The following is a 57671-nucleotide window of genomic DNA, read 5'->3' as shown; positions in this document are numbered from 1 at the left end:
CTGCCGGTGATAATCCTGCTGACCCGCAGGATGTCGCCCGTGATGCTTTCTTTGAGCAGGCGCAGGAGCTTCTGGACGCCGGGCTAGACATCGCAGTTTATTCCACCGATTCTTACCCTTCAGCGTTTACTGATTGCCCGCAGGTTGCCGACCAGATTGCCATGAACGGGTGGGAAGTTCTACCCATTGTGTTGGTAGAAGGCCAGGTCAAGGTGTCCTTTAAGTACCCCTCGGTAGAACAGATGCGGCGCTTTTCCCACTTTGCAGAGGTTAAGCAGCCTAAGGTATCAGCGGCAGCAGCCGCTTGTGGCCCTGTAGGTGAGGGCGCGGATGCCCCCACTCTGCCCACCCAGGAACCTGCTGGTTTTGCCGCCGTCCTAGCTGGTGTCACCGAGAAACCGGCAGGCGGGCCAGATATCGGTCACCGCCTTAACCTCATGGGTGGCGATTTTGGCGATGGTATCCCTAGCGACGGTTCATCTGTAGCGGTCAAGGGCGATGCCCAGTCATCCGTCTCTATCACCCAGGCCATGATGGGCGTAGGGAACGGTGACGGTTGCTGTGGTGGCTCCTGCGGGTGCGGTTCTAAGTAGTTTTTAGGCCCTGCCTGCGGGCAGGTTAAGTTTTTATTTTCCCAAGGGGGTTGTCATGATTGGTGCACGCGTAGAGCACAAGGATGAGTTTTTTATTGCGGGTTTCCGTGAGACCGTGCAGCGGGGTGCTGGCATGGGTGAGCTGTGGAAGAAGCTGACCGACCACGCTACGGCGCGCGGGGTCACTATGCCCGAGGTGCATTCCATGGGAGTCATTGTGGGCATGAATGCCAGCGGCCAGTTCGATTACATGGCGGGTATCCTGGTAGAGAACCTTGAGACCGCCCAGGCTCTGGGGCTCAATGCTCTCAAGGTGGACGGCGGGGAGTTCGCTGTCACCAACGTTGAAGGCCCGGTGCCCGTGAGCACCATGGCGGGCGTGGATCACCTGATGGGCACCTTCCTCCCTAAGGCTGGTTTCAAGCCTAATGGCCCGGTGTTTGAGGCCTACGGCCCCGGTGACCCCTCCGCTGAGGACTACCAGATGCAGGTTTGGGTGCCGGTCAAGGCCGCCTAGCACACAGCATTTCGCACTCGCATGGGTAACCCCTCACCAGCATGGTCTAATCCCCCTGCTCGTGAGCGGTTACCCATGTTACTGACAAAAAGGACGCCGGTGGGCAGAGTGCTACTACCCCTGCATGAGTGACTGGCGCCGGTTTTTTAGGACTTTCACGAGGGCCTTACGGCGGCTTGAGTCGAAGGGTAGCTCAGCTGCTTGCTCAACCAGACCCTCAGTGTCAGCCAGAGTATTGCGGATGAGGCGGGTTGTTGCTGACACTCTCACTCCTAGCTGCTCACCAAATTCAATGAAAATTCGTGCTGATAGTCCGCGCTCTTTTCCCAGAATTTTTAGTGCCATTGACTGATCCCCATAGGGCGCAGTTGAAGGCACATCGTAGACCGGCGACAGCCTGGTTTTACCCTCGGCAGTAATGACCGAAAGGTTTTTGGCATGCAAGTCCCCGTTACCGGTCAACCAGGCATAGAGAAACTGTCGCAGTAGTTCTTGGGCTGCAAGAACGGGTTGCTGAACAAGGCCGGTAATTGCGCGGGAGACCTCAAGAGCACTCACATCGTATTTATCTGCCGGGTAGAGGTTCAGCAGCTGGCAGGCGTCCTCAACCGCATATCGAGCAATTTTTCCGTCAGGGCTGATGCCGCGGTCAAAACGCTTAACCAGCAGACCAGAAACACCGTCACAGTCATACACCAACTGTGATTTAACCACTCCGTTACGTCCTTGAAGTCCCTCCGCTCCCTTGAGAAAGAAGGCTTCGTTTTCAACCAACAGTGGGTATTCAGGCGGAGTGAGCTTGAGTAAGTAGAGGTCATTACCCTGACGCAGGGGGAAGGTTAGCATCTTGCCTGAGACCTTCTCTTGGACTCCTGGCAGGGATGCCGGGTCCCGGTAAACCTGGTCAGAGAGTAGCTCTTTGAAGCTGATGTGTTTGAAGTTATCCGGGTCAATGTCCCGAGCTTCAAGGTCTTTATCTGGGGGTAGGGTGCCACCATGTTTAATAACCCGCACATCCCCCACGGTGTCTGAGCCAACCGCTAGGAGCAAGGAAAGCTCATCGTCTCGGGAAACTTTAAGGCTGGACCGCAGGGTGGTAAGACGACGACCTTCCGGCAGTAGACCGGTAAAGAAAGGAGGGAGTGCCCCTGCTTGATAACTGAGCGGAGCTTCACTCAGCGGGAGGGTGGACGCTAGTGGCGGGTTGCTCTCGCTTAGGTAGCTGGTTGCATAACGGAATTCTGTGGTGTGCTGGGTCCTGTAGAAATGGCCCGCCAGCCGGTCTTGCTTATAGATATCTGCAAGGGGCTGGTTCATGCTTCTACCAGTTTCAGTTCTAGACCCAGCACTTCTGCGATATCCAGGGCCTTCTGCAGAGAAATGCTCAGTTTGCCGCGCTCAAAGTCGCGCAGGGTTCGCTCAGATACCCCGCTGAGAGCCGCCAGTTCCTCTTGCGGCATCCGCAGCTCCTTGCGCTTTTCTTTGATCTTTTGACCTAGCCCCATACCAACCCCACTCCCGGCAGTATTCTGCCGATTAGCCTTATTTTGCCCCTATCTTAGTCTTATAACCCCAATATCGGCAATACTTTGCCGGTTTTTCGGTCCATTATAGACAGCATTTCGCATTCGCATGGGTAACCCCTCCCCAGCAGGGGTATTAGCCCATGGTGGAGGGTTACCCATGCTGCTGACAAAAAGGACGCCGGCAGCTAGCTACACAAGCTGCCCACCGGCGTCCTTTCATGCCAGGGGTTAGCTGACGGCGCGCGGTGTTTTCTATGGTGCGCTTATGCGCCTTCAGACTTTTTGGCACGTGATATTTCCGTGGCTTTGCCCGCAACAAGAGCAACCGTGCCGGTCAGCACCCCACCCCAGACGGTATCAACCAGGGCGATGCTTAAGGGGAAGCGATCAAGCACAGCAGCATTGGTGAGGCCGAAGGTTCCCCAGGCGATAACACCCAGTACCGCGCCGTCGCGCAGGCGGTCAAGGTGGGTGCGGGTTTCGTCGCCGGGGCGAACGACTAAGTAGGTGGTCCCTGCCAGGTGCACGGTGTAGAAGAGAGCGGCGGGTAGTACGTTGACGCTATCTGCCATGAGGTGGGGGATTTTGCTCTCGTAGATTTTAAGGGCTGCGCCGCCAATCCAGGCGGCGTCCATAACTCCTGCGGTAACAGCGCCGGCGCCGAGGGCTTTAAGCCACTGTGAGGTGAGTTTTTTGCGTGACATGGGAACCTTCCTTCTTGGGGGGCAGTGAACTGGTTCGTAAGGGTCTGCGAGAGCATCTCGCAGGCCTAGTTAAGGTTGACTATACGACTGCCTGGCACAGAGTATGAGTTCGCCTCGAAAATTCTTACCGGCAAACACTGAGTGGTTTAGACTCAAGCTGTGACTGCATAATTCCGGCACCGTCTAGTGCCTTTAGGTTGAAAACATCGTGGCGCTTTTACGCGCCCAAAACTAAGGAAAATTTATGCAGTTCACCCTTACAAACCACGCCTGCCCCGATACAGTTGCCCGTATTCTTGAGACCGTTCCGGGGTGGTTTGGTCGCCCCGAATCAAACCGTGAATACATTGATGCCGCTAACACTCTCCGCGGTATTTCGGTGATTACTACTCACGGAATCACCGTTGGGGTGCTCCTCATAGAGGAACACTTCCCTCATTCCTGGGAAGTCCATTTGATGGCAGTTGATGCCGCCTTCCATGGGCGCGGCATCGGCACCGCGCTCATGAAAGCCACCGAGGATTTAGCCCGCGAATTAGGGGTTAAGCTCTTACAAGTCAAGACCCTCGGCGCTTCCCATCCAGATACCTACTATGCCAAGACTCGACGATTCTACGAGGGCTACGGATTCATTCCTCTAGAGGAACATGACCTCTGGGGTGAAGATACTCCCTGCCTGGTCCTCGTCAAACCCCTATAGGGCTTGAGCATAGAGGAGGGGAACCTATAGGCTCCCCACCTATCCAAACTGCTGACAAAAAGGACGCCGGCAGGCGGCTCACTGAGCCACCCACCGGCGTCCTTTTATTTCAGGGATTAGCTGACGGCGCCGCGCAGGGTGCGCAGGGCTACCTGCAGTACAGCCAAGCGGGGTCGGCCACCAGCGGCAGGTGCGGTCTGCTTAATTTCCTCCAGCATGGAATCTACGTGGCTGATGCGCACGGGATGGGCGGCGATCCAGCGTTCTAGAGCCTCGTCACCACCCTCTTCACCGGCGACGATTCCCTCGCCGGACTCCTGCAACACATTGAGTGCCAGGGATGCGGCAATCTCGTAGAGATCATCGCGCAGGGAGGACCGGGCCAGGGTCTCCCAGCGGTCATTGCGCGGCAGCTTAGAGATTGTGGTCAGCAGGTGGTCCACCGCGAACCGGTCGTAGACCGAGTAGTAGACACGGGCAACCAGTTTGGCATCTAGCCCGTGAGCTTCTGCGGTGCGGACGACGTCCATAAGAGCAAAGGCCTCAAATTCGCGGATCCAGTTGACCGTCAGCTCCTCGGGCAGACCCCACTCTTCTGCCTGGTTGCGCAGGGCACGCACGCGGGCGCGGGTGTCATCAGCAAAGTAGTTGGGCAGCTCAGGCAGCAGCTCAGCGACCGGGCGGAAGCGTTCAATCATTTCGGCGATGGGGGTGCCCACAACCACTGACCGCTCGGCGGCGAACCAGCGCACCAGACGGTCCAGTACACGCTGCCAGTCGCGGATAACCGACTGCCAGGCGTCCAGTGCAATATTCGCAGGAAGGTCGCGGTGCAACCTTGCGGAGTTGCCAACGTCAAAAGTTTCACGTGAAACGTAGAAGGCACGCGCTACCGCATCGACGCCCACACCGGTTTCTTCAATTGCGCGGAAGACGTGGGTAATACCGGCAAGATCTACAATTTCGTTGGCAACACGGGTGCAGATAATCTGCTTGCGCAGCGGGTGGGTTTCCAGGTGCGCACCGAAACGCTCCACCAGGGCAGGCGGGAAGTAGTCGGTCAGGACGCTGGCAAGGTAGGGATCATCGGCAATGTCGGTGGCCTCTAGCTGCTCGGTTAGGTGAATCTTCACATAGGCTGCCAGCACGGACAGCTCCGGGCCGTTGAGGGTTTCCCCGGTCGCTTCGTAGCGCTCACGGATGACCTCATCGGTGGGCAGGAACTCTACCTCACGGTTAAGCCCGGCATTCTTTTCCAGGTCGTGCATGAGGCGGATGTAGCCCTCAACCCCGGGAATGACGCCGTGACGCTCAGCCTGCAGCAGTACGTTCTGGCGGCGGTTGGTCTGCAACACCTGTGCCCCAACGTCCTCACGCTGGGCCTCAATGAAGCTGGCACGTTCCTCGCTGGACAGCTCACCGTGAGCAACCAGGCGGTCCACCAAAATCTTGATGTTGACCTCGCGGTCAGAGGTTTCCACACCGGCGGAGTTATCAATGGCGTCGGTGTTGATGATGATACCCTTGCGGGCTGCCTCGATACGGCCCAGCTGGGTGAAGCCCAGGTTGCCACCTTCACCCACGATGCGGGCACGCAGGTCTGCACCGTCCACACGGATGGGGTCATTGGCCTTATCGCCTACTTCAGCATGAGTCTCGGTAGACCCCTTGACGTAGGTGCCGATGCCGCCGTTGTAGAGCAGGTCTACGGGCGCCTTGAGGATGGCTGAGAGCAGCTCGGGCGGGGACATTTCGGTAACACCCTCGTCTAGCCCCAGAACTTCACGCACCTGATCTGAAACGGGGATGGACTTGGCGCCACGGGAGTAGACGCCGCCACCTTCTGAGATGAGCTCGGAGTTGTAGTCCTGCCAGGATGAGCGGGGAAGGTTGTAGAGACGCACGCGCTCTTCAAAGGACGCCTCAGCGTTCGGGGCGGGATCCAGGAAGATGTCGCGGTGGTCGAAGGCTGCCACCAGGCGGGTGGAGCGTGAGCGCATGAGGCCGTTACCAAAGACGTCGCCGCTCATGTCGCCAATACCGACGGCAGTGAATTCTTCACTCTGACAGTCGATGCCCAGCTCCGCAAAGTGGCGCTTGACGGATTCCCAGGCGCCGCGGGCGGTGATGCCCATAGCCTTGTGGTCGTAGCCCACTGAACCACCGGAGGCAAAGGCGTCGCCCAGCCAGAAGTCGTATTCGGCGCTGATGGCGTTGGCGGTATCAGAGAAGGAGGCGGTGCCCTTATCGGCTGCTACTACGAGGTAGTAGTCATCTCCGTCGCGGGCGATGACACCTTCGGGGCGCACAACGGTTTCGGTGCCGTCAGCTGCTACCGAGAGATTGTCGGTCACATCGAGTAGAGAGCGGATGAAGACCTTGTAGGACTCACGGCCCTCGTTGATCCAGGCGTCGCGGTCTAGGGCGGGGTTGGGTAGCTGCTTGGGGTAGAAGCCGCCCTTGGCGCCGGTCGGGATAATGACGGCGTTCTTAACCATCTGCGCCTTGACCAGACCCAAGACCTCGGTGCGGAAGTCCTCGCGGCGGTCAGACCAGCGCAGGCCACCGCGGGCTACGGAGCCGAAGCGCAGGTGGACGCCCTCGACCCGGCGGGAGTAGACGAAGATTTCGTAGAGCGGCCGGGGCAGCGGTGCGAAGTCGATCTGCTGGGGTGAGACCTTGAGCGCCAGGGAGTTACGGCCCATGTAGGCGTTGGTGCGCAGGGTGGCTGCCATGACGGTTGCCAGGGAGCGCATGAAGCGGTCAACGTCCAGGGTGGGAATGGCGTCTAGCACCGCTCCCAGCTGAGCCCAGACGTCCTCACGGGCTTGCTCACGGGCGTCCTGGCTATCAAAGTCGGCTGCGGGGTTGAAGCTGACGTCAAAGTAGCGGGCCAGCAGAGCGGTTGCCTCGGGGTAGCCCAACAGGGTGTCAGACATGAACTCGGCGGTGAAGCCGCGGCCCAGCTGCAGCAAGTAGTGGGTGTAGGCGCGGAAGATACGAATCTGCTCCCAGGATAGCTTTTCAGCCAGAATGAGACGGTCCAGGCTATCCGATTCGCGCTTGCCCAGCAAGTAGGCGTTCAGTGCGTCCTCATAGAGGTCAGCTACCTCGCCGGGCACTACCCCCTCGGGCAGGGTAACGCCGAAGTCATAGAGCAGGAAGGAGCGGCCATCGGCGGGAGTGATGTCGTAGGGCTTCTGATCCACCACGACCATGCCCATGTTCTGCATGACCGGCAACAGCTCGGTGAGGGTGTGGGCGTCCGAGAGGTAGGTCTTGAGGCGGGTTTCACCGTCCTCCTCTGCACAACGCACAGCAGCCGGCTTGGTTTCGGTCAGGGACTCAAAAATCGCGATGTCCTCTACCGCGTTCTCTACTTCGTAGTCAGCGCGATAGGTGGCAGGCACAGCTTCTGCCCAATCGGACGCTGCGGCGCGGCCCAACGCTGGCTCCTGCCCCTGCTGGGTGAAGGTGTCTTCAACGGCAGCGGCGGTAGCCTCACCCCAGGAGCGGGTGGCTTCCTGCAGGCGGCGTTCAATAGCGCGAACGTCCACCGTGGGTATCACGTTGGGGTCACTCAGGCGCAGGCGGAAGAAAATACGGGCCAGCGATGAGGTGGAGAGGTATACGTCAAAGTCTAGGCTCTCGATATCTAAAAATTCGTGGAAAACTTTTTCAAGGCGTTGGCGTACCAGGGTGTTGTAGCGGTCGCGGGGTAGAAAGACGGTGGCGGACACGAAACGACCAAAGGCGTCGGGGCGCAGGAAGAGGCGGGTGGTGCGACGCTCTTCCAGGCCCATGATGCCGCGGAAGGTTTCGGTCAGTTCATCAAGGCCAGCATGCAGGAGCTCCAAGCGGGGGTAGTCCTCGATAATGCCAGCCAGGGTTTTATCGGAGTGGGATCCGGGCTGGTAGCCCAGGTGGCGTCGCATAATGGCAATACGTTCACGCACAATGGGAGTTTCAACCGCCGGTAGAGCGTAGGCCTGGCGGGAGAAGAGGCCTAAGATGACGTACTCCCCCACGATGGCACCGGAGCGGTCAAAGTCGCGCACCCCAATGTAATCCAGGTATTCGTGGCGGTGCACTGTGGAGCGAGAGTTAGCCTTGGTGACATAGAGGGGTTTGGGTTCGCGGGCGTTATCTAGCCCTAGTCCTGTGAGCACGGTGGGTTCATTGCCCTCTGTGGCAGCCAGGATGCCCAGGGCGCTACCCTGACGGTCACTAAGCACCAGTTCGCCAGCGCGCCCTGAGAGGTCGCGCTCCTTGACGCCCATGAAGAGGAAGTTGCCGCGAGTCAGCCAGCGTAAAAACTCCTGCACGGATTCCACGCGGGTAGCGGGGTCAGTTTCTGAGTTCAACTCCCCGGTGTAATGCTCGGACCCGCCCAGGGTCACTCCCGAGAGTTCAGTGAGACGGTCAGCGATATCGAGCACGCGGGCGGCCATGGCGTCACTGTCGCGGGCCGCACGGCGCACGTCCACTAATACTGCCTGGATTTCTTCTTCGAGGGTTGAGCCGGCCTCCTCATTGAGACGGCTGGTAAGTTGCACTGCAATCCAGGATTCGATGATGGTTCCGCGCGAGTCGCCCTTGTTCTGGCCGACCAGGGGCATGACGGCGGTATCGCCGCTGGCAACGGGCTGTTCGAAGCCGGTGCCGGCCAGGCTGGTGATCTCGCCCTCCTCATTGCGGGCTACCAGGAAGGTGGGGTGAATCAGACCCGAGATACCGCCCCACTGGGCAGCAATTTGGGCGGTGATGGATGAAACCAGGAAGCTGGTGTCATCAACAACAACCAGCAGGGTGCTACCGGCATCGTTGTTGTGCACGGTGACTAATGCTTCGCCAGGCTGGCGCTTAGCAGCAAGTTCGCGGTGGGTCTGGGCGAGGCTGGTCAGCGCCTCGCGGTTCATACCTTCTAATTCTTCAGCCGAGCTGTGGAGGTAGTAATCGTTAATCCAGCTTTCGGAGCCGGACCACTGGGGTGAACGAGTGTTCGTAAGCAAGGGGTTACCTTTCGCTGTCTTCTAATCACGTCTTTGTGACACTTGGACGCAACAGTGCGTGCCTCATCCTTAATAGTAGACCCCGCTTTAGGTTTGGTGAACTACAACACCACCCAGAAAGAGGGGTTTATCAAGTGCCAGAAAGAGGCTTCCTCCCCCTATGCCCCCACTGTGTTCTGCAACAACAAGCCAACCCCAACCTGTCTAGTTCAAACGGGCGTTCTCCCTGGACAGTGCCTACATTAACCATTCTTGAGCTGGTAATTTTCGCGAGACGCTTCATCTCATATTTTAGAAGAGCGCTTCAACATGGGGTTACTTCTATTTTATGCTGGGATTTCTAGACGTCGCGCGCTATGAACGCGCCATAGAGGAAGGGCCCCTTTTGTCAGCCTCACCCCACGCCGAACTTTCAGAGAAAGTTCTCTACGCTTACTCCCGCTACCTGATTCAACTCGGTGCAGGCTTCCCCCAGGCTGTTACTGACCAGGCAGTTGCCCAGAATCCCGCCCTCGCTGCAAAAATCGTTAATATCTTCGAAACCGGCTTTGACCCAGCCCGCGATGGTGAAGCGGACGCCCGCCGTACCGCCCAGCGCAAGGCTGCTGCCAGCGTCCAGACCGATATTGACGCACTGACCGACGCTGATACCAAGACGTACTTCTCCCGCCTGCTAGAAGCAGTGCTTGCCACCGTGCGCACCAACGCTTACCAGGGCAAGGAGTCTCTGGCTCTCAAAATTAGCACCCGCGATGTTTCCTTCGCTCCCCTCCCCAGGCCCCTGTTTGAAATCTTTGTAGAAGCAGACACTGTTGAGGGTGTGCATCTGCGCTTTGGCAAGGTGGCCCGCGGCGGTCTGCGCTGGTCTGATCGCCCCGAAGACTTCCGCACCGAGGTGCTGGGTCTAGTCAAGGCTCAGGTCACTAAGAACGCGGTTATTATCCCCACCGGCTCAAAGGGCGGTTTCGTGCCCAAGAACCTGCCCGACCGCGATGCCGAGCAGGAGAAGTACAACGAGATGGGCGTTGCCGCCTACCGCCTCTTCATCCAGTCCCTGCTGGATGTCACCGACAACCTAGTGACCGACGGCGAGCACCAGAAGATTGTTCGCCCCGATAACGTGGTGGCTCTGGATGAGAACGACCACTACCTGGTGGTAGCTGCCGATAAGGGCACCGCAACTTTCTCAGATATCGCCAACGAAATTTCGGTCAATAACGGTTTCTGGCTGGGCGACGCCTTTGCCTCCGGCGGGTCTATCGGCTTTGATCACAAGGAAATGGGCATCACCGCCCGCGGCGCCTGGGAATCCGTCAAGCGCCACTTTGCAGCGCACAACCATGACTCACAGAGCGAAGAGTTCACCATGGTGGGCATTGGCGGCATGGCCGGCGATGTCTTCGGTAACGGAGCCCTGCTCTCAGAGCATATCCGCCTTATTGGTGCCTTTGACTCCCGCCATATCTTCCTGGACCCCACCCCGGACGCCGCTACTTCCTTCACTGAGCGCAAGCGCCTCTTTGAGATGCCCCGCGCCTACTGGACTGACTACAACACCGATCTCATTTCAGCCGGTGGTGGCGTCTTCTCCCGTAAAGACAAGGAAATCGCGATCTCAGCTGAGGCACGCGCAGCCCTGGGCCTTGAGGACGACAGCATTGAAACCCTCACCGCTGACGAGCTGATTACTGCCATGCTCAAGGCTCCGGTTGACCTGCTCTACACCGGCGGCACCGGCACCTACGTGCGCGAAACCGGCGAGACCAACAAGGACGCCGGGGACTCCTCCAACGACCACCTACGTATTACCGCACCCGAGCTACGCGTACGCGTCATCTCTGAAGGTGGCAACCTTGGTCTGACCCAGCGCGCCCGTATCGAGGCGGCAGCGGGTGGCATCCTGGTTAACACCGACGCTATCGACAACTCAGCCGGCGTGGAGACCTCTGACCGCGAGGTCAACCTCAAGATTCTGATGAACCTGGCGATTGAAGCAGGCGAGTTCAGCGCCTCTGACCGCCCCGAGTTTATTGCTGCCCAGGTGGAAGAGGTCGGGCACCGTGTGCTGCGCTCTAACCTGGAACAGAACGTACTGCTGCAGGCGGAACGCTGCGGTGTCTTTGGCACCAACGAAATCGCCGGCGAATTCATGGACCACCTGACCGAAACCGTGCACCTGAACCGCGAGGTAGAGCTCCTACCTTCGGACGAGGATCTGGCGGACCGAGTAGAAGCCCACGTCCCGCTAACCAGCCCCGAACTGTCCGTGCTGGTGGCTTACGCCAAGATTGACCTGACCCAGGCCCTGGTAGAAAGCGGCTACGCTAACGAACCAGACCTGGAACTCAGCGACGTGCTTGCCGATTACTTCCCGGTAGCAGCAACCGAGAAGTTCGCTCACCATTTTGATAAGCACCCGCTCCGCAGCGAGATCATCGCTACCCGCGCAGCTAACCGCATGATTAACCACTCCGGCATTAGCTTTGTCTACGAGATGCAGAAGAAGCACGGCGCATCGGTCAACGATGTAGCCCGCGCCTTCCGCGCTGCCCGCCTTGAAATTGGCATCCCCGACATTGGAGATAACGGCGATTTTGAGGCATGGGTAGAGGGGGCACAAGCTCTGCGAGCGCTGATTGATCAGAAGCTGAGCTAGCCTACCTTCGGGCATAAAAGTACCCGCTTCGTCTGCGAGGTACCCACCGTAGTGGGTACTTCTTGGATGAAGCGGGTACTTTATTTTTTACTTCTGGTCGCCGTCAATCTGCACCAAGGTAAGTTTGCCGGTTTCGCGGGTGCTCAGGGCAACCAGGCTGGCAAGGAGTGCCATCGCGGCGGTAAAGGTGGCAGGGCCAACCCAGCTGGCGAGATCGTCCCCGGCGAGGGCTGTAGCAGCTGCAGGCGCAATTCCACCAGAGAGGGCAAACCCGATTTGGGTACCTAGGGCTAGACCGGTCACGCGTACTGCGGTGGGGAACATTTCGCCGTAGAAAGAGGGCCAAATACCGTTGGCCATAGAGTAGAAAGCGCCGTGCATCAGTACCCCGAAAATGAAGACCAGGGGAATATTGCCCTCGGTGATGGCATGTAGGTAGGGGAACATGAGCCCGCCAGCCACCAAAGCTCCGAGAGCGAAGATGGGCTTGCGCCCCACCTTATCGGCAAGAAGCGCCCACAGAGGTATGGCTAGGAGGCTGAGGCCGTTGGAGGCGATGGGTACCCAGAGCATAGTGGAGGATTCGATGCCGTGGCCCTTGGTGGCAAAGGAGATGGAGAAGGTTGTGAAGACCATGTTGACGGTGTTAACCATGGCGCAGAGGGCTACGGTGATGACCGCGCGCTTATGGCTGGAGAAAACCTGACCCAGCGGGGTGACTCGACGAACGGACACCACGGCCTGTTCACGGGTTTCAGTGAAGCGCGGGGCTTCTTCGAGACGGCGGCGGATAATCCAGGCAGCGACCACCACAAAAGCTGAGAGCCAGAAGGGGACGCGCCAGCCCCAGCTCAGCAGCTGCTCCTCGGGTAGAGCTGCGAAGGGCAGAAAGACGGCGGTGGCCAGCAGGGAGCCGAACTGGGTGCCGTGCAGCGTCCAGGAGGTCGTGAAGGCTCGCTGGTGGTCATGGGAGTGCTCCAGGGACATGGAGATAGCGCTGGCCTGCTCGCCGGATGCCGAGAGCCCCTGCAGGGCACGGCAGATAACCAGCAGAATGGGGGCGATAATACCCGCCTGGTCGTAGGTGGGTAGGCAACCGATGGCAAAGGTAGCAGCACCCATCATAAAGAGGGTCAGCATCAGCACAAATTTCCTGCCAAAGCGGTCACCCAGGGGGCCCATGAGCAGGGCGCCGAGGGGGCGCACCACGTAGGCAACTCCCAACACCATCATAGATTTGAGGATGCCCGCGGCGGCAGCGTCATCGGGGAAAAAGATTGGCCCCAACACCAGGGCAGCCGCAGTGCCAAATACCGCGAAATCGTAGTATTCCAGGGCAGAGCCAATCCAGGAGGCCAAAGCCGCTCTGCGTGGCGATTTCTGCTGGGCTGGTGCACTCATAGTGGCTCCCCCGGTGTAAAAGTGTGTGTTAGGGCTTGTCAGCACCTGCCTGGTGACGCTGTGCCGAACATAGGCGCTACTCTATGGCCGAGGTCGCACAGAGGTCAACATTCGAGGTGCGTCATCCCGCATGCTGAGTTCACTCTCTGAAAAACAGGCTGCTAGGGGGCGGGGACCTGAGAACAAATTAGCTCAGGTTTCAAAAGTGGACTCTCCGGCAAACAATAATCAGATGGTTCAGTCACAATAGAAATTTGGTCGGGATTAAGGCCATACCACTCGCTGATGGAACGTACTGCCCAACCAATTTGTGACCGAGTATTAGGGTTTAGATCTACCGCTTGACTCACCAGCGCGATACGAACGGGAACGATCTCAATGGGTGAGCCCTGTCCTTTTGCTTCAACCTGTTCTGCGATTGATTTTTCACGAAGCTCAAGATGATCTGACCGCAGTGTAAGTGCTGAACTAATGGTCTGAATGTAGTTCCAACCTGGGATGAGGGCTAGCGCCAGCAGCAGCCCTGCAAACCTTAGGGTGAAAGCTTCAGACGAGTGTTTTACTACGGGGCTCATCGCCGCTAACACCACCAAGAAAGAGCAGATTCCTACAGCAAAGGCAGGGGTGCTGAACGATCTAAAGGCAAGATGGGGTATTCCCATCATGCTGACAAGCATGTGGCCAAAAAAGTAGAGAAAAAGAATTGCACCTGAAGTAGCCAGGAGTCTCAAAGGGGAAGAGCGAACCCACGATGTTTGGGAGCTAAAGAAATAAAGAGCAATACCTGCAACAGCAATAAGAAGATAACCCCACCATTGAGAATTATTAAAGAATAATGAAAAGTTATACGGTATGGTCTCAACAATTTTGTTGAGAGAAACATCAATTCCAAGGTCTCGCCTACGAACGGCGGTACCCGGTGAGAAGTAGACGATGATGAAGGCCGCCATTGACCCCACCCACAGAGATAACCCGGCAAGTCGAGCCGATATATTCCTGCAGTAAAAACCCCACACTGCCATGGCAAACCCTAGAATCCCGGTGCAGACCGCCAGGGGCTCGGTAAACATCCCAGCCCACAGTGTTAGCACAGAGAGGAGTGCCACTCTTATAGGCGTCACCCCGGATCTTAGAAGATAGGCAGCGAAACAGTATGCAAGTAGGGTAAACGAAAGGCCACCCAGGTAGACAGTGCTGGACGTCAACCACAGGTAAGAATCAAACATGCTGGGTGAGAGAACGAGTGCGCCGGTGACTAGCAGGGCCGCAACGCTGTGAGAAACCAACCAAGGGGAGTGCCCCAAGGGGAAAAAACTGCGCAGTAGATAAGCAGTAGCGGAAATCAGTGCAAATAAAAGCAGTATGGGGACAATTTGGACTGAAGCTTTGCCAAAAATGGCAAAAGTAAAGGCAAAGAGTGACGCCTGGCCAATGCGACCATTATGGGTCATGTAGTGATCAGCAACATAAACTACCGGGTTACCGAAACCCATATAGATATTGAAGTAGCTGAAGTCATCAGCGATCATACTAGCGTTGAGCGCAAAGTATATGAAGAAGGAAGTGACCGCCAGCCCCAAGGCAGAAAGCGCCGGAACTAACCAGGAGTGCCCACTGGATTTTTGAAGATTATCAGAAATCGAGCCTGTAAAGAAATTTAAAGAATTACGCACGGTTTCCATTCTTAAATATAATCTTTTTGTAAACATAGAAGTTCCACATAGTTGTAATCACCAAGGCGATTATTCGAGCGAGATAAATGTTTATTATTTCACCGGTTAGCTGCACAAAAGCAAGAGTGAAAATATAATTAAATACCAGCAAAAAACCGAAAAATATAATTTGGCGAGTTACTGTCTTCGCTCTGACATCTCTACTTTTAAAAGCGAAAAATTTTTGCAACAAGAAGGAGACCAGTACGCCTAACCAGTAGCTCATCGTTACCGCCAGGCTGTCGCTGGATGAGAAAACGCGAACCATCACAAAAATAACAACAAGTTCAAAAAGTACACCCGTTCCCCCGACGAATAGGTAACGAGCCAGAGTTTTGTTTCTACGAATCAGACTATACATCTTTACTCTCGTACAGGTTCCGTGATGAAGAACGATCCACGGCGTAGAGGGGGCGTCCCTGAGCTTGCACATATATGTGGGAGAGATAAACAGCTAACATCCCCTGTGCAACCAGTAAGAGCCCTACCAAGAATGTCACCAAAATACCAACCATTGCCGAACCACTAATATCCCATCCCATGGGATCGCCCAAGAGGAACTGCTGTAAAATGATGACACCCCCAGTTAGAGCAGCTAGAAGGGTAATTAACAAGCCCAGGTAACCAAAAGCAAAGAGTGGCTTTGTGCTCATTGTAATGAAGCTGTTGAGAGCCAACCCCACCAATTTTCTTAAACTATAGGTGGCCTCACCGGCAAGCCGATCGGGTGCTGCAAATTCAACATACTCCCTTTGAAATCCGAGCCAATCAATGAGACCTCTAGTGATGCGGTTACGCTCATCAAATCGCAGAAAGGCATCGACTACCTCGCGGTCTAGAAGACGAAAATCAGTGGAACGTGGAACTGTTTGTTGATCAGATATAGAGTTGAGAACACGGTAAAACAGTTTTGAGCCCTGGGTTTTGATGAACCCGCCAGCGTCATTTGAGCGGACACCAACGATAACTTGATGTCCCTTCTGCCATAGGTCAACAAATCTTTCAATACAGGCTGGAGGATGCTGTCCGTCAGCATCCATAATGAGCACACCCTGGCCGCTAGCCGCTTCGATACCGGCAGTTGTTGCCACTTCTTTGCCAAAATTGCGAGATAGATTGACTACTTTGATGTAAGAAGCGGTCTCAGCTATAGATTGCAGTTTTTCAAGCGTGGTATCAGTACTCCCGTCATTGACATAAACAATCTCATAAGGATTTTCGCCTGATACAGCTAAAATATCTTTCAGTTGCCTAAGCGCTGGCATCAAAAGGGAGTCATGGAAAGAACGAATGCCCTCCCCTTCGTTATAGGCAGGGACAACCACAGATAAAACTGCAGACTCTTGTCTCACAGAGGGGATTAAACTTGGCATACCCCCATGCTACACCGCGACCCCACACCCGCCCCACGCTCACAGGGACATCTATTTGCGTAAAAGTAATAGCCCAGCTTCAGGCTGGGAGGTTAGCCTCGTTCAAAAATCAGGATGACCTAGGAATCTTTCGTATCAAAGTGGCGAGGGTAGGAATGATTCTGAGAGCACCTAAATCAAAAGCTAAGAACACCTGGGGTATCACGAGGGAAAGTTTAGAGTTCACATTGGTTTTTTGTACGCCCTGGCGGATGTAGATATTGTGACGCCACCTTTTTCCAAAGCATTGCCGCAAGGTATCTATGATGCGCTGATAGTCAGCTGCTGTTGCTTGACGGTACCCTAGGAGCCGATAGGTTTGCCCAATACCTAGATGTTCCAGCATCAAGTACTGCAACTCATCTCTGTAAGCCGGTGCTGAATCCCCAAATTTCTCCCACAAGTAACCAAGCGCCGGGTAGATATCAAAAATAGCGGATTTTGAGGAATTCATAATCGAGTTATTCACATCGATCACATAGTTATAAACATACTCCGGTGCATAGTATATGGAGGCAGATTGGGATGTCACGTAAGGCATGAGCGCAAGATCTTCATAGATGCGGCCCACCGGAAATCTGTTGGCCTCATACAATTCAGTACGGTGAACCCTGGTCCAAGAAGCTGGCTTAGACAAAATCATGCGTCGGCGAGCGCTTTCAGCATCAAGGTTCCTGTATTCTGGGCAGACCTCAAGCTCTTTGACTAAGTCGCCGTTGGCATCCACAAGATTAATGTTGAAGAAAATCGTGTCTTTTCCAGCCTCCATACCCCGTGAAACAGCCTCAAGATAGTCAGGCTGCCATGTGTCATCCGGGTCTAAGAAAGTGACATAGGTAGAGCGCTCTACTAGATCCAACCCCAGGTTACGAGCTGACGAAACGCCACCGTTCTCCTTATGGTGCACTTCGATCCAAGGATACCGCGTGGAGTATTCCGCTAAAATTTTGCTCGTTTGGTCAGTTGAACCATCGTCAATGCATAAGAGGCGTAGCCGCATTGTTTCTAGTCTGGTCTGTGCAAGAACACTGTCAAGGCAGCGTGCAAGGTGGTCTTGCATATTATAGATAGCCAGAATTACGGTCAGGTCATACATCTGATGTGGTGTCCTTTGAACGCAGGGCTAGTCCGCCCAAGTGAATAATAACGCCCGCAGATGGTCCCGCGATAAGGCCAATGATAGAACGTAGCGCAAGATCAAGGGGAAGATAAAGACAGGCCAGCGCCACAAGAACAGTAAGAGCCCAACCTGTCAGATAAAGTACGTGCTTGCCGCTTGCCAAACTGGCGGTCCCCGTCAACACCACCATCGCCATGACGGCGGATGCCAGGGTGAGGGCACTTAGTGTGAAGGGGGAGAGCACACCGGCGTAGTTGGCGTAGAGCAGGTTGAAAAGAAAGGGGCCCACTAGATAGGCTGCCACAGCGCCTAGCACGCCAATTCCGGCCAACGCGATGAGGGGCTTCGCCAAAGCAGCTAGGGGCCGGTGCTGTTGGCGCAGGAAAGCAGAGATCGCAACACCTTGGAACATCTGTAGTGGAATCATGATGGGGGCACGCGTAATACTGATACCTAGGATGAGGGCAGCGAGTAGCAGAGCCTCTTCGGCGCCCCGGGTTTGCCCTACTGATACTTTGAGAATAACGGGAAACCCGGTGACCATCACTGCATATGCAGCGGAGGTAAGAATTGACCAACCAAGGGTGCGCATTGACCGAGAGGCAGACGTATCACCCCTCACTGAACCTAGTCGACGCCCATTTGATGACACCGTGAACAGCAGCAGCCATAAAATCACCGGAGCAAGAACTGCGTATTGAAAGCCCCAAAGGGAGCCGAAGGTTAAGGCGACCAGAGCTACGAGTGCAAGACGAATGAGGGCTTCCCAGCTGCCCAACCAGGCAAAAATTGTCCATTGGCCGGTGCCGGCAGCTGCACCGACAACCGTCACATGGCAGGCGTAGAGAATAGCTCCACCAGCTATCACCAATACCGGCATGAGATAGTTTTCCCCAAGGATTCTCTGGCCCCACAGGGGGGAAGTCGTCACCAGAAGCAAAGCAATGGCACTTCCCCAGAGGGCAGCAAGAGGTAGCAGCCTTGCCCCGCGCCCCGCCTTGGCGCTAGACAGTTGACTGCTACCGCTGGCACGAGTCACTTCTTGTTGTATACCTAACAGAGCCCCGAAAGTGCCGAACATGAGAGCCCAGAAAACTAAAAACTGTGCGTTATCTTGCGGGCTCAGCACTTTAGAGGTTATGACGGTCACCGCAAAAACAGCAAGCGCTCCAACGATTGACGAAAAAGCAATCCCTAAGGATTGCTTTCTTGTAATCACCGGCGGTGTACTCTGAAATTCTTCAGACATTGGTTACTTAATTCTCAAACCGGTTCTCCATGGCAGCCACACGGTCTTGTAGCTGGCGGACCTCTAGATCCTTGATTGCTGCTGCTTCAGCCAAAATTCGTGTGTCCTCTGTCAATCGTGAGAGGGCTTGAGTCAGGTGTAGGGTCACTCCGATGAGCATAATAATCGCAAGCAGAAAGAGCAGATTAACCGGAGTTTCGATACCTACCAGATCAGCTAACCAGTCAAGGAGTTTGGGGAAAACAGTCAGCACTACAATGATGGCAGAAACAATTAGCCATAAGGCAGCGTACTTCTCCTTCATTTTCTGGTTGCGCACCTGCGCCAAGACCATGATGACCAGGCAGAGGGTAAGAATCAGAAAAAAGATATTTACGGCCATGGTTTACTTACCCCCCACAGAGGTTTTGGTTCGAGTCATCGACATACCGAAAGAGAAGAAGGAACGCACCAGATAGACAGCTGACTTCCAGGGGTTAGATGAAGGGGTACCAGCCTGACGCTCACGCATCTCCACGGGCACCTGCTTAACCGTCAAACCAGCACGGATCGCCATGACACAGGCATCAATGCAGTCACCGAGATACTCAGCGGGAAGGTGCTCACAGTACTGGGCAATAGCGCGCTTATTAGCAGCACGAAAACCACTGGTAGCATCGGTAAACTTCTCACCCGAGATACGGGTGAACATGAAGGCCAGAACAACCATGGCCCATTTGCGGGGGCCCTTCACTTTATAGTTGGTGGCTTCAGCAAAACGTGAACCAATGGAAATATCGGTGCCGTCATCCAAACCAGCCAGAACGGTACGGATACCCTTGGGGTCATGCTGACCGTCGGCGTCCACCTGGATTGCACGGTCGTAGTTCATACGGCGAGCGTACTTATAACCGGTGCGAAGAGCACCACCAATACCCATGTTGTAGGGCAAATCAATCACAAACGCACCGGCTGCCCGAGCAATAGCAGAGGTGTTATCCGTAGATCCGTCATTGACCACCACCAGGTCAATATCGGGCATCATTCGGTACAGCTCGGTGATAGTGCCACCGATGACTTCCTCTTCATTCCATGCGGGCATAATGATGAGGGTTCGGGGCTCACCACCTGTTTGAGGTGACTTATGCATAAATCTAGAGTCTCCTAGGGTTCATGTGCGCCTGCGGTGATGCCGCCTGGGCAGTTCAATTTAGTCTAACAGTTTGGCCTGATGCCTTGACCTCTACACGATCAGGAATACGTTTAGTCGCATGCAGTGATTTCGTAGAGGGTTGCTCCGCCAACACGGTCGAGCACCTGGGCCACCTGACCAGAATCTATAACCTCAGGGTCAGCTAAGTATTCAAGAGAACCGTACTGGTGAGTGTGGGGGCCATTAATCCACTCATTGACTTCCCTGTGCCCAAAGAAGAGGGCGTACTTTGCGTTGTGCCGTTCAATGACCTCACAGACCTCGGGGTTAGTGAGCACTTCCTCTAGGTCCTGGTTCAGCACCTCAATATCATCAGTGAGTGAGTAGTTGGTGTGATAGGCAGTCACCTCTCGGTCACCAATGGCATAAGCAAGCCCCGCCCCGGTCCAGGGGTTGACGATGATGGTGGCACCTTCGGGCACGTGCTCACTCAGAGAATCGAGGAGGTCATATTCATCTTGGGTGAGCAGGGCAGCTTCCTCATCAGGGTGGTACGCCCAGAAACTGGTCTCTACAAAACCCTTCATATAGGTAGCGGTTTGAGTTCCGTAAGCAATACCACCGGTGAGAAGCGCTGCGATGATACCCGTTCCCAGGGCAGGCTTTCCCAGCGCAGAGAGTCGGGGGTGAGCTATAAGAGCTCGAACCAGGGCGTCAACAGCGGCAACAGCAAGAGGAATAGCTATTACAGGAACGATGGAAGCTACTCGGAAGGGGTCGTGGTACCAGACACCCGTGAACCAGTCACGGCCGCCCTCCCAGGACATAGAACGAATCGCAACGTAGAAGAAGCCAATATAGGCCCAGCTCGCCACCAGCCACACCATACGTGTACGTAAGAGGGGGTAGATGCCAGCAAGCACCAGCAGAGAAATCAGCCAGAGGTGCCCCATTGCCACCGGGTTGCTGGTGATGAACTCACCGACAGCACCAGACTCACTTTGGCCTGGCTCCCAGCCACCAGCTTCCTGAGGGGGTCGGACAACGCCCCAGAGGAACCAAATGAGCCAGAGAAGACCTGCCATACCTGCCACCTGCAGAGCTGCTACCCAGGGTTTGACGCTGCGCTGTAGTGCACGCACTATCTGGCGGATTGCAACAAAAGCAAAGAGCGGAACAACCATCACCAGAAGAGACATAATCGCATTGGGGTGCGCTAGTGCGGTCCCCAGAGCAACAAGAATTCCCAAGAAAACAGCCGGCACGGTGCTAACCCTGGCAGTCTGTGCTGCTCGGAATAGCTGGGCAAGAAGTGCAAGCCCTACCGGCATAACAGCAACGCCGAGGCTGTTGGGGTAGAGTACCCCGAAGTAGATCAGCAGCAGGGGGAAGCCGGTGAAAGCTGCCGTGATAGCGCCCGTCACGAGCATGGTAGGCCAGGTAACCCTAAAGAGGTTCCTCACCATATAAATCACCGATAAGGGCCAAACAAAGGCACCCACAACAAGGCTCATCGTGTTAGCGATGACAGGCACATCGGCGTTGGTCAGCTGCAGGATGAGTGCGGCAATAGCATGCCAAGCTGCAGGGTAGAACTCTACGGGGTTATCACCGGCTGTCATGGACGCAACATCAAGGGACGAAGCATTGCCGGTGTCAACGATGTAGCGGATTGCATTTAGATGGAAGTTAACGTCGTAGGTCTGAGAGACCCAATCAGAATAACCAATGGCATTGGTAATATTCCTGGCAAGCAATATTCCGGCAATTGCAAGCGCTCCGTATGCCCAGGCTTGACCAGAACTAAACCAGGTGCAACGCACAGCCTGTTCCTCAGGTCGGCGGGGGGCGTCCTCAAGTGTCAGACGTCGGGCGGTGAAGGTAATACCAGCTGCCAGCAGAGCGAGAAGAAGAGAGAACCCAAGAGGCACCCAAAGGGACCAGGTAATACCAAACCCTGGGGCTAGAATGGCACTGACGGCTACAACAGCGATGGAAACAGCGGGGGCAACACCAAGCGCCTCAAAACCTTTTTGGCCAGCGGCCACAGCAATGATGAGGCCGGGGACAACAAAAATAGCCACTGCAACCAGGGCTGGAAATAGCGCAAGGGACCATTCCATGGCGGTTTTACTCCATTCAGCGTAGAGGTTATTGGGCAAAGGAAATACCCACCCTCAAACTTCTGATTCTATCGAACACCGCAGGTATATAAGGCTCACACCCACCGGCCCAGGGAAGCAAAGAGATGACGTTTTCCCCACACAAAATATTCTCTATGGTGCAGCACACAAAAGTTCTGCGCCAGTGACCAAACTCCCCACGGTTACCCACCCTAAACTGGGTAGCAGATATTCTCGGCAGCATCATGAGTCGAGCACCTACTTTAACCACAGGAGTCAAAGATGACCTACACCGTTGGTAACTACATTCTTGATCGCCTAGCCGAGCTAGGCGTCGACAAGGTTTTCGGTGTTCCCGGGGACTTTAACCTCTTCTTCCTCGATGATGTACTGGCCCACGAGAAGCTGGACTGGGTAGGTAACGCCAATGAGCTCAACGCTGGCTACGCTGCAGATGGCTACGCCCGCGTCAAGGGTCTGGGCGCTCTGGTGACCACCTACGGCGTAGGTGAACTATCCGCTATTAACGCGACCGCCGGTTCTTATGCCGAGAACGTTCCCGTTATCCATATTGTCGGTGCACCCGGCCTCTCAGCGCAGAACTCCCACCTGCGTATGCACCACACACTAGGTGATGGCGACTTCAAGCACTTCATGCGCATGGCAGCCGAGGTTTCAGCAGCTACTGCGGCAATCCACCCCGCCACCGCGGCGTCCGACATCGACCGCGTACTGCGCAGCGCCGTGATTCACCGCAAGCCCGGCTACCTCATGCTGCCCGTGGATGTTTCGACCATGCCCGCCACCCCTCCGTCCGAACCGCTCAACGTCGACGTCAGAATCTCTGCCCCCGATATCGAGCAGGCCTTCCGGGAAGCAGCCACCGAGTTCTTGCGCAGTAAGAAGGTCACCGTTCTTGCTGACATTATGGTAGAGCGACTGGGCGCCGTGGACGAGGTGCGCAATCTGGTGCGCGATACCAGCTTCCCCTTCGCCTCCCTGATGTGGGGCAAGGCTGTTCTGGATGAAACTGAACCCAACTTTGCCGGTATCTATGTGGGTGGTCTATCTGCTGAGCCTACCCGCAAGGTTGTTGAGGATGCCGAGGCACTGATCTGCGCCGGCGTTGAATTCACCGACACCACCACCGGCATCTACTCCCACACCATTGATTTCGGCCGGGTCATTAACATTTCAGCTGAGGACACCAGCATTGCTGGGCGCCACTTTGCCCCGCTGACGATGTCTCGCTCCCTAGAAATTCTGCGTGAGATTTCCCTGGAGCTGGCTCTTTCCGGCACCGACTTCACCGCGCCCAGCGGTGAGGTTGCCCTACCCGCTATTGACGACGCCACCCTCACTCAGGATGCCCTGTGGAAGGTGCTGTCCTCTAATCTGGATGCCAAAAATACCGTGGTGGTCGATATGGGCACCTCCTTCTTTGGCATGGCAACCCAGAAGTTCCCGCAGGATTCACGTTTCATCGGCATGCCCCTGTGGGGTTCTATCGGCTATTCCATCCCTGCTCTGCTCGGCGCAGCGATGGCTGACATGGATTCTCGCGGCGTGCTCATGGTCGGCGACGGCTCAGCTCAGCTGACCATCCAGGAAATCGGCACCATCATCCGCGAGAAGATCAACCCTGTTATCTTCCTGATCAACAACGATGGCTACACCATTGAGCGTTCCATCCACGGTGTTGAAGCAGAATACAACGACATCACCACCTATGACTGGTCTAAGATTCCTGCGGCTTTCGGCGGCACCGATCAGAACACGGTCACCCTGCGTGCTACCACCGTGCGTGAGTTCAACGAGGCTTGCCGCGTTGCGCGCGAAACCCGTGACAAGCTGATTTTCGTTGAGGTCGTTACCGCCCCCATGGATATGCCCGAGCTTCTGCTTAACTTTGGTGCCCAGGCAGCTGCCCTGAATAAGAAGAAGTAAGCGGCTAGCCTCACTCGGTAGGTTGCTGGGAACCGTAGGCTTCACTCCTGCTGGCTCGATGGAGCACACTTTTCCGAGCGCGCGAGGAAACAAAAAGTGTGCGGAATCAGCCGGCTCTGTAAGGCTGGGCGTGAATTTCCTTTGCGAGCTTGCGAGCCAAGGAAAGAGGGCCGGCAGGAGTGAAGTCTATGGTGCCCTCTTTCTACCGAGTGGAGCTGCAAGCACTCTTTTGTTACAGGTCAGGAGCGTAACAGAGTCACAGTTCTACTCATTGGGTACGAAATCTGAGAAAGCATAGTGTTGTGGGCACCTTAAGTTTTAGGCTGGTCTACAAGCGCAGACGCGCTATAGAACCCTAAGCAGCCGCGTAAAGGAAAACACCATGACCGTAGAGATTACCCCCAGCGAGAAGACATTCACTCAGATTTTCTGTGAGGCTTTTGGCGCTCAGGCAGCAGGTGTCGCTGTGATTACCGCCGAAGGTGCAGACGGTCAACCGGGAGGTCTCACTATTTCCTCCCTGTCTTCGGTGTCAGCCGAACCTCCCATCGTCTCCTTTTCCTTCAAGGATCGTACCGGTAGCGCTGCCCGCATCATTGATGCCAGCTCTTTTCTGATCCACCTTATTGGTGCAGACAATATTGAGATTGCCCAGAAGTTTGCGGTTAGCAAGGCAGATAAGTTTGGGGATGCCTCCACCTGGGATCGCCTGCCTACCGGGGAGCCCCTGCTGCACGGTGTCAGCCGAGTTTTGCGCGTGGTACCGACCGGCACTTTGGACGCCGGCCCCGCAGTGGTTTTTACTGCTGAGGTGGTAGATTTCATCCGCCACGACGCTAACGCGGCACCCACCGTCTACCATGCCCGTCGCTTCCACGGCCTGGGTGATCACTCAGCACTGTAAGTTGACCGGTAGATATGCCCACAGGTTCATATAGCGAGCCTGTGGGCATCTTTTGATTAAACCCCTGCCCCGATAGGCTAGAAGAAAGCCTTACTGCACCATCGAAAGATAGAAGCTATGACATCCCTACCAGCCTCCCTCCCCTGGATTGAAAAGCTCATCCGTGTTGATTCCATCAGTCAGACCAGCAACCTTCCTGCTATTGAGCTAATCGCTGCTGAGTTTGAGCGCTACGGCTACACCCCGCATCTGACTCACAATGAAACCGGCGACCGCGCCAACCTCTTTGTCACGGTGCCCGCCTCAGATGGCAGCACGGATGGCGGAGCGGTGCTCTCTGGGCACACGGATGTGGTACCGGTTGAAGGTCAGGCTTGGACGATTACTGAGCCCTTCACCCCCTTGGTTCAGGATGGGCGTCTATACGGTCGCGGTTCCTCTGACATGAAATCTTTTATTGGCGCGGCCCTTTGGTTACTGCCTCAGGTAGCCGAAGCGCAGCTGGCCCGCCCCCTGCATTTTGCCTTTAGCTTTGATGAGGAAATCGGGTGCGTGGGCGCTCCGTCCATGATTAAGAATTTTGTAGAGCGCGGCATTAAACCGGAGTTCGCGGTCATTGGTGAGCCCTCCATGATGCAGGTTATTTCAGCCCACAAGGGTGCCCATCGTGGTCGAGTTACTTTTACCGGTATCGCCAAGCACGCATCGCTTGCCCCGCAGGGAGTCAACGCCCTGGAGCCAGCAGCCCGCTTCATTACGTTCTTTGAGGAGCTCTCAGCTGACTGGCGCGCTCACGGCCCCTTTGATGAGGGTTTTGTGGTGTCATCCTCCACCGGCGGGGTCAACTTTGCGCGCGGTGGCATTCAATACAACATCGTGGGTGAACAGGTAACCCTGGAATATGACTTCCGCACCGTGCCCGCCATGACCACCGAAGAGGTAGTGCAGAAGCTGGATGGCTTTATTGAGGACGACCTCATGCCCGCTCTCAAAGAACGCGCCCGTGATGCCGAGCAGCTCAGCGGGGCGACAGAGGGCGACTATCAACAGCAGGTAGGCATCACCCACGAACTTCTGGCGGCCGTCCCTGCCCTGGGTACAGCAGATGATTCACCCCTTATCCCCCTGGCTAATGAGTGGGCGGGGCGCACCGGTTCAACCGAGGCGCAGAAGGTCACCTATGGCACCGAGGCAGGGCAGTTTCAGCTCTTTGGTGGCGTGGACGCCGTGGTCTGCGGCCCCGGTGACATCACCCAGGCACACACCCCTAACGAGTGGATTGAGCTAGCTCAGATTGAGGAATGTGAGCGCTTCATGCTGCGACTGCTAGATTGGGCAAAAAACTAAAGAAAGCTCTGGTTCAGCAATGTGCCGGTGGGCCCATCACACGATGGGCTCACCGGCACTTTTCTTGAGCTGACCCTAGGGGCTACTCCCAGAAGGCTGGTTTCTTGACCAGAGGGATCTTCCCGGTGGGGACGTAGGTGGCAGCAGCAGCTGCAGCAGTAGCTTCGGTATCTTCGGCAGTCGGGATGATTTGTGCTGACTTAGAGCGATACATATGGGTATTAGCCCACAACCCGAAAGCAAGAACACCTAGGACGAGCGCGGTTGAAATGACCTGGAAGATGGAGAACTGCCCGTCGTAGTAGAGCTTGAAGAAAGATCCGCCCATCATGCCACCGGCGATGGGAGCGCAAACAGGCACCCAGGCATAAAACCAGCGGGAGCGACCCTTGTCATGAATGGGCAGCAGAGCGTGCATGATGCGCGGGCCAAGGTCGCGGGCGGGATTGAGTGCAAACCCTGTCTGACCACCCAGACCGATAACGAGCACGGTCACCATGAAGCCGAAGGCCAGGGGCTTGAGCACGTCGTTGAGGTCCAGAGTGAGAGCGGAACCTTCTAGGGTGGGGGTAAAATTCACGCCCACGTAGAGAGCGGAGAAGACCAGCAGGAAGGTGCCAATGATTTCTGAGAGCGCGTTGGTGAAGTAGTTGTGAATGGCAGGCACGGTGGCGAAAACACCGAGTTTGATTTTGTGGTCGGCGGTGGCCTTCCAGTGCGGCAGGTAATTGAGAAAGACCATGGTTGCACCCGCCATAGCACCCAGTAGCTGGGAGATGATATAGCCGGGCACCTTTGCCCACTCGAATTCGCCGTAGGCTGCTAGGCCAATGCTGACGGCGGGGTTGAGGTGGCCGCCGGAGTAGTGGTGGGAGGCGTAAACACCAAAGGCGACAGCGAAACCCCAGCCGAAGGCGATGGTGAAGAAGTTATCGCCGTGCCCCTTGGAGCGGCGTAGTTCTACGGTGGCGATGACGCCGCAGCCGATGGTTACCATAATCATGGTTCCCAGGAATTCAGCGAGGTAGGGGCTGATGGTGTTCACAGTATCTCCGCTAGGTGCTGGCAGTCGCCTGCCTGTATCTTTGATTATCTGTGTTTAAGTGTGAAACTGTTGGTTTTGATGTGCAAGGCTTAGGGCTTAAAGTGCTCTAACACTTATGCTTATTAGCGCAGGCACCCTTCAACAATGTGACCTATAACCTACATAAAAGACCGGCATGCGAGACCGATCAGGGGTCACTTTTCAAAAGTCCACTAGGGGCGGCGGCCCAGCAGCGCGCGCACATCACCCCTCAGGTGGGCTCGGCGCTGCCACGTGGCCACCGGAGCCCACCCAAGGACTGCCCCCAGGGTGTTATTGAAGATATCTTCTGCGTCAAAAGTGCGCACAGCGCAATCATAGAAACCCCAAAGCCCGGTCAGCTGCGTCAGTTCAATGAACAGGCTGCACCCGAAGGCTGTATACAGCAGAGCAGTGAAGCTAAGCCCCCATCGCCACCTTGCAAGAACACCAAGGGGTACAAACAGTAGGACGTTGAGTAGCATCTGCAGCACGTACATGGAGGTCAAGGTGTCCAACAAACCACCGTGATCCCTGAGGGCAAATTGCAGGCTCCACCCCAGGAAGAAGCGTGGGTAGGTAGCTCCCACTGTGCACACTAGCTCATCGCGAGCAGGCAGGGGCAGAAGGGTATAAGCAATAACTCCAGCAGCATATAAGAGAACAACCGCGGTGAAGCCGGCCGTGCGGAAGCTCAGGAAGAACCCCTGGCGGCGGTACCGCAGCAGTAAAAATGGCAAAGCAAGAAGGCAGAGCACGACCCACAGCACCACCATCTGCTGTAGCACCGGGATTGAATAGTAAAAGTAGTACCGCATAAGCCCCCTGATCTAAACCCTACGGCAAGAAAATCGTATCGCGCTCACCGCTTCACTCCTAAAGGGGGCATGGGCCTTTCCTCTCGACGGCGGGCAGTTACCCAAGCCAGGGCAAGGGTGGCACCGAGCAGGCCTCCCAGTGTATTGGTGGTGAGGTCATCGACATCGAAGATGCGATAAGCACAGTCATACATACCCCAGACACCGGTGAGCTGGGTTAGCTCAATAGCGAGGGAAAGACCAGCAGCAATCAGCGTTGTCACGAGAAGAGACCGCTTGAAGACAGCGCGGGCCAGGAACCCTAGAGGCATAAAGAGCAAAATGTTGCAGACAATTTGTAGAAACTGAGAGCTCATGAGAATAGAGGTGAAACCCTGGCTAGATGACATATCTAGCACCTCTGCGAAACTATGGAAGGGGGTGGTGCGCAATGGATCTCGGCTGCACCTAAAGGGTTCTTGGTTTTTCAGTGGGAAGAGAGTGAAAACCATAATCCCAGCCGCATAGATTGTGATAGTAGCGCAGATGATCATCCAGTAGACCCCCAGCCGCTCCCTAAAAAGTAGCTGAGCTATACCCAGAAGGGGTACCGTAATGGCACATAGGGCCAATCCCCAGACCATACTGTCATAGCCAAAACCCAGCCATGAATTCATTTCTACCCCGCCTATCTCACTGCGCAGGTCTGATTTTCCCACAGCTCTTTGGGAGGAGACAGGGAGAAGGCCGCCAACACTCTAGGTGAGAGTCTCTTGCTACGGCAAGAAAAGCAGCAACCCTACTCCAGCACAGAGGACGCAGATCAGGGCTTGCCCCACTAGAAGGGTGAGCCGCCGCGCGGCGTCCTGTGCTTGTGCAGCTTCAATCATGGCGGTGGAGAAGGTGGTGTAACCGCCCAGAAAGCCTAGGCCCAGCACCAGGATGAGAGAATCAGTGTGCCAGAGGGCATTACCGGTGGCATGGGTTGATGTGTAGATTCCTATCAGCCCAGTCAGCAACCCCAGAGCAAATGAACCGGTGGCATTAATAAAAAATGTTGCTACCGGCATATACCCTTTGGGGCGAGCAGAAATGAGACGGTCCACGCTAAAGCGGAGCGTTGCTCCTGCGCCACCCGCCAGGAAAATAAGAAGCGCAATCATGCCCGAGCACCCACTTTCCGGCCCACACGTAGACCCGCCACAGCAAGCAGTAGGCCTCCAGTCAGAGAAAGGGTTAAGTAGCTACAAGCTAGAACCCACCGCTGATCAAGGAAGAGCTGAACACCGTCTAGAGCAAAGGTCGAGTAAGTAGTAAAACCTCCCAGCAGGCCTGTACCCAGAGACAGGCGTAGCGAACGCAGCCGCGCTGTCTCTGGCCCTCGGGACGCCAGGTAGGCAAGCAGGAACCCCAGCAAGAAAGCCCCCAGGAGGTTGATGAGCAGGGTGGGCAGCAAGGAAAGGTAGGGCTGAGGCAGTGCCCCCTCAACGAGATGTGGAGCTGCCAAGGAAACGGCATAACGCAGGCTGGCACCCACACCGCCACCAACAAAAACGGCAAGGGCATCACGAGTAAAAGAGCTCACCTGCCCAGTGTACTGCGACCCTACGCCCATAGCGGCCCTAGTAGCTTCAACTGTTATCCCAGCTCAATGCGAGCCTGGGGCGCTAGCTCCTGGCGAAGACTGCCACTGCGAGCAAACTCAGCCCAAAGAGCCCTCAGGGCAACTCCCTGGCGCTCAAGTTCGTCGCTGTTGAGGCCTGCCAGCAGGTTGTCTTCTTGCCAGGCCGGGTTGGCAAAGAGAAGCCCCAACTCGGTGCAGTGGGCTCCTGATAAGTGATTCAGTGGGTGCCCGGTTCGCAAAAGATAGGTAGTTGCTTTCCCTCCCGCTGCCCGGTGGCGGTGCGCAAATTGTTCTGCCGGTCTGCGATAGATATCTTGTGTGCCTCGCGCTACCAGCGCCTCGTACACTTGGCGCGCTACCTTACCTAGAGCCGAAGGGGGCTTGGGTAAAAAGTAGGCAGATTCTCGGTGGTTATGACCCACCAGTATTTCTATCTGCGGGGCAACAGCCGCCCAGGCGTCATCCTGCCTGCCAAATTTCGGCAGAGGGAAGTGGCCGTACTGGGTGCCAAAAGGCATCATTGCCGGGTAAAGGCCGAAGCGTAGGGGGTTGGCAAGTACAAGTTTCCACCCCAATGCCCCCACCTGCTCTGCCGGTGTTTCGAGGGTGACGCGTGAAGTTTTGCGTAGGAGGTGAGCCGAAAGTTTTTGTTTATGATTAACCAAATCTAGCGGGGCGCTTTGGCAGATGACCCGCTGAAAAAGAGCTTCTTCTGCCACCCCATCGCTAATCATGAGTTGAGTGCAGAGATCGCCACCGGCGCTCTGCCCAAAAATGGTGATGTTGCTGGCGTCGCCGCCGAAAGCCGCAATGTTTTTCTTAATCCAGCGCAGTGCCTCTATGGCATCAAGCAGGCCCAGATTGGCGGGACGCTCTTCACTACCACCCAGGAACCCCAACACCCCCAAGCGGTAGGTCACGCTGACCACCACCACATTTTCATCAAGTACCAGGCGTGTGGGGAGATAACGTGCGCCATCCCCACTTCCTACCAGGTAGGAGCCGCCGTGAAAGTAGACCATCACGGGCAGGTTTTCGCCCTGCGCAGCATGAGGAGGGAAAGAGACCGACAGGTTTTGGCAGTCCTCACTGACCAGCACACTCTGGCGAATATCAGCACCGGCGCCGCGGATTTTTTGAGGCGCCGCAGGTGACGGGGAGGTAGCCGGGTAGGGGCTGCCAAAGTCTGAAAGAGCCACAGGTTGCGGGCGTCCAAAGCGGGCAGCGCGGGCATACGGTATGCCAGTAGCTCTGCCCAGTCCGTCCTGAATATAACCCCGCAGGGTCCCGGCGGGCGCGGTGATGAGCATGAATCCCCTGATAGAAAGTAGAAGAAATGACTAGAAACCAGTCTATAAACATTTAGAGTGGCGGCAAGTAACTTTATGGTTTACCCCGTTAACAGCGTAGGGTAAAGTGCAAGGTGAGCCCGCTATCGTTTATTTTTGAAAAACTCTAGGCGGGCTAGCAAAAAATTTTTTATGTTTAAGGGAGCCGGCCTATCTGGCACTTCTGATAAACGGGCCCGTGTTGATGGTTGTGGTTCCCTTCAACGCGGGTCTTCCTTTTTAATACACTAGGGACGCTCTCTGATGTATCAGAGAGCGCCCCTACTAGATCGGTTAGCTGAATACAGCGATAGATCTATGCAGCCTGAGCTGTTCGCATGCGGGAGTGGCGCGCAAGGTCGATCACGGCTCCCACCAGCGCTGCCGCAATCGTGGGGATGAACCAGCCCAGGTCATAGCCGTGGCCGGGCACCCAGCTGATGAGGGGCTCAATAATTGAGCTGCCCCATCCTTGAGCGTTCATGGTCATCAGCAGAGCCCAGATCACGGAAACGATTAGCGCAAAGCGGTGGGTGAGATTCATCCAGGGCGCCCTGAGGGCGGCTTCTATCAGGGTCAGTACCACCAGAGTCAAAGCCGGCGGGTAGAGGGTGGTGATGATGGGAATAGCGAAGCTCATGAGGCTTTCCAGACCAAAGGACGCCAGCACAAAGGCAATGAAGGTAAAGAGGCAGGCCCAGGCGCGGTAGGAAAGAGCGGGGACCAGCTTATTGAAGAAGGCTGAGGTAGCGCCAATGAGACCTACAGAGGTGGTGAGGCAGGCCAGCAAGACGATAAGGCCGAAGACAATGGCTCCGGGGCGTCCCATGACCTGCAGGGCAGCGTCAGACAGCAGAGCCGCGCCGTCCTTGTACCCCTGGCCGTTGTCAATGTGCTGGCCAATGAGGCCTAGCCCGATGTAGACCAGCGCCAGCAGGGCACCAGCGATAACACCTGAGATGGTGACGCCGCGCAGTAGCTCCCCACGGGCGGTGATGCCCTTGTCGCGCAGGGCTGCAATAACGATGATGCCAAAGGCAAGGCCCGCCAGGGAGTCCATGGTCATGTAACCGTTGACAAAGCCGGTAGCGAAGGCACCTGAGGAATAGCCCTCGGTGGGTGCCGCTGCGGGGGCTGTGAGTTGAACGAGGCTGAGGATCACCAAAAGGGCCAGCAGAATCACGAGTGCCGGGGTGAGGTATTTGCCCAGGCTATCGACAATGCCGGTTTGGTTGAGTGCCAGGATAAGTGAGACCCCAAAGAAAACGGCAGAGAAGATGAGGGTAGGCAGCATACCGCTGACATTGAAGTTTGATTCAACGGCCATAGCGTAGCTGACGGTTGCCGTGCGGGGTAGGGCGTATAGGGCACCAATTGAGAGGTAGACCAGAGCAGGGAAGATCAACCCAAAGATACGCCCGCCGCGGTTAGCAAGATCTTGCAAGTCGCGGCCGGTGACGGCGAGCGCCACCACGGCCAGGATGGGCACCAGCACACCGGTGATAACAAACCCGGCGATGGCGGGGGTGAAAGCGGTGCCGGCTTCTGCGCCCAGCATGGCGGGAAAGATGAGGTTGCCCGCTCCAAAGAACATCGAGAACAGCATGAGCGCTGTGATCACGATAGTTGTCATCGGTGATTTCTTGGAGGTGGGGTTTGAGTTCATGATCTACTTTTTGGTTGATGGGTGATAACCGGTAGTGCGGCCAAGGGCTTAGTTTACTCTGTTAGACAAGTGGGGTTTGGGGTCAGGCTTGCTTTCAACCAGTAGACTATGAGGGATATTCACTGTTTTTTAGGGCTGGGCGGGAGGCGCACGTTGCGAATTTCACGTATTTATAACAACAATGTGGCGCTAGCTCAGACCTTTAACGGTGAGCAGATGGTGGTTATTGGGCGCGGTCTTGCTTTTGGTAAGCGGCGGGGGGATCTGGTGGATCCTACGCTGGTGGAGCAGACCTTTGTGCCCGAGGCTGGTACCCCTGATGAGAAGTTGTCCTGGTCTTTGGCTGAGATTCCGTCGCAGATTTTGGGTGTGGCCACTGATTTAGAGTCGCTGGTGAAGTCTGAGGGGATTACCATTTCCCATTCCTTCATCATGCCCCTGGCAGACCACCTGAATTATGCGGTGGTGAGGGCTCGTGAGGGCATTGTGGTTGATTACCCTCTGGCGGTGGAGGTAGCCCAGCTTTACCCGCAGGAGGTGCGGTTTGGACGTCGCGCGCTTGAGCTGGTGCGAGAACGGTTGGGTGTAAACCTTCCGGCTAATGAGGCAATTCCTTTGGCGATGCACCTGGTGAACTCGCAGTTTGCTACGGAGGACATGAGCGGAACTTACCGCATGACCGAGATTTTCTCGCAGATTTTTGAGGTTATTTCCACCGGCTTTGGCCAGCCTGTTGATCAGGCGTCAATGAGTGCGGCCCGGTTTGTGACTCACCTGCGCTACCTATTTGCGCGGGCAGCCAAGGGGGGTGATAGCGAGGCTGAGCCCAGCGTCCCCCTTCTCTTGGAGACTCTAAAAACGGCTCACCCGCAGGCTTTTGCTTGTGCTCGTAAGGTCTTGTTGATTCTTGAGATGCATCTGGAGCAGCAACTGACCGATGATGAGCTGACCTACCTAACCATTCACATTGCCCGTTTGGCTAAGGATCAGTACGGCCCTTCCTCCCGTGTGAGCTAAACCATCGCTATTGTACTCCTCCTGAGGAGTAAACTGCCTGCTATTCGTTTGACACATCTAGGCATTTTTCCCGCCGTAAAGGCTAGTCAGAGCAACTTTGGTGCCAAATCTCGCGTCCTAAGATGTGCTTAGGTGTAGTCGATACACCTGCACACTCATTAGAAATTTTGCGAGAGGACCAGTCATGGTCTCAATTATCGTAGCGGCGCACGGTTCAGCAGCACCCGAGCTGTTAGCAACTGCCCGCATGATTCTCGGCCCCTTCGAGCAGGTAACCCCGGTAGAGTTTTTACCCGGCCAAGGCCCTGACGATTTGATAGCCGAATACCAAAAAATTGCAGATACCTACCCACCCGGCGAACCTCTCCTCCTGCTGGTTGACCTCTTCGGGGGTAGTCCTTACAACGCGGGAGCTCGCTTTGCCGCCGAGCGCCCTGACACTGATGTGGTGTCGGGGGTCAATATTCCCATGCTGATTGAGGTTATTAGCAGCAGAGGCAGAAAGTCCGCCACGCTAGAGTCTTTGGTGAAGAAAGCTGAATCTGCTGGCACCAAGGGCATCCGCAGCTTCCAGGCGACTATGAACCCTCCAGCAAATGCAGCTGAGGAATCTAAAGCTACCACCCCGGAGCCCCCACCTGCTGCACTTGTAGCTCCCGGTGCTGCACCAGCTGCCGGTGGAACTATGGATATCGCCCTACTTCGCATCGATTCGCGTCTCATTCACGGGCAGGTCGCCGGAAGCTGGAGCAACTTCATTTCACCCCAGACCCTCATCGCAGCGTCCGACGCCGCAGCGCATGACACCCTCCGTAAGACGCTCTTGCTCCAGGTAGCCCCCTCCCACATCAAAACCAATGTTCTTGACATCGCCAAGACCGGTCGGGTGTACAACAATCCCAAGTACGCCGGAATGAAAACCATGATTGTGGTGGAGTCTCCCGCTGATGCCCTTGCCCTCATTGACGCCGGTGTCAGCGTCAAAGAAATCAACGTAGGCGGGGTGACCTACAAGGATGGCATGAAGCAGGTGTCTGAGGCGGTCTACACATCAGACGCTGATATTGAGGCCTACAAAGAGTTGGACCGCCGGGGTATCACCCTCACCATCCAGCAGGTGCCCAACTCAGGGCGCGAAAATATGATGAAGAAACTCAAAGAGAAAGGCCTGATCTCATGAGCCCTCTTGAATTTACCCTTGTAATCCTGGTGGCTCTGGTGTGCGGCATGGCGTCTGTGCTCGACGAGCGCCAGTTCCACCGACCTCTCGTTGCCTGCACCCTCATGGGTCTTGTACTGGGTGACTTACAGACCGGTATTATCCTGGGCGGCAGCCTCGAGCTTATCGCCCTGGGCTGGATGAACGTTGGCGCAGCGATGGCACCGGATGCAGCGCTCGCCTCAACCATCGCCACCATCGTGGTCATCGAAGGCAACCAGTCCATCGGTGAAGGTATCGCCCTCGCCGTGCCGCTGGCTGCCGCAGGTCAGGTGCTCACCATCTTCGTCCGAACCATCACAGTCTTCTTCCAACATCAAGCAGACAGATACGCCCGGGACGCAAATTTCCGGGGTATAGAACTGATGCATTTCTCTGGCCTCTTCTTACAGGGCTTGCGCGTTGCTGTGCCCACAGCTGCCGTGGCTGCTGTAGCTGGCACCGAGATTGTACAAACCTGGCTTGATGCTATCCCTGAGGTCATCACTTCAGGTCTGCAGGTGGCTGGTGGCTTCATTGTGGTAGTCGGTTACGCCATGGTCATCAACATGATGAAGGCTAAGGCTTTGATGCCCTTCTTCTTCCTGGGCTTTGTACTGGCAGCCTTCATTCCCGACCTCAACCTGGTGGGTCTGGGTCTCATCGGTGCCTGTCTGGCAGTTGTCTATGTCCAACTCAACCCCGCTTTCCATGACGCCATTATCGCCCCCGCCCCAGCTACCGCGGGCGCCAGGGCCAACAACCTCGATAACGAACTTGAGTAATGAAGGAAGATCTCATGACGACAGAAAAAGCTCCCCTTACTCACGCGGACACCGGTGAGCTCACCAAGGGCGACTACCTCAGCACCTATGTACGCTCCACCTTCTTGTTGGGTTCCTTCAACTTCGAACGTATGCAGGCTATTGGCTTTGCGGTTTCTATGATCCCGGCCATCAAGCGCTTCTATACCAAGAAAGAGGACCAGGCGGCAGCCCTGAGCCGGCACCTGGAATTCTTTAATACCCAGCCCTGGATTGCCTCCCCCATTATCGGCGTCACCGCCGCTATGGAACACCAAAAAGCGCGCGGCGAAGACATCGACGCCGCTGATATCACCAACGTCAAGGTGGGTCTTATGGGCCCTCTTGCAGGCGTCGGCGACCCCATTTTCTGGGGCACAGCGCGCCCTGTGCTGGCTGCACTCGGTGCATCCATTGCCCTATCGGGCAGTATTCTAGGGCCTCTGCTCTTCTTTTTCGGGCTGACTGTTATCCGCGCTTTTACCCGCTGGTATGGCTTTAAGATGGGCTATGAGAAAGGCGTTGCCATCGTCTCAGAGGTAGGAGGCAATACCCTGCGCCGCCTGACCCAGATGGCATCTATCGTTGGTCTTTTTGTGATGGGCTCGCTGGTCTCTAAGTGGACCAGCATCAACGTGCCCTTCGAGCTCTCCCGCTACACCAACCAGCAGGGTGAAGAGGTAGTGACCACGGTACAGGGAATCCTCGATTCACTACTGCCGGGCATGCTGGCACTCCTGCTGACCTTCCTGTGCATGTGGCTTCTCAAGAAGAAGGTCAACGCTATCTGGATTATCTTCGGCATGTTCGCTGTGGGTATCTTCGGCTACTGGGCAGGAATCCTCGCCCCCTAGCCACCGTAAGCGGCTTATTCAAAAGTTAAAATCCTTGGTGGAGTACAGGCTCACGCTCGCTGCTGACCCCCTCGTCCGGTTCGCTTCGCTCACGAGACGATTCACGCCAGCCCCGCGCCAGCAGCTGCGCTGCGAGCCTGCACTCCACCCCGTACCCCCCTTTTGAATAAGCCGCCCCTCATCACCTTTCCCGTAGAGAAGAAAGTACCCCCGTGAAAAAACTAATGGCCTTTGACCTCGATGGAACGTTGGTCTTTGAACGAGCTATCGAAGCCGCTAACGTCGATGCCATTCGACGCTGGCAAGAGGCAGGAAACTTAGCGGTCTGTTCTACAGGTAAGAGCATTTTTGCCACGCGGGTGGCGCTGGCCGACTATGACCTGCAGTTTGATTACAACGTGCTCTATACCGGAGCTGTTATCACCGATGGGGCCGGTAAAATTCTTCACCAGAGCTCTCTACCCACCTCCCTGGTGGGGCAGGTGGTTGATTATCTAGCAGGACTGGAGCAGGTAGCGGTTTTTGCAACGACGCTCGATGATGACTATCAGTTGCTGGACACCATTGGTCAGGTGTCCAACATCCTTCCGGCTTTCAGCCCACTTGATCTTAACCAGCTTAATCAGCATGTCTTTGTTGGCATCCCTATTTGGTCACCTTTAGCGCAGACTCGAGAAGCCGCCTATCAGTGGATTGTAGAGACCTACGGCGAGCTAGTGGATTGTCACCGTAATCAAGATTTTCTAGATATCGTCCCTAAAAATAGCACCAAGGGCTCTGGTCTTGAGTGGCTTTTGACTGAGCATTTGGGTGGTGAACCCCTGCAAACTTTTACTATTGGGGATTCTTGGAATGACCTTGAGATGCACCGCTGGGCTGATGTTTCAGCCTCCTTTAGTTACTCCCCCACCGAGGTTCAGGCAGAGACAGACTACGTGGTCGAAAAAACCTACGACTTTATTAATAAGGCACTTTCTTTATGACGCCCTCACCATCACCCCAGAGCCCACGCCCCAGCTTTAAGGAAACTTTTGTGAAGGTTGGGCAGCGAACCCTCGATAAGGGTAGACAGGAAGAGGGGGTCTACATTGTTTCTGTAGCTCCCATCGTGACCGGCCTAATGGTACTTGCCGCGCTGCTCTACACCGTGACGCAGGGCTGGGGCACCCTTGTGGCTCTGGTCTGCGCCCTGGTGGCTCTCTGGGGGCGCTGGATGCTGCAGCGGCAGGCAGCCAAAGATTTCGCCGAGATGCGCGCGTCCCAGCGCGAATACAAGCTAACCGGTCAACCGGAGTACCCGGAGTTTGTGCGTTTGCGGGCGCAGCAGATGTTGCGGGATAACAAGGCTCTGACTCGGACTGCGCGTCAACAGGTGCAAGACCTCTTGGCGTGGGCGAAGACTCAGGAAATGTAGGTGCCACCCATCACCCAAATACTTTACAAAGAAAGTATTTGGGTGTAGATTGAAGCCATAAGAACCAGGGCTTCACGAAAGGTAGCACCATGCAGTTCGGCATCTTCACCGTCACCGACATCACCACAGACCCCACCACCGGCAAAACCCCCAGCGAATACGAGCGCCAGCACGCCATCGTCCAGATCGCCAAAAAGGCGGAAGAGGTGGGCCTGGATGTCTTTGCTATGGGCCAGCACCACAACCCACCTTTCGTCGCATCCTCCCCCACCACTACCCTGGCTTACATCGCAGCCCAGACTGAACGCATCCAGCTTTCTACCTCCACCACACTGATCACCACCACTGACCCGGTGCGTATCGCGGAGGATTATGGCACCCTGCAACATCTCACGGACGGCCGCATGGATCTTATGATGGGCCGCGGTAACACCGGCCCCGTCTACCCCTGGTTCGGCAAAGATATTCGCCAGGGTGTCAATCTGGCGATTGAAAACTATGCCCTCCTACGCCGCCTGTGGAGCGAAGAAGTGGTGAACTGGAAGGGCAACTTCCGTACACCGCTGAATTCCTTTACAGCGACCCCGCAGCCCCTGGACAAAACCGCCCCCTTCGTGTGGCACGGCTCCATCCGCACCCCCGAAATCGCTGAACAGGCAGCCTACTACGGTGATGGCTTCTTCCATAACAACATCTTCTGGAACAAGGAACACACCTCTCAGATGGTGAACCTCTACCGCGAGCGTTTTGAACACTACGGACACGGCAAAGCCGACCAGGCGATTGTCGGCCTGGGCGGTCAGGTTTTCATGAGTAAGAATTCTCAGGACGCCGTGCGTAAGTTCCGCCCCTACTTCGACAACGCACCGGTCTACGGTGGCGGCCCCAGCCTCGAAGACTTCACCGCCCAGACCCCGCTAACCGTTGGTTCACCGCAGGAAGTCATCGAAAAGACCTTGAGCTTCCGCGACTATGCCGGGGACTACCAGCGTCAGCTCTTCCTAATGGATCATGCGGGCCTTCCCCTCAAGGAGGTTCTGCATCAGCTGGATCTCCTGGGTGAAGAAGTGGTGCCTGTATTGCGCCAAGAGTTTGAGAAAATGCGCCCGGCGCACGTCCCGTCAACCGCACCCCTGCACCCTCGCTACGCCGCCACACTCGAAGAGCTAAAGCAGGCTAACAATACCGCTACTGTGGCTCGGTAGGAGCAACGTCATGAAAACAGCACACATTGTTGTCGTCACCGCCGGCTTGAGCGAACCATCGACCACTGCCCTACTCGGCGACCAGTTGCGCCAGGCAACAGCAGGGGCACTCGGCATAGCAGGGATTGATGCCCGGTTCACAGCCATTTCACTGCGCTCTCTTGCCAAAGACATCACCAACCACTACCTCACCGGCTTCCCTGCGGGGCAGCTTGATGCAGCACTTAAGGCAGTAGACGAGGCTGACGCGATTATCGCGGTCACCCCGGTTTTCAAGGCAAGCTATTCAGGGCTTTTCAAATCTTTCTGGGATTTGGTTGAAGACGGAAGCCTGGCAGGTAAACCCGTTTTATTGGCAGCCACCGGGGGAACAGCTCGACACTCCTTGGTGATTGATAGTGCCATGCGCCCCCTCTTTTCTTACCTGAAGGCGGTTGTATCGCCCTCAGGAGTCTTCGCAGCAACCGATGATTTTGGTGCCGATGCAGCCCTTACTTCTCGAATTGAAGGTGCGGCAGCAGAGTTTAGTCAGCTATTAGCGTGGACGCTGGGAGCAGCACAGCCTTCCCCGCAAAACCAAACTCAAACAAGCCCGGGTTCTTTAGAGGTAACCCCTTTTGAGGAGCTCCTGCAGTTAAATACTGCACACTAAATTCTTCCTAACCCCCATATTCTTGTCTTAATATTTCAGACAAAGTTTAAAATCTTACTAAAAAAGAGATAATCTTTTTTATAAAGATACCTACGCTACATTCCCTATTCCAGGGTTTGATACAGATAGGTCACAGGGAAGGGGATTCTCATGAGTGCATCCCACGGCACCCAAAATTTCACCAAAGAACAAGAAGAGCTATGGACGGCATGCACTAATGCCTACGCCACACTAAATGCCCATCTTGATCGCGTCCTCCGCGCTGAGGCGGGGATAAAGCTCACGGATTTTCTTATTCTTTCTGCATTGGTAGGTTCGGGTAAAGGCGCCCCCACCGCTGTTCGCATGGGTGAGTTGGCACAGAAAACCAATGTTTCGCCCTCACGTCTTACCTATCAGATTGAGGTTCTACTGCGTCACAAGTGGGTGAGAAAAGAGCCTGTAGAAAGCGATCGGCGCGGTAAAGGAATTATCATCACAGACACCGGTCTTGCCGTGTACGAAAAATCTCACCGAATCTATGCTCATGAAGTGCGTGAAACCGCGCTGACCGAGATTGAAGATAGCTCCTGGGCGCACTTTACTGACTTTTTCAACAATATTTTGGAGAGAATCTCGTACAAACAGCAGGCGTGATTAAAGCCCCCAAATTCTCGTGTGGTAACTAGTTGGTGGTGTGCTTCTGTCCAGCCTTGGGTATAGTACCCACGCGCTGTGCTTTATAGAGCTGTTCCCTATTAGCCAGCACCACCAGGGCCATCGAGTTGAGAGCCAGGCCTACGATGAAGATAATCCAACCCACAATCATGAGGGCAGTTCCGCTAAGAATTGCCCCTACGATAAGTGCGGCAACTGATACAAGGTAGGCGGGAGAGAGAAGGAAGCGGGTATCCATATATTCTTCTTCTTTCTTTTAGCGCACACGGGGTCGGGGTGAGGGGGCGCGGAAGATGCGCTGATCATCCTCTTTAGAGGATGACTCCTGAGCTTCGCTGTTAACGATCTGCTGAGCCTCGGTATCAGGTTCAGGTTCGATAGTTTCAGTCTCTACATGCTCATGCTGTGTTGAATGTGACTCACCGGTGAGAGCAGAAGGAAGCGGGCCACCTTTAAGTCGCTGAACCATAATCAAGGTAGAGAAGGCATTAAGCCCCACTCCAGCAAAGAGTAGAAGCCAGCCAAGCACCGAAACAAGAGTTGAGCTAGCGCCAATCATTAGGGCACCAAGCACAACTGATGCCAGTGAGGTGAAGTAGGCGGGCGAAAGTTCTTTGGGATCCATGCTTCCTTAAGGTTTCTTCAAAATATTCTTGTCCAAGAATATTGCTTGTCTGTCACGATTTGTGAGCACTTACCCATGGTAGGTGAAAAATCTGCAAATTTCTTGAGAGCACCCTGTCATCAGCGGTTTAAGGCTGACTGACCACTCACTAGATAGTCACACTTCGAGATGTAGCCCCATTTTAGGAGCAGCCACCGCTTCCGCAGGCGCAGTTTCCGCCACACCCACCGCGGCTCTGATCAGCCGTATTGGTGACCAGCTCTGCCAACTCTGCCGCATGAGCGATTCCTCGCCCTTCAAGATCCGATACGTACTCCGAGACAAGATCTCGACCGGCGGATCCGTCTACCACCACACCAGCGTCCCTGATGAGCTTAAGGTCTTCAAAAATTGTTTGTGGTTGATCGGTTGAAAATTCGCTGAGCAGCATGGAATCAATTATGTGCACCGCAAGCGGTTGCAGAGAACGTAAGGTTGAGGCTCGACTAGCACCAAGGTGCAAGCTCTTTACCGGTGACGCTAGGCGGAAAGCAGCCAGCACTCTGAGAGCTTCCATGGGAAGGTGCGGGGCTTGTCCCTGCACAAACTCCACGGTGGTGCGCTGCACCTCGGAGTCAGATGCGATACCCATGATGGTTTCGGTTAGCTCATCAGCATTGATGGGTGCACTTACCTCCACCAGTACAGATGCAGGTTTGGTCATGTTTTCAGAACCCAGTAAATTGCTCACTTCTAAGCTGTTTTGAAAGAACAGTCTGCGCTGTTCGGCAGCGAATTCAACGAGAGCGAAGGTAGCCGCAGGGCTTGCGGTCAGAATGCCGTGGATGTCCTCAGCCGTGGCGTTGCCGCCAGCGCGAACTTTAGTGGTGAAATCTGAAAAATTGAAAGCCATAGGTCAAATCTACTCCTGCACAGCTCAACTTAAAACCGGTAAGTGGGCGAAGACGTAAAGAATAGGCAACAATAAGAGAGTGCCCTTAAACCGTGACCGAATTCTTGATACCGCTTTTACCCTGTTGAACCAGTATGGTCTTGCGGATCTCTCTATGCGACGCCTAGCTACCGAGTTGGGTGTGGCTCCGGGGGCACTTTACTACCACGTGAAGAATAAACAGGAGCTGCTCGCCTCCCTTGCTTCGCGCATTCTTAACGATGTCCCCTTCCCTGCCGAACAGGGGAAGATAGATAGAATCTTCGCTGATGTATACAGCCACCTGATTCCCGTCAAAGAAGCTGCAGAAGTGGTCAGGCTGGCGCTAGCCCTGGACCCGAACCAGCTACAGTTTTTAGATCATCTGACGGCCTACCTCGCCCATCACGTTGACTCTCAGCAGGCGCCTTTAGCGGCACTAACACTGGTACATGCAGCACTGGGTTTCATCGAACAGGATCAGACCCGCTGTCTGTTAGGTGGCTCCCCTCTCCCTACCGAAGCACCTCTCCCCTATCGTCAGGCTATCAGGGCAGTATTCACAGGGTTCTTGAAATAACCTCACGCATCAGTACGTTATACAAGAGGTTTACCTCCAGAAGAAAAGAGCACCCTTGACTATTCGCGTTGAACCCCACTGGGCTACCCTGCCGGATCATGCCGCAGAGGTAGAAACAGTGCGCGCTGCCTTCATCGATAAATACGGGGTTGAACCAGATGGCGTGTGGTCAGCTCCGGGGCGCTTGAACCTACTGGGTGAATACATCGACTTTTTGGGTGGCTCCTGCATGCCCATGCCCCTGCCCTACCGCACCTATGTGGCAGGTAGGATGCGCACAGACGGAGTGCTCCGCGCGTCCTCTGTGCAAATGCCGGGGGACGACCGCACGGTGGTGGTACGTGAAATTCAACCGGGCACTTTTAAGGGGTGGTTTACCTATGTAGCCGGTGTCGCCTGGGCTATGAATCATGAGGGCGGGCGAGATATTGCCCTTCCGCTCAATTTTGGTGCCGACCTTCTCATCAATTCAAAGGTTCCGGTGGGCGGAGGTCTCTCATCTTCAGCGGCCCTGGAGTGTTCAACTGCCCTCGCTCTCCTTGATCTCTCCTGCCCCTTACGCGCGGGGTGCTCAGCAACAGATGCACTACCTTCTGACCTCAGCCCCGCCAATGATGCACTGAGAGCCCGTCTTGCCCAGGTCTGCATCACGGCTGAGAACGTAGTTGCAGGAGCTCGCACAGGTGGTCTTGACCAGACGGCGTCCCTTCGGTCTCAGCCGGGTAAAGCCCTGGTGATTGACTTCAGAGATTTTTCTATTGAGGCGGTCGAAGCCGATGTCGATAGTGCCCACTTGAGCTGGCTCGTCATTAACACCAATACCCCCCATGAATTAGCGGGTGGTGAGTTTGCGGCTCGACGGGCAGCCAATGAAGCTGCCACGGCAGCTATGGGTCTTGACTACCTCCGCAATGCCCTGCCCGCCGACCTTTCGTGCGCGGGTCTCAGTGAGCAACAGGCCAAAAAGTGGCGCCTAGATCTGGTGGATTCAACGGTTAACCGTGCTCTCGTTGCCCTCGAAGAATCAGCCGATAACCAGGTCTTTCCCCGCGGCTGGTTGCGTCATACCCTGCACGATATGACGCTGGTTGAACGCGCCGCTTATCTGCTCAAAAATACCGAGCTCTTGGGCGCCCCCGCATGGGAAGAACTGGGGCGTCTTTTTACCGAATCATTTGTATCTATGCGTGATGAGCTATGTGTCTCACGTCGAGAAATCGATATAGCTGTGGACGCCTGCCTAGCAGCGGGTGCGCTAGGTGCCCGCATCGTCGGGGGTGGTTTTGGCGGAGCGGTCATGGCATTGATTGACAGCGATAAGCTGCAGCATGCTGCTGATAAAGTTGCCCTGGCCTATGCACAGCAGGGCTTTGCTGACCCCGAGTTCCTCCCCATGGTGGCAGGCCAAGCAGCGAACAGGGATCTCTGAGTCACACAGAAACCCCTGTTTTACCCACTTAAGAAACGTGCACTACGGGCCGGTGCTGCAGGGTCTTTTCTGCCCGTCGGAGTACCTCGTGAACAGTCGATGCAATTTGCCCCTGACCAAAGAGTGCAAAGGCAATGTAATTTTTGAGGGGTGAACCGGCCGCCCAGTCCAGGTAGATATGCGGCACTTGCCCGGTCATATCTCGCACGGCAAGAGAAAGGGCTGCAATGCTGTTAGCCACCGAAGACCCAGAAGCACTGAGCACCTGATACCCACCTTCATCGAGACCATGCACCATGAGTTCTGAGCTGAAGTTGCTAGGGTCCTCCACAGCAATTTCAACGAATATGATGCGGGCATCAGCCTCTAGGTTATGAGCCCAACGCTCCCGGGATAGTTTTTCCCGGTAGTCAGCGGCATTGAAATTATCGGGCAGATGAGCGATCAGGTTCAGAGGTTTGGAGCTGCACGCTAATAGGGCCAGCGCCGACGGGTCAAAGTTTACGCTGTCGATTCTCAGCTCGTAGGAGCGCAGTGCCCGGGAGAGAAGCGAGAGAGAAAGAACTCCTCCAATAAGGAAAAGGGAGATACGTAAGCCATCTGGTCGTTCAAAGATATTGGCAATGGTGGTGTAACCAAAGATAAGAGTGGTAGAGAGGTAGTAGAGAAAGGCAGCCCTTTGACGGCGTTTTTTGGCGGAAAGAGTCACCGCTACGGCAGCACTGGTCATGAGCACTAAAACACCGGTGGCGTAGGCGCCGCCTTGAGCTTCAACATTGGCATCGAAAACAAGGGTGACGAAGACGCAGACAGCGCTAAAAACAAGAATCAGGGGGCGCGAGGCACGCGTCCACTCTGGTGCCATACCGTAGCGCGGCAGATATCGAGGGACGAGGTTAAGCAGTCCCACCATAGCGGAAGCCCCAGCAAACCAGAGGATCAGAATGGTTGAAATGTCATAGGCTGTGCCCCGCCCTTCACCCAGAAGGTTGTGTGCCAGATAGGCAAGCGCCCGGCCATTGGCATCTCCACCCTCTTTAAATTCCTCCTGAGGAATAAGAAGGGTGGTAGCGAAAGATGAGCACATCAGGAGCACACTCATGGTCAGGGCAGCGGTTGTGAGAAGCTTCTTTGCACCGCGCACTCTAAGGTCACCTTGGTTAGTTTCTGAGCACTTTCTGCTACCGATTTGGGGCATAACGACCACACCGGTTTCAAAGCCTGAAAGGCCCAAGGCAATCTTGGGGGAAGATCAGAACTACAAGGGCTAGGGCTCTCTTGGGCAATTCGGCGATAGATGGGCAAGGCAGCTAGCAGAGTGACAGCCACCAGTATGAGGGTAGCCAGTGGTGCCAGCAGTCCCGCGGCGAGAGCAGCGAGGGCCGGCTGATAGCCAAGGGTAGAGAAGTAATCTACGCCCGATAGACACATAACCTTCCACCAGGGATGGCCATGGTGGGTGTCATTTCTACCGTGAGGGCCCTGAATTTCAGCGGTAAGTTCTGGGGAATCATGCATCAGCCAACGGGGTGCACATGCTTGTGCGTGCTGAACCAAGGGGTGAGAGGTCGGCTCGGGGTCACTGTTGTGAGAGCGAGTCGAGATTTTGTGCAAAAGGGCAGGCACGAGAGGCTCCTAACCACTCATAAATCTCATAGGCGGTTCAGTGGAGTCGTCTGAAGAAATAGGGTACGCCTGTAAATGTCTAACCGAGGAGCAGTTCCTTTTTCTTTACCGTGTCTTCTTTAGCTTTCCTTCGAATTTGCTGGGGTTTACCCTAGATTTTGCTATTTTTTTGAGATAGATAGTTTATTTAAACAAATTTCTTGCGTAGGCTTAGTATCAACGGTAAGCCTTCGGGCGAACCGTCCATATTTCCTTCAGAAAGGGGTAGAACCATGGGTTTCGATCTCAACAACGCCGTCAATGACAACGTTGATAAGGCCAAGGACACCGTCAACGAGAAGGCTGGCAAGGAGGTCGTCAACGACGATCACGCGCAGCAGGCTAAAGACACCGCTAACGACGCAGCCGGCAAGCTCGGCGAGCGCTTCGGCAAGTAAGTAATTTCAGGTTTTTTACAGTGCAGGGCCCACTCATCTAAGCAATAGATAGTTCGGCTCTGTTTTTATACCCACTGTCTGAGTGGGAAAGAAGGGAGCTACCTCATGGCTGAAGATAACAAGATTGAAAATGGTGCAGAGAACTTGGTCGGCAAGGCTAAGGAATTCGGCGGTAAGGTTACCGGCGATAGCCATCTTGAAGCTGAAGGCAAGACTGATCAGGTCAAGGCCGGCATCAAAGATAAGGTCGAGGATGTCAAGGGCGCCGTTTCAGGCGTAGCTGATTCTCTCAAGAAGGACTAAGTATGTTCCTGGGCGGGAGGTAACTGTTGATAGTTACCTCCCGTTTTTTGTGCCAGTACCCAAATATCACTGGTGATAGGGCTGGGAATAATGTTGATGGGGTAGATGTTCAGTAGAGTAGTACGCCCATTACGTAGCAAGTAGTACGCCCATTACGTAGCAAAGAGTACATCTCATGAACCGTGCAGTAAGCACCCACGCTGAGGCTGAGGAATTTGTAGCGAAGGGTGGGGTGGTCATTTATTGGCGCCCTGGTTGCCCTTTCTGTCAGCGTTTAGATGCTGGTCTGGGAGAGATGGGAGACCGTGCTCTGTGGGTCAATATTTGGGAGGATGCCGACGCTGAGGCTTATGTAAAGAGTGTTAATGGCGGAAATGCGGTGGTGCCCACCGTGCGCACCTCTGATGAAATTTTCATTGCCTCGGCTTTTTCCGCTCCGAAGTCTGTCTCTGATCTCATTGAATCTTCGGTCAAATAGATTCAGGGGAACCCCACATAGATCTGTAGGGGGGCTCTGGTTAGACCAGCCAGAGCCCTCCAATAAAAGCATTACTTCTTAGTTATGTAGTGCCATATATAGGTTGAGCGTGCTGGCATATGCAACCCAGAGACCATAGGGCACAAAGAGCCAGCCAGCTATTTTGCTTATTGGAGCAAAAATCTTAATGCTCACCATAATGGTCAGTAGCAGTAAGTAGATAACCGCTAAAGCTACCCATAGAGCTGCTACACCGTAGGTGGGGTAGGCGCCAAAAAAGAGCGGGCTCCAAACAGCGTTGAGAACCAGCTGGATGCCGTAGAGGATAAAGGCTCGTCGTCGCTGGTGTGTAGCTGTAGAGCGCCACAGCAACCATCCCGCTACACCGATCATCACGTATAGCAGAGTCCACACGGGGCCGAAGACCACATTAGGTGGCGTCCAAGGTGCCTGATCCGCTGAGGCATACCAACCGTCAACCTGATCTGACGTGAGAAAACTACCGGTAAAACCGATGGCTAGAGGGACTGCGATGAAAAGCAGCAAGGCGGCACCTTGGCCAAGCCAGTTGACCTTCTTCATGTTGTAGTGTCCTTTATGTGTTGGGGGATGTTATTAGGAAGTTATAGTGCACTTTCCCAGCGGGAAGGCTGAAAATTTGAAATTACATTTTCTACACACCCTGTTCCTGGCAGTTATCCACAGGTGGGGATAAAATTGGGGAAATCTCTTACACCAGTGTAATTTACTGCAATTTAAAGCCGAGCTGGCACTATCCACAGTCTGTTAACACTGTTGAAATTACACTCCTGTAGTTATTAACAGCTGTGGATAAATCCTGTGGATATTTATTTCCGCCTCTGAGGTTCAGGCAATTTACTCAGTAAGGTAGCTACGATGGCGCCAGTTATTAGGCCTCCCAGATGCGCCTCCCAGGAAACTCCGGGGAACATAAACCCGTAGACAAAGTTGATAGCCACCAGAACCATAATTCCGCTGGTACTCTGCCTGCGAGCGCGTGCCAGCGCAAAGAAGGCTCCAAAGAGGCCAAATACCCCACCGGATGCACCCAGGACACTGGTGGTCATGTCCCCGTAGTCGCCCCAGAAGCGGGCAATAAGGTGCACGGCAGCTGACCCACCCAAGATTGAGAGCAGGTAGGTTGATAGGAATTTCCAACGTCCCAGAATTGGTTCCAAGGCCTGACCAAAAAGGTAGAGGGAGAACATGTTGAGCGGTAGGTGGGAGAGGTTACCCAGTGAATGCAGGAAGCCGGAGGTTAGAGCGCGGTACCACTCCCCCGAATATTCAACCCAGGCAGGGTTGTAAAGCCCAAAGGTGGTGACGCTGGGAAAGATCCACTGCAGACCCCACACCAGCACGTTAATAGCAATGAGAGCGTAGGTCACCACCGGCTTGCTGCGGGCTGTACGGCTGGCGGGCTGGGTGGCGCGCACCTGTTGCATACAGTCCACGCACATCATGCCCACTTCTAGGGGTACCTGGCAGTTTCCGCAGGCAAGTCTGCCGCAGCGTCCGCACCGCACGTAGGTTACCTGGTCCGGGTGGCGGGGGCAGACCGATTGCTGGTTGTTGTCATAGCCGTAGCCGACGGGCTCGCTCACGGGCGTCCTTTCTTGCAGCCTTGCCGCGGGTATAAAGTAAGTGCCCGACCCGAGAAATCGGGCGGGCACTTAATTTTTGAAAGATTCTCTAGGGTTTAGAGCTCTTCGATATCGATTGATGAGAGAACGACGTCCTCAACGGGACGGTCCATCGCACCGGTTGCTACGCCTTCAATGGCGTCAACGACTTTCTTGGAATCCTCATCAACAACCTCACCGAAGATGGTGTGGCGGCCGTTGAGCCAGGGGGTTTCAACGGTGGTGATGAAGAACTGTGAGCCGTTGGTGCCGGGGCCAGCGTTTGCCATAGCCAGCAGGTAGGGCTTGTTGAAGCTCAGTTCGGGGTGGATTTCGTCCTTGAACTGGTAGCCGGGGCCGCCAATGCCCTGGCCGAGGGGGTCGCCACCTTGGATCATGAAGTCACGAATAATGCGGTGGAAAACGACGTCCTTGTAGAGGGGGCCGTTCTGTACTTCGCCGGTGCGGGGGTGGCGCCATTCCTGGGTGCCATCGGAGAGACCGATGAAGTTCTTGACGGTCAGCGGCGCGTGGTTACCGAAGAGGTTAACAACGATGTCGCCGTGGTTGGTGTGAAGTGTTGCTTTAGCAGTTGCAGTCATGTTCCCCATTCTGGCATGTCGGCTCCTAGCTTGACCAGTGTCGCCCTTGTTTTTTGCATTCAGCTTAAGGAGTTCAGGAGGGTACAGTTGGGCGGTACATGGTCTTTAGCGGGCAGAGAACACCCGGTGTCTTTTCGTGCATAAACTGCTTTTTTACCGGCATCTTTCGTAAGCTTATGAATAACAGTTAACCGCTGCGTCCTTCGCGGCGCTGAAATCCACCTGGAGGTAGAGACACATGGCTCTGACCAAGAATGCTAAGGCTAAGAAAGCTCAGAAGCAGGCAGAGAAGTTCTTTGCAAAGGCTCAGAAGAAGACCGGCAAGAAGGCAGACAAACTGACCAAGCTGGCTGACAAGAAAACTGCTCGCGCTGAGAAGTTCACCGCCAACAAGTTTGCTGATCTTCAGAAGACCGCTGAGAAGCACGGAAAGAACGCTAAGAAGACCACTAACTCAGTTGCTAAGGACGCTCACAAGAAGCTGGACAAGGTGCAGAACACCCTGGTGGACAAGATCCAGCACACCATTGATGATGTCACTCCCGTAGTTGAAGACGCCGTGGCAACTGCCCGTGTCAAAGCTGCTGAGGTTGCTGATACCGTTGCCGTTAAGCTCTCAGACGCTGAGGTTCCTGCACAGGTCAACACCGTTGCCGCTAAGGTAACTGGTGATAAGAAGGCTGTAAAGAACGCTCAGAAGGCCGCTGTCAAGGCTGCTGCCCAGTTCGCTAAGGAGCAGAAGAAGGCTTCTAAGAAGAGCGGCAAGGGTTGGCTGGTTCTTGGTCTGCTGGTTGCGGGCACCGTTGCTGGCGCTGCAGCTTACAAGGCTTCACGTCCCGTTGAGGATCCCTGGAAGACCCCCGCAGCATAAGTTTTGTGTTTGAGGTAGTGGTTTACCGCTAACTTAGGACGCCGACGCATTAGAGATAATGCGTCGGCGTTTTTGCACCCGCCCTACATTGTCTTTTCTGTTACCCAGAAGAGGAGAAAGTCCGATGGCTATTTCATCGTTGCCCTTGCGTTCTATTACATCGGGAGACCCTGTGCCTCCTGAAGAACGGTCACGCTGGCCTTTCACGGTGCCTTCGGTGCAGGCTCTGCTGGGTGGGCTGGATTTAGCACCCTTTACCATCATTGTGGGTGAGAACGGCGCGGGTAAGTCCGTCATCATCGAGGCGATAGCTCAGGCTTATGGGTTGCCGGCGGAGGGTGGCACTTCCTGGGATCAGAGGGAGTCGGTAGAACAGGATTCCAATCTCGCCTCGTATCTACAGTTGATCAAAGGCGCAGCTAAGTCTCGGGACGGTCTATTTTTTCGCGCGGAGACTGTTCACTCTCTAGTGGCTCACCGGGTGCGTTTAGAGTCCTCCATTGCCCACCGCTACCTGCACCAGTCCCACGGTGAGTCTGCACTAGCGATGATTGAGGCTGCCGCCTCACGCGGAGGCTTGTGGATTTTTGATGAGCCCGAGTCGGGGCTTTCTTTTGCGGGTCAATTAAAGTTGTTGGCGCTTCTTCAAGACCATGTGGACGCCGGCCACCAGGTTCTGCTGTGCACCCACTCCCCCGTGCTCATGGCAGCTCCCGGCGCGAAGATTCTTGAGATTGGCGAGTGGGGCCTTCGCCCTACTGCTTTAGATGACCTCGAGGCGTTGAATCACTGGCGAGCCTACCTGGATTCGCCTCAGCGCTATCTGAGGCACCTGCTCTCAGCAGACCACTGAGTGGCGTCATTCTCGATGATTAGACGCCGTTACAACGGACGCCGGTTCCCTCTCACTGCCTCCTGGCAGGGAGCGGGAGCCGGCGTCCTTACTGTATCTATCCCCTACGGGTTTTGAATCTGTTGCATCTGGCGAGTGTGTTCCTCTCGCTCTCGCATCTCGCGGGGGCGCAGGAATACCAGCCCGATGACAATAGATGCAACAAAGACGGTGAGCATCACGAAGAAGAGGGGCCAAACACCGGTCAGGTAAATAACTGGTATCGCGAGAGCCGTGATGAGGGCACCACCAAAGAAAGGCTCAAAGACAAGCTGTTTGTAGCCGAAGGCTTCGAAAGCAGGAGACTCGCCCTTGGGATCTACCACGCGCATCAGAATCAGGCCGGTTGCGGTAACGCCCATCGACTGGCCGAAGTCACCGATACCGCGTTCGAACCAGTAGCGCCCAATCAGGCGGGGGGTGAGCCACAGGAAAATCATGACGTTAAAGGCAATGCCTGCCACTGAAAGAATGAGGAAGATACCCAGGTTATCGCCCACCGCCTGCAGGGAGAGAGTGGCGATAGCGGCAACGATGAGGAAGTCCAGTGCCCAGCCCTGGATGCGCAGCATCATCTGGTGATCGATGAGATGATCGGCGCCCACTGCTTTTGCTCCCATCTGCACAATAACACCACCCAGCAGAGCCATGGGAAAGAGGGGGACATAGGCAAAGATTTCAAGGGGAGTGTTGTCATCGAGCATGACCGAGGCGTAGGTCTGCTGTTCAATCCAGCGGAGACCCTCAAGAATAAGCCAGCCGACCAGGATGGCAAGAGACATGACAGCCATATGCAAAGACAGGGGCTCTACGGACGCCGGGCGGCTAGTCATGGTACCTGCAGAGTAGTGCTCGTCCTCGCGGAAAAGACCCTTCTGCTCAGCAATAGACATTTTGGCGTTGCCCTTGAGAATCTCGGTTTTACCGGTGCGTACACCCCAGTTAATAAGGGCGATGCCGATAACCACACCGCCGACGATACCCACGGTTGCCAGACCAACGGCTAGGTCAGCGCCGTCACCAAAGCCCAGATCTTCCATCACCCCGCGCATACCTGCGGCGGTGCCGTGGCCGCCTTCAAAAGCAATTTCGATGAGGGCACCGGTCATGGGGGATGCTGCGAAGAAGGGCACCAATACCAAAGCAGCCAGGAGCAAGCCCACTACATATTGACCGGAGCCAAGAGCAACACCCAAGGAGAGCTGAGGGCCTGCAAGTTTCACGGCGCGTTTGGGGCTGGGAAGTTCTTGCCCCAGGAACATGGTGGCAAAGATGACGCTAATGAGCAGACCTGGCAGGGAGCGCCAGACAGTAATCATGGTGTCGTTAAACAACCCATTTTCGCCCCAGGGCCCATCAAAACGGCCAAGAACCTGTGGGCCGAGAAGGAGCAGGAGCAGGCCCGCGATGATGGAGCTGGGCAGGAAGAGGGATTGCACCCACCCAACTTTCACGCGTACCATCTTTCCGATGAGCAGGGCTACACCGAGAATGAGGAGGGCAAACCCAATAGCTTGTGGTGACATGGTTTCGCTTTCAATCCTGTTGGGACTGTGCCTGGCAACGCCCCAAAAAGTAACCGGACATACAAAAACTACAGCTTACCCAGTTTTTATCGACTTGCCTATCCATGAATGATAAACACGTGATTGCCTACTTCTCCGGCCCTCCTATTGGCGGGCGTCGTTCCCTCTCAGGGGTCTTTTTCTGGGCACAAAAGAAGAGGCTCAGTCTTTCGACTGAGCCTCTTCCATCACATTTAATTCGGCGATGACTTACTCTCCCACACCGTCACCAGTGCAGTACCATCAGCGCAAAGAGCCTTAACTTCCGGGTTCGGGATGGGACCGGGTGTTTCCCTCTTGCTATAATCACCGAAGAGTGGAGGCGAGGGGACTCGAACCCCTAACCCCCTGCTTGCAAAGCAGGTGCGCTACCAATTGCGCCACGCCCCCGTAGGTGCATATAAAACTATACACGCGTTTTTCACACACGCAAACCTAATTATAGCAATTATTGGGTTAGGTGCACCACAAATTTCTCTCTTGTTTGTTAGATAAGGTGCCGCAGATAGTTTTCGAGATCATCAAGCATTGACCGTCAGTCCCCAACCGCATCCAAGGTTGCCCACGGGCGTTGCTCTATACCCCATTCATCAATTTCCCAGACTAGCTCCCTCTTGTAGGCTACGCCAAACGCTAATAGGGGGCTGTGAGTACGAAGAATCACCTGCCCACCACCGTCCAAAAAACTAAGGACGCGAGCAAGCAACTGCAATTGACCAGTAAAAGATAGCCCTGATTCAGGCTCATCAAGAACCCCTAATCCAAATCTCTTAGAAGACTCTTCCAAGAGTTGCTGGGTTCCCTCACCGTGAGGTAAGCGGAGAATACCCACTGCCTTGATGAGGAGCCACCCAACCTCACCAGATGTTCCATATGTGCCAATATTCCTTCTGCCCGCAGAAAAAGTCCCGCCCTATATTCTGCAGCTCCACGCATCACCTGCAAATCCGCCCCAAAGGCAGATTTTCCCTCAAGGTGGGCCTTATAGCCCGAGCATCTCCACCCCCAACCGGCAGACCATAGGCTTCAGCAACAGACTCAATGAGGGATGATTTCCCCACCCCATTTTCACCCATCGAATGGTTAGCTAACTAAATTCAGAATCCATTCAAAGAGACTCTTCCCTCCCACCTGCGACATGAGAACTGTTGCCACCGCAACAATGAGGGACACAATCGCAACACAAAGCGCAAGCCTGCCAGTTCGGAATGCATCAGCAGAGGAACCGAGTGAGGAAACGGTCGAAAGAATATCGCGGTAGTCACTATCTGCTTGTCGCAGTTGCTCAAACCACTCCTCGTGTCGTTTTTTAAGTCTGTCATTGAAGCTGATAGACGTTTCCGGCGCCCCCTTATCTTCACCCCCGCGCACTCTCTCTTCAGGAGTGAGAACATAGCTAAACTGAGGGTCTCCCTCCCAATGCCACGAGCGTTTCCAAAACGCAGCAACATCACGTTGCATACTTGCGAGGTCGAAACTCAACGTAAGAAGGCTCTGACGTAGCTCGTGGATCGATCGTGGACGGAACTTCCCGTGCCTTACGCTGGCCCTATCTCGCATCTCGGCGAAGCACTCCTCGACTATCTCAAGGTAAGCCGACACGGAAATCATTAGGAACAGGTTTCTCATACTATTGACAAGTAGATATGCGATTTTCTGGTTGTCATTTCCACCAATGTACTCGAAATCCTCAGAACCAACCGCCTTGAGCACTGCCGATCGACTTCCCCAAAGCGTCCATGTCGGATCATCCCCCAGAGGGTCTTGCCCAATGCTCTGCTGGCGGTGGAGCACTAGCTTCGGAATGTCCGGTGAGGTGAGCATATGAAACATTGGGCGCTTGATGCCGAGGGCACGCAAGGCACCATCCTCCGACACGCGCTGGTCGCCGTTTTGTGCAGGTTGCGGCGATACGGTGGGGTCGAGCTTGTCAAAGAGCATCAACTCAAGCAATGGTTGCGGACGATTCATGCGAGCAAAAAAACCAGGAAGACGAGCTGTAAGCCAGTCGCGCGCGGCATAGTGCATTGAGCGACGTGCAAGCTGCACCTCGTGGATCGTTGCCCAGCGCCGGTCAAGGCTGCGAGGTCTCGGTTTTCCCCAGAGCAGTAAAGGCTCATGTTGCTTGTGCCACTCAAGGTCAAGCGCCTGCGCAGCCTCATCTCGGAGGTGAAATTCGGCTATGACTGCAGTGAGACCTTGCCCAACTTGTACGGCTTTGAGTTCGATGTAATCAAATTCCGGCGGTAGATGCTCACGGACAGCATCCATACCCAACCAGTTACGATCGTTTCGTACGACGTTAATGAGGTTCCACCAAACTGACCCCCCGCCTGAGCGGGAACGCGCCAGCATCACATGATTGCGCTCATAATTCGGCGAGAAGCGACGACTTACATCCCAGCCATTCTTTTGAAGCGCCGCTTCAAGCCTTGGGAGATCAGCAGGAGGGAAGAGTTCAACCAACCAGATACTGGGTGTAGTGACGTGTTCATCTCTCGGCACCCGGATGTTGTGTATCCAGCTATCGAGCGACCTTGCGAAGTTTTGATCGTGCTCATTGAAAGGGATAAGCCAGTTAACGCCGTTGTTGAGCCATATCCGCATAAACTGCGGCATAAATTTACATCGCCAGCCTGTGCTCAGCCACCACAGTACACGGTAAGTGTAGTCATACCAGCGATACCCCTCTCCAATCTCGGGAATGAGATCGAAGACGGCTGCAACCTCGTCAGAAGTCTCGATACCGTCTTCTTCTCGTGGAGCGCGCGGACGTCGTCGCCTCTGCCGGTATTTCTCGCGATCTCCGAGTTCCACTATCTGCACCTCCTATCCGCGACAACTCCTGGCACCGACGGCACACCCTCCACTATGCTCACTATCTACTCCGCCCCGTATACTCATGCTCATCAATGATGGTTGACTCATGTTCATTCCAATGATACCTATGAGGTCTGATACGACTGTCTAGTCGAAGCGGAACTGCCGTAGCAAGACTTCCTGCGCTTGGTGCTGCAGATCGAGGTCATCGCCAGTCGGTTGAAGACAATTTCATCGGTGTTCCTTGGTAGGGATAACGCGCCACCCAGGGGCGCCATTCCTCGATCAAGTAAGATGTGTGGCAACTGAATCAGGTATTGGTGGCGATGGGCCGCTTCTTCAATATGGACGAAAAGACAACCTTCAAGACCTGGACGGTTATGGAAACCCTCATTGGCCTCGTTGGTTTTGCAGCGGCTCTGGGCATTTTCTACGCAGCAAGTTTGATATAAAAAACCCAGCGTCTCCACACGTAATCTAAATCGCCACCCTTCAATATCAGGGTGGCGCTTTAGTTTAAGCACTTAAGATTTTACGGGGTTGATTCTAGTCAGCGACCCCAAAGAGGTTAAAACCGGTGTAGGCGTAGAGGAAGTCTTTTGCGATCCACAGAATACCGGTAAGAATTGCCAGCGCCAGCAGCACGAAAATAGCGTAGGCAGCTCCCCTAGCTAGAGGGTGAACTTCAGCTTTTACAGTACCGTCAGCAGTTTCAGTGGCTGTGCCGCTCATAAGCCGCACGGCAACCGCATACAGAATAGGTAGACCCGCCCCAAAGACCAGTCCAGCCAAGAACACGGGATAAATCTTATGGAAGATTTCAGCAAGAAGCATTAGTGACCAGCCTTCTGCACGACGGGGAAGGATTCAGTATGCACTTCACGGGTTCGCACCACTTCACCGGCATGCATATCAACGTGGCTAATAGCGCTCTTGCGCGAGTGTGCCCACATCCAGGCACAGAATCCAACCAGAATCAGAAATACGGTTGCTTCCCCCATCCAATCACTACCCGTGAAGTGGTTGATGTAGTTGCCGACGAACCACGTCAGAGCACCAACACTGCCTGCGGCAGGGAGGGTAATAATCCAGGCAATCACCATGCGCCGGGCGGTTGACCAGTTCACCGCAACACGGCGTCCAATGCCTGAGCCAATGATAGAGCCGGTAGCTACGTGGGTGGTCGAAAGGGCCATTCCGAAGTGAGAGGAGGTCAAAATAATGGCAGCAGAAGAACCATCAGCAGAGAAACCCTGGGGGCCTTCAATATCGACGATACCCTTACCCAGAGTTTTGATGATGCGCCACCCACCCAAGTAGGTCCCCAGGGCAATAGCTACCGCACAGACCAAGCGAACCCAGAAGGGTATGTCAGCCGATGGATCGATTTCCTGTGCTGCAACGAGGGCTAGGAAAATAACGCCCATAGTCTTTTGAGCATCATTGGTACCGTGTGCCAGCGACATGAGAGAAGCAGCAGAAATCTGACCAAAGCGGAAATTTTTCTTCTTGCGATTCTCAGGCACTGCCGCTGTAATGCGGTAGACCACCATGGTGCTGATACAGGCGATGATACCGGCAATGAGGGGCGCCAAAAGAGCAGGAACGATAATCTTCATCAGCACCCCATTCCAGAGCACTCCGCTTGTTCCCAAGGACGCTAGTGTCGCACCGATCAGCCCTCCAAAGAGGGCGTGAGAGGAGCTAGAGGGCAATCCCAGCAACCAGGTGAGAACGTTCCACAGGATGGCACCTACTAGCCCGGTAAAGACGATAAGCATGAGGCTCGATCCACCCCCTGCAGTCTCTAAGTCCACCAGCCCCGTACCGACGGTCTTAGCTACTTCGATGGACAAGAAAGCACCGACGAGATTGAGGGAAGCTGAAAGAGCTACGGCCGTCTTAGGCTTGAGAGCACCGGTTGCGATGGAGGATGCCATGGCATTCGCGGTGTCGTGAAATCCGTTGGTGAAGTCAAAGGCCAGCGCGGTAAGTACCACAATGACCAGGATGATGAGTTCTGTAGTCACCCAATGATTATGCGCCTATTAACAGTATTTAGGAAACATCTGAAAGATTGCAGGTAAACTCCAGACAGCGTTTTGTTTAAGGATTAAAAAACACACAATTCACACAGGGGCGCCCTTTCGGGGTTTTCCCTCAATCCCACAAAAACAGCGTCTGTCATGAGAAAACGTTACTTAAGTAAATTCAGGAGGATCTATCAGCAGGAAGGTTCCTGTGGTTTTACAAGCCTTGCTCCCTATAATCCCTAAAGCTCCGCTTCGCTCGTTAACCTATTATTCACTTTAAAGCGGTGTGGCCCCCCATAACCCTCGCTGTTAAAACAAAAAAGAAGAGGCCCAGTCTTTCGACTGAGCCTCTTCCATCACATTTAATTCGGCGATGACTTACTCTCCCACACCGTCACCAGTGCAGTACCATCAGCGCAAAGAGCCTTAACTTCCGGGTTCGGGATGGGACCGGGTGTTTCCCTCTTGCTATAATCACCGAAGAGTGGAGGCGAGGGGACTCGAACCCCTAACCCCCTGCTTGC

General features: G+C 55.0%; 55 protein-coding genes, 2 tRNA genes and 2 rRNA genes (2 of these 59 cut by a window edge). 24 read left to right on the top strand and 35 right to left on the bottom strand.

Annotation, left to right across the window (positions count from 1 at the left end):
* Together L6990_RS09250 and L6990_RS09245 are read left to right on the top strand one after the other, a co-directional pair.
* A protein-coding gene (locus L6990_RS09250) for an arsenic metallochaperone ArsD family protein (protein WP_237203831.1) crosses the window boundary here: on the top strand, window positions 1-593 show its 3' portion. 55 nt of this gene lie to the left of the window's left edge; 593 of the gene's 648 nt are visible here — the last part of the coding sequence; its start codon lies off the left edge, out of view; it ends in the stop codon at window positions 591-593.
* 55 nt (window positions 594-648) lie between these two features.
* Complete coding sequence (locus L6990_RS09245) at window positions 649-1110, top strand: GyrI-like domain-containing protein (RefSeq protein WP_237203830.1); 462 nt, start codon at window positions 649-651, stop codon at window positions 1108-1110.
* A 114-nt stretch (window positions 1111-1224) separates the two neighbouring features.
* On the opposite strand, the gene L6990_RS09240 is transcribed toward L6990_RS09245, so the two are convergent.
* The 3 genes from L6990_RS09240 to L6990_RS09230 all read right to left on the bottom strand — a co-directional run bounded on the left by L6990_RS09240 (window position 1225) and on the right by L6990_RS09230 (window position 3340).
* Complete coding sequence (locus L6990_RS09240; protein WP_237203829.1) at window positions 1225-2427, bottom strand: type II toxin-antitoxin system HipA family toxin; 1203 nt, start codon at window positions 2425-2427, stop codon at window positions 1225-1227.
* Window positions 2424-2615 carry a helix-turn-helix transcriptional regulator gene (locus tag L6990_RS09235; protein ID WP_272879280.1) on the bottom strand — a complete coding sequence of 64 codons (192 nt, stop codon included), beginning with the start codon at window positions 2613-2615 and terminating at the stop codon, window positions 2424-2426. Before L6990_RS09235 ends, L6990_RS09240 begins: the two co-directional genes overlap by 4 nt.
* A 284-nt stretch (window positions 2616-2899) precedes the next feature.
* Window positions 2900-3340 carry a DUF2177 family protein gene (locus L6990_RS09230; protein WP_237203827.1) on the bottom strand — a complete coding sequence of 147 codons (441 nt, stop codon included), beginning with the start codon at window positions 3338-3340 and terminating at the stop codon, window positions 2900-2902.
* Between the two features lie 244 nt (window positions 3341-3584).
* Between L6990_RS09230 and L6990_RS09225 the strand changes: the two genes are divergently transcribed.
* Complete coding sequence (locus L6990_RS09225) at window positions 3585-4040, top strand: GNAT family N-acetyltransferase (RefSeq protein WP_237203826.1); 456 nt, start codon at window positions 3585-3587, stop codon at window positions 4038-4040.
* Window positions 4041-4156: 116 nt separating this feature from the next.
* On the opposite strand, the gene L6990_RS09220 is transcribed toward L6990_RS09225, so the two are convergent.
* Window positions 4157-9052, bottom strand: a complete 4896-nt coding sequence (locus tag L6990_RS09220) for an NAD-glutamate dehydrogenase (RefSeq protein ID WP_237203825.1) — start codon at window positions 9050-9052, stop codon at window positions 4157-4159.
* Window positions 9053-9437: 385 nt separating this feature from the next.
* Here L6990_RS09220 and L6990_RS09215 point away from each other — a divergent pair, with 385 nt between their 5' ends.
* Complete coding sequence (locus L6990_RS09215; RefSeq protein ID WP_237203824.1) at window positions 9438-11708, top strand: NAD-glutamate dehydrogenase domain-containing protein; 2271 nt, start codon at window positions 9438-9440, stop codon at window positions 11706-11708.
* Between the two features lie 87 nt (window positions 11709-11795).
* On the opposite strand, the gene L6990_RS09210 is transcribed toward L6990_RS09215, so the two are convergent.
* The 9 genes from L6990_RS09210 to L6990_RS09170 form a co-directional block, all read right to left on the bottom strand.
* Window positions 11796-13109, bottom strand: a complete 1314-nt coding sequence (locus tag L6990_RS09210; RefSeq protein WP_237203823.1) for an MFS transporter — start codon at window positions 13107-13109, stop codon at window positions 11796-11798.
* Window positions 13110-13270: 161 nt separating this feature from the next.
* Entirely contained in the window at window positions 13271-14782 is a 1512-nt protein-coding gene (locus L6990_RS09205; protein ID WP_237203822.1) for a hypothetical protein, read from the bottom strand.
* Window positions 14775-15182: a GtrA family protein gene (locus L6990_RS09200; protein WP_237203821.1), complete on the bottom strand. Its 408-nt coding sequence runs from the start codon at window positions 15180-15182 to the stop codon at window positions 14775-14777. The genes L6990_RS09205 and L6990_RS09200 overlap by 8 nt, the downstream gene beginning before the upstream one ends.
* Window positions 15175-16194 carry a glycosyltransferase family 2 protein gene (locus L6990_RS09195; protein ID WP_237203820.1) on the bottom strand — a complete coding sequence of 340 codons (1020 nt, stop codon included), beginning with the start codon at window positions 16192-16194 and terminating at the stop codon, window positions 15175-15177. Before L6990_RS09195 ends, L6990_RS09200 begins: the two co-directional genes overlap by 8 nt.
* 109 nt (window positions 16195-16303) lie before the next feature.
* Window positions 16304-17329, bottom strand: a complete 1026-nt coding sequence (locus L6990_RS09190; protein WP_237203819.1) for a glycosyltransferase family 2 protein — start codon at window positions 17327-17329, stop codon at window positions 16304-16306.
* Complete coding sequence (locus tag L6990_RS09185; protein WP_237203818.1) at window positions 17322-18602, bottom strand: hypothetical protein; 1281 nt, start codon at window positions 18600-18602, stop codon at window positions 17322-17324. The genes L6990_RS09190 and L6990_RS09185 overlap by 8 nt, the downstream gene beginning before the upstream one ends.
* A gap of 7 nt (window positions 18603-18609) precedes the next feature.
* Entirely contained in the window at window positions 18610-18984 is a 375-nt protein-coding gene (locus L6990_RS09180) for a DUF2304 domain-containing protein (protein ID WP_237203817.1), read from the bottom strand.
* Window positions 18985-18987: 3 nt separating this feature from the next.
* Window positions 18988-19731, bottom strand: coding sequence for a glycosyltransferase family 2 protein (locus tag L6990_RS09175; RefSeq protein WP_237203816.1), 744 nt, complete (start codon window positions 19729-19731; stop codon window positions 18988-18990).
* A gap of 113 nt (window positions 19732-19844) precedes the next feature.
* Window positions 19845-21896 (bottom strand): DUF6541 family protein, encoded by a 2052-nt coding sequence (locus L6990_RS09170; protein ID WP_237203815.1) that lies wholly within the window; start codon window positions 21894-21896, stop codon window positions 19845-19847.
* A 243-nt stretch (window positions 21897-22139) separates the two neighbouring features.
* Here L6990_RS09170 and L6990_RS09165 point away from each other — a divergent pair, with 243 nt between their 5' ends.
* The 3 genes from L6990_RS09165 (at window position 22140) to L6990_RS09155 (ending at window position 26055) form a co-directional block, all read left to right on the top strand.
* On the top strand, window positions 22140-23804 hold the full coding sequence (locus L6990_RS09165; protein ID WP_237203813.1) for an alpha-keto acid decarboxylase family protein: 1665 nt from the start codon (window positions 22140-22142) through the stop codon (window positions 23802-23804).
* 382 nt (window positions 23805-24186) lie between these two features.
* Window positions 24187-24708, top strand: a complete 522-nt coding sequence (locus L6990_RS09160; protein WP_237203812.1) for a flavin reductase family protein — start codon at window positions 24187-24189, stop codon at window positions 24706-24708.
* A gap of 117 nt (window positions 24709-24825) precedes the next feature.
* Window positions 24826-26055, top strand: a complete 1230-nt coding sequence (locus tag L6990_RS09155; RefSeq protein ID WP_237203811.1) for an acetylornithine deacetylase — start codon at window positions 24826-24828, stop codon at window positions 26053-26055.
* 82 nt (window positions 26056-26137) lie between these two features.
* Here L6990_RS09155 and L6990_RS09150 read toward each other — a convergent pair whose 3' ends face one another.
* The 7 genes from L6990_RS09150 to brnQ form a co-directional block, all read right to left on the bottom strand.
* Window positions 26138-27100, bottom strand: coding sequence for an MIP/aquaporin family protein (locus L6990_RS09150; RefSeq protein ID WP_237203810.1), 963 nt, complete (start codon window positions 27098-27100; stop codon window positions 26138-26140).
* A 212-nt stretch (window positions 27101-27312) separates the two neighbouring features.
* Window positions 27313-27936, bottom strand: a complete 624-nt coding sequence (locus L6990_RS09145) for a VanZ family protein (RefSeq protein ID WP_237203809.1) — start codon at window positions 27934-27936, stop codon at window positions 27313-27315.
* 44 nt (window positions 27937-27980) lie between these two features.
* Window positions 27981-28469, bottom strand: coding sequence for a VanZ family protein (locus L6990_RS09140; RefSeq protein ID WP_272879281.1), 489 nt, complete (start codon window positions 28467-28469; stop codon window positions 27981-27983).
* Window positions 28470-28691: 222 nt separating this feature from the next.
* Window positions 28692-29078: a fluoride efflux transporter FluC gene (locus L6990_RS09135; protein WP_237203808.1), complete on the bottom strand. Its 387-nt coding sequence runs from the start codon at window positions 29076-29078 to the stop codon at window positions 28692-28694.
* Window positions 29075-29500, bottom strand: a complete 426-nt coding sequence (locus L6990_RS09130) for a CrcB family protein (protein ID WP_237203807.1) — start codon at window positions 29498-29500, stop codon at window positions 29075-29077. The genes L6990_RS09135 and L6990_RS09130 overlap by 4 nt, the downstream gene beginning before the upstream one ends.
* A gap of 53 nt (window positions 29501-29553) precedes the next feature.
* Window positions 29554-30849: a carboxylesterase family protein gene (locus L6990_RS09125; RefSeq protein WP_237203806.1), complete on the bottom strand. Its 1296-nt coding sequence runs from the start codon at window positions 30847-30849 to the stop codon at window positions 29554-29556.
* Between the two features lie 334 nt (window positions 30850-31183).
* A complete protein-coding gene (gene brnQ, locus L6990_RS09120) occupies window positions 31184-32533 on the bottom strand; it encodes a branched-chain amino acid transport system II carrier protein (RefSeq protein ID WP_237203805.1) in 1350 nt (449 codons plus the stop codon).
* Window positions 32534-32686: 153 nt separating this feature from the next.
* Here brnQ and L6990_RS09115 point away from each other — a divergent pair, with 153 nt between their 5' ends.
* From L6990_RS09115 to L6990_RS09075, 9 genes are all read left to right on the top strand, one after another.
* Entirely contained in the window at window positions 32687-33550 is an 864-nt protein-coding gene (locus L6990_RS09115; RefSeq protein WP_237203804.1) for a PRD domain-containing protein, read from the top strand.
* A 184-nt stretch (window positions 33551-33734) separates the two neighbouring features.
* Window positions 33735-34730: a mannose/fructose/sorbose PTS transporter subunit IIA gene (locus tag L6990_RS09110; RefSeq protein WP_237203802.1), complete on the top strand. Its 996-nt coding sequence runs from the start codon at window positions 33735-33737 to the stop codon at window positions 34728-34730.
* Window positions 34727-35533: a PTS mannose/fructose/sorbose transporter subunit IIC gene (locus L6990_RS09105; RefSeq protein ID WP_237203801.1), complete on the top strand. Its 807-nt coding sequence runs from the start codon at window positions 34727-34729 to the stop codon at window positions 35531-35533. Before L6990_RS09110 ends, L6990_RS09105 begins: the two co-directional genes overlap by 4 nt.
* Window positions 35534-35547: 14 nt before the next feature.
* Window positions 35548-36405, top strand: coding sequence for a PTS system mannose/fructose/sorbose family transporter subunit IID (locus L6990_RS09100; protein WP_237203800.1), 858 nt, complete (start codon window positions 35548-35550; stop codon window positions 36403-36405).
* 212 nt (window positions 36406-36617) lie between these two features.
* Entirely contained in the window at window positions 36618-37388 is a 771-nt protein-coding gene (locus L6990_RS09095; protein ID WP_237203799.1) for an HAD family hydrolase, read from the top strand.
* On the top strand, window positions 37385-37819 hold the full coding sequence (locus L6990_RS09090) for a hypothetical protein (protein WP_237203798.1): 435 nt from the start codon (window positions 37385-37387) through the stop codon (window positions 37817-37819). Before L6990_RS09095 ends, L6990_RS09090 begins: the two co-directional genes overlap by 4 nt.
* A gap of 89 nt (window positions 37820-37908) precedes the next feature.
* Entirely contained in the window at window positions 37909-39024 is a 1116-nt protein-coding gene (locus tag L6990_RS09085) for an LLM class flavin-dependent oxidoreductase (protein ID WP_237203797.1), read from the top strand.
* Window positions 39025-39034: 10 nt separating this feature from the next.
* Complete coding sequence (locus L6990_RS09080; RefSeq protein WP_237203796.1) at window positions 39035-39676, top strand: CE1759 family FMN reductase; 642 nt, start codon at window positions 39035-39037, stop codon at window positions 39674-39676.
* A gap of 150 nt (window positions 39677-39826) precedes the next feature.
* A complete protein-coding gene (locus tag L6990_RS09075; RefSeq protein ID WP_237203795.1) occupies window positions 39827-40312 on the top strand; it encodes a MarR family winged helix-turn-helix transcriptional regulator in 486 nt (161 codons plus the stop codon).
* Between the two features lie 28 nt (window positions 40313-40340).
* Here L6990_RS09075 and L6990_RS09070 read toward each other — a convergent pair whose 3' ends face one another.
* The 3 genes from L6990_RS09070 to L6990_RS09060 form a co-directional block, all read right to left on the bottom strand.
* The gene (locus tag L6990_RS09070; protein ID WP_237203794.1) at window positions 40341-40571 is read right to left on the bottom strand and encodes a hypothetical protein; all 231 of its coding nucleotides are present in this window, start codon (window positions 40569-40571) and stop codon (window positions 40341-40343) included.
* Window positions 40572-40589: 18 nt separating this feature from the next.
* Window positions 40590-40958, bottom strand: a complete 369-nt coding sequence (locus L6990_RS09065) for a hypothetical protein (RefSeq protein WP_237203793.1) — start codon at window positions 40956-40958, stop codon at window positions 40590-40592.
* A gap of 181 nt (window positions 40959-41139) precedes the next feature.
* On the bottom strand, window positions 41140-41850 hold the full coding sequence (locus L6990_RS09060) for a hypothetical protein (RefSeq protein WP_237203792.1): 711 nt from the start codon (window positions 41848-41850) through the stop codon (window positions 41140-41142).
* A 79-nt stretch (window positions 41851-41929) separates the two neighbouring features.
* Between L6990_RS09060 and L6990_RS09055 the strand changes: the two genes are divergently transcribed.
* Both L6990_RS09055 and L6990_RS09050 read left to right on the top strand, forming a co-directional pair.
* A complete protein-coding gene (locus L6990_RS09055; RefSeq protein ID WP_237203791.1) occupies window positions 41930-42448 on the top strand; it encodes a TetR/AcrR family transcriptional regulator in 519 nt (172 codons plus the stop codon).
* A gap of 55 nt (window positions 42449-42503) precedes the next feature.
* A complete protein-coding gene (locus L6990_RS09050) occupies window positions 42504-43877 on the top strand; it encodes a galactokinase (protein ID WP_237203790.1) in 1374 nt (457 codons plus the stop codon).
* Window positions 43878-43905: 28 nt separating this feature from the next.
* On the opposite strand, the gene L6990_RS09045 is transcribed toward L6990_RS09050, so the two are convergent.
* The gene (locus L6990_RS09045) at window positions 43906-45021 is read right to left on the bottom strand and encodes a hypothetical protein (RefSeq protein ID WP_237203789.1); all 1116 of its coding nucleotides are present in this window, start codon (window positions 45019-45021) and stop codon (window positions 43906-43908) included.
* A 754-nt stretch (window positions 45022-45775) separates the two neighbouring features.
* Between L6990_RS09045 and L6990_RS09040 the strand changes: the two genes are divergently transcribed.
* The 3 genes from L6990_RS09040 to L6990_RS09030 all read left to right on the top strand — a co-directional run bounded on the left by L6990_RS09040 (window position 45776) and on the right by L6990_RS09030 (window position 46721).
* Window positions 45776-45940, top strand: a complete 165-nt coding sequence (locus L6990_RS09040; RefSeq protein ID WP_237203788.1) for a ribosome recycling factor — start codon at window positions 45776-45778, stop codon at window positions 45938-45940.
* A gap of 105 nt (window positions 45941-46045) precedes the next feature.
* Complete coding sequence (locus L6990_RS09035; protein WP_237203787.1) at window positions 46046-46243, top strand: CsbD family protein; 198 nt, start codon at window positions 46046-46048, stop codon at window positions 46241-46243.
* Window positions 46244-46418: 175 nt separating this feature from the next.
* Complete coding sequence (locus L6990_RS09030) at window positions 46419-46721, top strand: glutaredoxin domain-containing protein (protein WP_237203786.1); 303 nt, start codon at window positions 46419-46421, stop codon at window positions 46719-46721.
* A 78-nt stretch (window positions 46722-46799) separates the two neighbouring features.
* On the opposite strand, the gene L6990_RS09025 is transcribed toward L6990_RS09030, so the two are convergent.
* The 3 genes from L6990_RS09025 to L6990_RS09015 form a co-directional block, all read right to left on the bottom strand.
* Entirely contained in the window at window positions 46800-47303 is a 504-nt protein-coding gene (locus L6990_RS09025) for a TspO/MBR family protein (protein WP_237203785.1), read from the bottom strand.
* 266 nt (window positions 47304-47569) lie between these two features.
* Window positions 47570-48346, bottom strand: coding sequence for a rhomboid family intramembrane serine protease (locus tag L6990_RS09020; protein ID WP_237203784.1), 777 nt, complete (start codon window positions 48344-48346; stop codon window positions 47570-47572).
* Between the two features lie 95 nt (window positions 48347-48441).
* On the bottom strand, window positions 48442-48975 hold the full coding sequence (locus L6990_RS09015) for a peptidylprolyl isomerase (protein WP_440480498.1): 534 nt from the start codon (window positions 48973-48975) through the stop codon (window positions 48442-48444).
* A gap of 229 nt (window positions 48976-49204) precedes the next feature.
* On the opposite strand from L6990_RS09015, the gene L6990_RS09010 reads away from it, so the two are divergent.
* Both L6990_RS09010 and L6990_RS09005 read left to right on the top strand, forming a co-directional pair.
* Window positions 49205-49837 carry a hypothetical protein gene (locus L6990_RS09010; protein WP_237203782.1) on the top strand — a complete coding sequence of 211 codons (633 nt, stop codon included), beginning with the start codon at window positions 49205-49207 and terminating at the stop codon, window positions 49835-49837.
* A 124-nt stretch (window positions 49838-49961) separates the two neighbouring features.
* Window positions 49962-50690 (top strand): AAA family ATPase, encoded by a 729-nt coding sequence (locus L6990_RS09005; protein ID WP_237203781.1) that lies wholly within the window; start codon window positions 49962-49964, stop codon window positions 50688-50690.
* Window positions 50691-50794: 104 nt separating this feature from the next.
* On the opposite strand, the gene L6990_RS09000 is transcribed toward L6990_RS09005, so the two are convergent.
* From L6990_RS09000 to L6990_RS08985, 4 genes are all read right to left on the bottom strand, one after another.
* Complete coding sequence (locus tag L6990_RS09000) at window positions 50795-52255, bottom strand: sodium/glutamate symporter (RefSeq protein WP_237203780.1); 1461 nt, start codon at window positions 52253-52255, stop codon at window positions 50795-50797.
* A 236-nt stretch (window positions 52256-52491) separates the two neighbouring features.
* A 5S ribosomal RNA gene (gene rrf, locus L6990_RS08995) occupies window positions 52492-52608 on the bottom strand.
* Window positions 52609-52611: 3 nt separating this feature from the next.
* Window positions 52612-52684, bottom strand: a tRNA-Ala gene (locus tag L6990_RS08990).
* A gap of 693 nt (window positions 52685-53377) precedes the next feature.
* Window positions 53378-55111: a hypothetical protein gene (locus L6990_RS08985; RefSeq protein ID WP_237203779.1), complete on the bottom strand. Its 1734-nt coding sequence runs from the start codon at window positions 55109-55111 to the stop codon at window positions 53378-53380.
* Window positions 55112-55410: 299 nt separating this feature from the next.
* Here L6990_RS08985 and L6990_RS08980 point away from each other — a divergent pair, with 299 nt between their 5' ends.
* The gene (locus L6990_RS08980; protein ID WP_237203846.1) at window positions 55411-55566 is read left to right on the top strand and encodes a GntT/GntP/DsdX family permease; all 156 of its coding nucleotides are present in this window, start codon (window positions 55411-55413) and stop codon (window positions 55564-55566) included.
* A gap of 94 nt (window positions 55567-55660) precedes the next feature.
* Here the strand turns inward: L6990_RS08980 and L6990_RS08975 are convergent, their stop codons facing one another.
* The 4 genes from L6990_RS08975 to L6990_RS08960 all read right to left on the bottom strand — a co-directional run.
* A complete protein-coding gene (locus L6990_RS08975) occupies window positions 55661-55948 on the bottom strand; it encodes a hypothetical protein (protein WP_237203778.1) in 288 nt (95 codons plus the stop codon).
* On the bottom strand, window positions 55948-57144 hold the full coding sequence (locus L6990_RS08970) for an inorganic phosphate transporter (RefSeq protein WP_237203777.1): 1197 nt from the start codon (window positions 57142-57144) through the stop codon (window positions 55948-55950). Before L6990_RS08970 ends, L6990_RS08975 begins: the two co-directional genes overlap by 1 nt.
* Window positions 57145-57512: 368 nt before the next feature.
* Window positions 57513-57629: ribosomal RNA gene (gene rrf / locus L6990_RS08965) — 5S ribosomal RNA — on the bottom strand.
* Window positions 57630-57632: 3 nt separating this feature from the next.
* A tRNA-Ala gene (locus L6990_RS08960) sits at window positions 57633-57671 on the bottom strand; it runs 34 nt beyond the window's last position.

This window comes from Rothia endophytica (genome assembly GCF_928381505.1).
Lineage (GTDB): Bacteria > Actinomycetota > Actinomycetes > Actinomycetales > Micrococcaceae > Rothia > Rothia endophytica_A.
Note: the sequence above shows the minus strand (reverse complement) of the source record. Positions and strands in the feature narration are given on the sequence as shown.

Coding starts and splice junctions, on each gene's coding strand:
- L6990_RS09235 (WP_272879280.1), bottom strand. CDS start 2,615: ATGGGGCTAGGTCAAAAGATCAAAGAAAAGCGCAAGGAGCTGCGGATG.
- L6990_RS09060 (WP_237203792.1), bottom strand. CDS start 41,850: ATGGCTTTCAATTTTTCAGATTTCACCACTAAAGTTCGCGCTGGCGGC.
- L6990_RS09195 (WP_237203820.1), bottom strand. CDS start 16,194: ATGCCAAGTTTAATCCCCTCTGTGAGACAAGAGTCTGCAGTTTTATCT.
- L6990_RS09140 (WP_272879281.1), bottom strand. CDS start 28,469: ATGATCATCTGCGCTACTATCACAATCTATGCGGCTGGGATTATGGTT.
- L6990_RS09035 (WP_237203787.1), top strand. CDS start 46,046: ATGGCTGAAGATAACAAGATTGAAAATGGTGCAGAGAACTTGGTCGGC.
- L6990_RS09040 (WP_237203788.1), top strand. CDS start 45,776: ATGGGTTTCGATCTCAACAACGCCGTCAATGACAACGTTGATAAGGCC.
- L6990_RS09165 (WP_237203813.1), top strand. CDS start 22,140: ATGACCTACACCGTTGGTAACTACATTCTTGATCGCCTAGCCGAGCTA.
- L6990_RS09015 (WP_440480498.1), bottom strand. CDS start 48,975: ATGGGGAACATGACTGCAACTGCTAAAGCAACACTTCACACCAACCAC.
- L6990_RS09075 (WP_237203795.1), top strand. CDS start 39,827: ATGAGTGCATCCCACGGCACCCAAAATTTCACCAAAGAACAAGAAGAG.
- L6990_RS09155 (WP_237203811.1), top strand. CDS start 24,826: ATGACATCCCTACCAGCCTCCCTCCCCTGGATTGAAAAGCTCATCCGT.
- L6990_RS09070 (WP_237203794.1), bottom strand. CDS start 40,571: ATGGATACCCGCTTCCTTCTCTCTCCCGCCTACCTTGTATCAGTTGCC.
- L6990_RS09230 (WP_237203827.1), bottom strand. CDS start 3,340: ATGTCACGCAAAAAACTCACCTCACAGTGGCTTAAAGCCCTCGGCGCC.
- L6990_RS09210 (WP_237203823.1), bottom strand. CDS start 13,109: ATGAGTGCACCAGCCCAGCAGAAATCGCCACGCAGAGCGGCTTTGGCC.
- L6990_RS09005 (WP_237203781.1), top strand. CDS start 49,962: ATGGCTATTTCATCGTTGCCCTTGCGTTCTATTACATCGGGAGACCCT.
- L6990_RS09200 (WP_237203821.1), bottom strand. CDS start 15,182: ATGTATAGTCTGATTCGTAGAAACAAAACTCTGGCTCGTTACCTATTC.
- L6990_RS09065 (WP_237203793.1), bottom strand. CDS start 40,958: ATGGATCCCAAAGAACTTTCGCCCGCCTACTTCACCTCACTGGCATCA.
- L6990_RS08975 (WP_237203778.1), bottom strand. CDS start 55,948: ATGCTTCTTGCTGAAATCTTCCATAAGATTTATCCCGTGTTCTTGGCT.
- L6990_RS09175 (WP_237203816.1), bottom strand. CDS start 19,731: ATGCATAAGTCACCTCAAACAGGTGGTGAGCCCCGAACCCTCATCATT.
- L6990_RS09100 (WP_237203800.1), top strand. CDS start 35,548: ATGACGACAGAAAAAGCTCCCCTTACTCACGCGGACACCGGTGAGCTC.
- L6990_RS09180 (WP_237203817.1), bottom strand. CDS start 18,984: ATGGCCGTAAATATCTTTTTTCTGATTCTTACCCTCTGCCTGGTCATC.
- L6990_RS09085 (WP_237203797.1), top strand. CDS start 37,909: ATGCAGTTCGGCATCTTCACCGTCACCGACATCACCACAGACCCCACC.
- L6990_RS09105 (WP_237203801.1), top strand. CDS start 34,727: ATGAGCCCTCTTGAATTTACCCTTGTAATCCTGGTGGCTCTGGTGTGC.
- L6990_RS09190 (WP_237203819.1), bottom strand. CDS start 17,329: ATGTATGACCTGACCGTAATTCTGGCTATCTATAATATGCAAGACCAC.
- L6990_RS09000 (WP_237203780.1), bottom strand. CDS start 52,255: ATGTCACCACAAGCTATTGGGTTTGCCCTCCTCATTCTCGGTGTAGCC.
- L6990_RS09025 (WP_237203785.1), bottom strand. CDS start 47,303: ATGAAGAAGGTCAACTGGCTTGGCCAAGGTGCCGCCTTGCTGCTTTTC.
- L6990_RS09245 (WP_237203830.1), top strand. CDS start 649: ATGATTGGTGCACGCGTAGAGCACAAGGATGAGTTTTTTATTGCGGGT.
- L6990_RS09090 (WP_237203798.1), top strand. CDS start 37,385: ATGACGCCCTCACCATCACCCCAGAGCCCACGCCCCAGCTTTAAGGAA.
- L6990_RS09160 (WP_237203812.1), top strand. CDS start 24,187: ATGACCGTAGAGATTACCCCCAGCGAGAAGACATTCACTCAGATTTTC.
- L6990_RS09145 (WP_237203809.1), bottom strand. CDS start 27,936: ATGCGGTACTACTTTTACTATTCAATCCCGGTGCTACAGCAGATGGTG.
- L6990_RS09080 (WP_237203796.1), top strand. CDS start 39,035: ATGAAAACAGCACACATTGTTGTCGTCACCGCCGGCTTGAGCGAACCA.
- L6990_RS09010 (WP_237203782.1), top strand. CDS start 49,205: ATGGCTCTGACCAAGAATGCTAAGGCTAAGAAAGCTCAGAAGCAGGCA.
- L6990_RS09125 (WP_237203806.1), bottom strand. CDS start 30,849: ATGCTCATCACCGCGCCCGCCGGGACCCTGCGGGGTTATATTCAGGAC.
- L6990_RS09240 (WP_237203829.1), bottom strand. CDS start 2,427: ATGAACCAGCCCCTTGCAGATATCTATAAGCAAGACCGGCTGGCGGGC.
- L6990_RS09110 (WP_237203802.1), top strand. CDS start 33,735: ATGGTCTCAATTATCGTAGCGGCGCACGGTTCAGCAGCACCCGAGCTG.
- L6990_RS09225 (WP_237203826.1), top strand. CDS start 3,585: ATGCAGTTCACCCTTACAAACCACGCCTGCCCCGATACAGTTGCCCGT.
- brnQ (WP_237203805.1), bottom strand. CDS start 32,533: ATGAACTCAAACCCCACCTCCAAGAAATCACCGATGACAACTATCGTG.
- L6990_RS09135 (WP_237203808.1), bottom strand. CDS start 29,078: ATGATTGCGCTTCTTATTTTCCTGGCGGGTGGCGCAGGAGCAACGCTC.
- L6990_RS09030 (WP_237203786.1), top strand. CDS start 46,419: ATGAACCGTGCAGTAAGCACCCACGCTGAGGCTGAGGAATTTGTAGCG.
- L6990_RS09185 (WP_237203818.1), bottom strand. CDS start 18,602: ATGTCTGAAGAATTTCAGAGTACACCGCCGGTGATTACAAGAAAGCAA.